The following is a 57,671-nucleotide window of genomic DNA, read 5'->3' on the forward strand; positions in this document are numbered from 1 at the left end:
GACGTCGTGCTTGATGGACAGCTCGCGAGCGAGGATGACGCCCTCGGTCTTGTAGCCGATGTCAAGGAGGACCTCGTCGCGGTCGACCTTGACGACAGTGCCCTCGACGATGTCGCCGTCATCGAAGTACTTGATGGTCTCGTCGACGGCGGCGAGGATCTCCTCGGTCGAGCCGATGTCGTTGACGGCGACCGGGGCGAGGCTGTTGGTGATGGTCATTGAGTGGTTGCTCCGAAACGGACAGGTTGGTCGGGTCAGCAGATACCATGCGTCCCCCGACGCCGCGACCCAGCCCGGACTGGCCCGCGGCACGGTCGGGCCGACGACGTCACCTCCGGCAGAAGACGCGTCACCAGCCCTGGAGCGCATGGCCCCGGACTCTACCAGGGATTCGTGCCTTCTCACCGCATAGGAATCAAGACGCCATACCGTCCTCATATATGTGATGCATCACATACGGGGGTGACCTCGTACCTTGCACACCTGTCAGTGTGCTGCGTCGCGCCAGGTCCGGCCACGCCCCAGGGAGACGTCCAGGGGTACCGAGAGCTCGGCGGCGGCCCCCATGCGGCTCCTGAGGACCTCCTCCACCGTCCCGGTCTCCCCGGGGGCCACCTCCACCAGGAGCTCGTCGTGGATCTGCAGCAGTATGCGGCTGGAGCAGCCCTGCTCCCCCAGCTCCTCGGCCACGTCGACCATCGCCTTCTTGACGATGTCGGCGGCGCTGCCCTGGATGGGGGCGTTGAGGGCGGCCCGCTCGGCCATCTCCCGGCGCTGGCGGCTGTCGCTGGCCAGGTCCGGCAGGTAGCGGCGGCGCCCGAACATGGTCTGGGTGTAGCCGTCGCGCCGGGCCTGCTCCACCACGCCCTCCAGGTAGTCGTGGACCCGCCCGAACCGGGCGAAGTAGGCGTCCTTCAGGGCCGCGGCCTCGGCGTTGTCAATGCCCAGCTGCTTGGCCAGCCCGTAGGTGGACAGCCCGTAGGCCAGGCCGTAGCTCATGGCCTTGACGTGGCTGCGCTGCTCAGGCGTGACCTGGGACACGGGGACGTCGTGGACCAGGGCCGCCACGTAGCGGTGCAGGTCCTCCCCGCTGCGGAAGGCCTCAATGAGCGCCTCGTCCCCCGACAGGTGGGCCATAATGCGCATCTCGATCTGGGAGTAGTCGGCGGTCACCAGGCACTCGTAGCCCCGGCCCACGGTGAAGGCCTCACGGATGCGCATGCCCTCCGGGGTGCGGGCGGGGATGTTCTGCAGGTTGGGGTCGGTGGAGGACAGGCGCCCGGTGGCGGTCACGGTCTGCTGGAAGGTGGTGTGGACGCGCCCGTCGGGCTGGACGGCCTTGCGCAGGCCCTCGACCGTCTGGCGCAGCTTAATGGCGTCGCGGTGCTCCAGGAGGTGGCCCAGGAAGGGGTGGGAGGTCCTGGCGTACAGGTCGGCCAGGGCGGCGGCGTCGGTGGTGTAGCCGGTCTTGGTGCGCCGGGTCCTGGGCATCCTCAGCTCGTCGAACAGGACGGCCTGGAGCTGCCTGGGGCTGGAGAGGTTGAGCTCGTGGCCCGCGGCGTCGTAGGCCCCCTGGGCGGCGTGGGTGACGCGGGCGTCGAGCTCGGTCTCGCGCTCGGCCAGCACGGTCTCGTCCACGGCGATGCCGTCGGCCTCCATCTGGGCCAGGCAGCTGGCCACGGGCATCTCCAGGCCCTGGTAGAGGTCCAGGACGCCGCGCCGGCCCATCTGCTCCCTGAGCGCCTCCTCCAGCGCGGGCAGGAGGGCCGCGCGGCGCGCCGCGGCCAGGGCGGCGGTCGGCGTGGCGTCCTGGCCCAGGGACTCCAGGTCGAAGGCCCCCTGGGCCTGGGCGGGCTCCTGGGCCTCCAGGTCGACCCCGAGCCAGCGCTGCGCCAGGGAGTCGATGTCGTAGGCGCGCTGCTCGGGACGGCACAGGTAGGCCCCCAGGGAGGGATCCCCCACGACGCCGTCCAGCCCCAGGCCCCGTGCGCGCAGGGCGTGCCAGGCGCCCTTGGCGTCGGCGACGACCTTGGGGCGCGAGACGTCGGTGAGCAGCGCCGCCAGCGCCACCTCGTCCTGGGGGGAGACCAGGGTCAGGTCGATGACGACGGCGGCCGTGCCGTCCGACAGGGCCAGGAGCTCGGGGTCGGCCTGGCCCGGGCGCAGGCTGCCGGTGACCACGACCCCCAGCACCCCGGCCTGCCCGTCCGCTCCCCCCAGGTGCCCGGCGAGCCAGGGCCCCACCGCCCCGGGCTCGAGGTCGGCCCCCAGGACGGCCGGGGCCAGGGAGGCCAGGCGCCCCGCCAGGCGGTCCCCCGGGGCGGGGCCCGCGTGGTCGGCGGAGTCGGCGAAGGTCAGGATCCGTCCGGCCCGCTGGGCCAGGGTACGCAGCTCCAGGGACTCCATGACACCGGTCAGGGCGGCCCGGTCGGCGCCCGCGAGCCTGAGGTCCCGGCGCACGTCCAGGCCCAGGTCGACGTCGGTCAGGAGGCGGTTGAGGCGGCGGTTGCGCACGACGTCCCCCAGGTGGTCGCGCAGGGACTGGCCGGCCTTGCCCCGGATCTGGTCGGCGTGGGCGATGACGCCGTCGAGGCCGTCGTAGAGGCTGAGCCACTTGGCGGCGGTCTTGGGGCCCACCCCGGGCACCCCGGGGAGGTTGTCGCTGGTCTCGCCCACCAGGGCCGCCAGGTGGGGGTAGCGCTGCGGAGGCACCCCGTAGCGCCTCTCGACCTCGGCGGGGGTCATGCGGCGCAGGGTGGACACGCCCCTGACGGGGTAGAGCACGGTGCACCGCTCGGTGACGGTCTGGAGGGAGTCACGGTCCCCCGAGCAGACGAGGACCTCCATGCCCGCCTCCTGGGCGCGGGCGGCCAGGGTGGCCAGGATGTCGTCGGCCTCGACGTTCTCCTTGGTCAGGGAGCGCACGCCCATGGCGGACAGGAGGTCCTGGATGAGGGCGACCTGGCCGACGAAGGGCTGGGGGGGCGCGTCGCGGTTGGCCTTGTAGAGGGGGTAGTCCTGGGTGCGGAAGGTGCCTCCGGGCAGGTCGAAGGCCACGGCCACGTGCGTGGGGCGCTCGCTGTCGATCAGGGACAGGAACATGGAGGTGAAGCCGTGGACGGCGTTGGTGGCCTGGCCGGTGGAGGTGGTGAAGTTCTCGACCGGCAGGGCGTAGAAGGCGCGGAAGGCCATGGAGTGGCCGTCGACGAGGAGGAGCCGCGCGGGGTCGGTGCTGGCGGTTGAGGTACTCACCGTGCCAGCCTACGGGTATGAGTCAGGCCCTTCCCCCCGGTTCCGCTGGTGGCCCCTGCCGCCCCGTCCCCTCCGGGCCCGGGGCCGAGCGGTGGGAGGACCGCGAGCGCGCCACGCTCATGGAGACCCTGGGCATGAGGGTCGTCCGGCGTGACGCCCACCATACCGTGGTCACCATGCCGGTGGACAGGGCCCTGCAGGTGGTGGGGATCCTCCACGGGGGCGCGAGCGCCGCCCTCATTGAGACGGCGGCCTCGGTGGCGGCGCGGGAGGCGGCACCCGAGGGCCTGGTGCCGGTGGGGGCCGAGCTCCAGGTCTCGCACCTGCGCCCGGTGAGCCAGGGCACGGTGAGGGCCGTGACGCAGCCGCTGCACGTGGGACGCCGCACGACGGTGTACGAGGTCAGGGTCACCGACGTGTCCGAGCACCTGGTGGCACGCGGGACCCTGCGCAGCCTGTACGTACCGCACCCCTGAGGCAGGGTCCCTTAAGAGGACTTGGAGGACTTGGAGGAGCCGACCTGCTCGATGACGGCGTCGGCGACCTCGCGCATGGTCAGGCGGCGGTTCATGGAGGTCTTCTGCAGCCAGCGGAAGGCGTCGGGCTCGCTCAGCCCCATCTTCTCCATGAGCAGGCCCTTGGCGCGGTCCACGCGCTTGCGGGTCTCGAAGCGCTCCTGGAGGTCGGCGACCTCGGACTCCAGGGAGGAGATCTCCTCGTGGCGGCTCACGGCGATCTCCAGGGCCGGGATGAGGTCGGCGGGGGTGAAGGGCTTGACCACGTAGGCCATGGCACCGGCCTCGCTGGCACGCTGGACGAGCTCGGTCTGGCTGAAGGCGGTCAGCATGACCACCGCGCAGTCGTGCTTGTCGAGAATGCGCTCGGCGGCCGTGATGCCGTCGGTGACGGGCATCTTGACGTCCATGACGCAGATGTCGGGCCGGTGCTCCTCGGCGAGACGGATGGCCTCCTCGCCGTCGGCGGCCTCGGCGACGACCTCGTACCCGGCATCAGTGAGGGTCTCCACGATGTCAAGACGGATGAGGGTCTCGTCCTCGGCGACGAGGACCCTGCGGGATCGGGTGGTGGAATCGGTGCTCACGCGGCGATACTAGTATGCTGGTAGGCGTCACGCTCTCTGAGCGGGTCAGGAACTGGTATGACGTACGTATGACATACCGTTCCCGCAGGTCAGAGCGGCGGTTGACGGTGTAGGTCACGCGAATCACGTGGCTGAGAGCCTCCGTAGCCCAATCGGTAGAGGCATCCGACTCAAAATCGGAGCAGTGTGGGTTCGAGTCCCACCGGAGGCACCGCGCCCGCGCCGCCCACGTGGCCCACAGGCCCCGGTCGGGCTGGTCGGCGTCCCGGCCAGCCAGGCGCCGCCCACGGGGCGGACACGGCCTGGGCGCGAGGTGCCAGGGCGCGGCGCCCACGGGGCGGACACGACGGTGTCCCCGCCACGGGTGGTGGCGGGGACACCGTGGGCCGGATGGCGCCGTCGGGCTCAGTCGTAGCGGTAGTCGCTGCGCTCCCCCACGGTGTGGATGCGGATGGAGTTGGTCGACCCGGGGGTGCCCGGGGGCATGCCGGCCACGATCACCACCGTGTCCCCGAGGTTGGCCAGGTTCTTGGTCTGGAGGACCTCATCGACCTGGTCCACCATCTCGTCGGTGTTGGTGACCTCGGGCACCTCGTAGGTGGACACGCCCCAGGAGACGGCCAGCTGGTTGCGGGTCGAGGTCAGGGGGGTGAAGGCCAGCAGCGGGATGGCCGAGCGCAGGCGCGACAGGCGGCGGGCCGTGTCGCCGGACTGCGTGAAGGTCACCAGGTAGTCCACGTCGAGCTGCTCGCCCATCTCGGCGGCGGCACGGGTGAGCACCCCGGCGCGGGTCTGGGGGTAGGAGCCCAGCGGCGCGATGCGCTCCCCGCCGTGCTCCTCGACGTTCTCGATAATGCGGGCCATGGTGCGCACGGCCTCGATCGGGTAGGCGCCCACCGAGGTCTCCCCGGAGAGCATGACGGCGTCGGCGCCGTCGAGGATGGCGTTGGCGCAGTCGGAGGCCTCGGCACGGGTGGGGCGCGGGTTCTGGATCATGGACTCCAGGACCTGGGTGGCCACGATGACCGGCTTGGCCTGACGGCGGGCCAGCTCGATGGCGCGCTTCTGGACCAGGGGCACGGACTCCAGGGGCATCTCCACGCCCAGGTCGCCGCGGGCCACCATAATGCCGTCGAAGGCGGAGACGATGTCGTAGAGGTTGTCCACCGCCTGGGGCTTCTCGATCTTGGCGATCACGGGGATACGCACCCCGTACTCGTCCATGATGTCGTGGACGTCCTTGATGTCGTCGGCGCTGCGCACGAAGGACAGGGCGATGATGTCGGCGCCGATCTTAATGGCCCAGCGCAGGTCCCCGCGGTCCTTCTCGCTGAGGGCCGGCACGGAGACCGCCACCCCGGGCAGGTTGAGGCCCTTGTGGTTGGAGACGTAGCCGGGGACCTCGACCTTGGTGACCACGTCGGTGTCGGTGACGGCCACGACGCGCACCGCCACGTTGCCGTCGTCAATGAGGAGGCGGTCACCGGGACGGCAGTCCCCGGGCAGCCCCTTGAAGGTGGTGGAGACGCGCTTGACGGTGCCCAGCACGTCGTCGGTGGTGATGGTGAACTCGTCGCCCTTGTGCAGCATGACCTTCTGGTCGTTGACAAAGGTCCCCAGGCGGATCTTGGGACCCTGGAGGTCGACCAGGACGGCGATGGCGCGGCCGGAGGCCTGGGCGGCCGAGCGGATCCGGTCGATGACCTCCTCCTGGTCCTCCGCCCGCCCGTGGGAGCGGTTGATCCGGGCGACGTTCATGCCAGCGTCCACGAGAGCCTGCACCTGCTCAGGGGAGTCTGTGGCCGGTCCAAGGGTGCATACGATCTTTGCTCTGTGCATGGGCCTATGGTAGGCGACGGGCCCCGGGCGTGCGACAGTAACATCCCGGACGGGCCTGACGGGCAGGGGCGGGTCAGCCGGCCGCGGCGCCGTCCCCCTCCTCCCGGGGCCCTCGGCCAGGAGCCCGCGCCGACCTGGGGCCGGGGGCGTCCGGCTCCTCGACGGGGCCGGGTGCGTCTGGCTCTCCCTCCGGCTCCTCCTCCTGGTCCCCCCGCTCCCCCTGGTCCTGGTCCCCCTGGTCCTCTCGGCCCGGCGTCGCGGTCGGGTCCTCCCCACCGGGTCCGCCCCGGGCGCCGCGGTCGGGGCGGGCCACGGCGTCGTCGACGGGCTGGCACAGGGTGTAGCCCACCAGGCCCAGGACGAAGACGAGCAGGGACGTCCACACGTTCAGGCGCAGCCCCAGGACGTGCTGGGCCTCGTCGACCCGCAGGTACTCGATCCACCCCCGGCCCGAGGTGTAGACCATGAGGTAGGCCCACGCCAGGCGGCCGCCGGTGGCGCCGTCACGTGCCAGCAGGCGGCGTCCCAGCCACACCAGGAAGGCCGCGCCAGCCAGGTTCCACAGGGCCTCGTAGAGGAAGGTCGGGTGGAAGAGCGTGCCGGGGGCGTACCCCACGGGGGTGTGGGCGGCGTCGATCTCCAGCCCCCAGGGCAGGGTGGTGGGGCCGCCGAAGAGCTCCTGGTTGAACCAGTTGCCCACCCGGCCGATGGCCTGGGCCACCAGGAGGGCGGGGGCGACGGCGTCCACGAAGGGGGCCAGGCGCAGGCCGCGGCGGCGCAGCAGCCAGGCCACGGCGGCCACGCCCCCCGCGACACCGCCCCAGATGCCCAGGCCCCCGTTCCAGACCTGGGGGATGAGGGACAGGTCCCCGTGCGGTCCGAAGTAGGCGTCCGGCGAGGTCAGGACGTGGTAGAGGCGCGCGCAGACGATCCCGGCCGGCACCCCCAGCAGGGCGGCGTCCAGCACCACGTCCCTGCCCCCGCCCCGGGCCCGGTAACGGCGGTCCGACCACCACACGGCCACGAAGACCCCGGTGAGGATGCACAGCGCGTAGGCCCGTAGCGGGAAGGGCCCCAGGTGCCACACGGAGCGTGAGGGGCTGGGGATGGAGCAGGGCGGGACCGCACGGGTCGCGGCCAGGCCGGTGATCAGGGTGGCGACGGTAGGCACTCAGGAAACCTCTCGGTGGGCGGCGGGCAGGAGGGCCGGGTGGCTGCCGGCGGCCACGAGCTCGGCGACGAACTGCTGGGGGTCGGCGGAGCGTATGAGCGCCTCCCCCACCAGGACCACGTCGGCGCCGGCGCGGGCGTACTCCATGACGTCGTGGGCCCCGCGCACGCCGCCCTGGGCGATACGCATGGTGGCGGCGGGGACGACCTCGGCGACCTGGGCGAAGCGGCCCGGGTCGACCCTGCGGTTCCTGGGGTCGCGGGAGTCCACGCTGACGGCCCGGGCCCCCAGCCGCAGGGCGGTGAGGGCCTCGGCGCGCGTGTGGGCCTCGACGACGGCGAGCATGCCCAGGGAGTGGGTGCGCTCCACCAGGCTCTCCAGGATCAGGGGGGCCAGGCGCGCGTCGAGCATGAGCAGGTCCGCGCCGTGGGCCCGGGCCTCGTGGACCTGGTAGGGGGTGACAATGAGGTCGTGGACCAGGACGGGGACGTCCACCGCCCGGCGCACGGCGTCCAGGTCCGCCAGGGAGCCGTGGCCGCGCAGGGGCTCGGTGACCACCGAGACGCAGGCCGCCCCCCCGGCCTCGTAGAAGCGCGCCAGGACACCGGGGTCCCCGGCCCCGGAGAGGTCGGAGAAGGTGGCGGTGGCGCGCCTGACCTCGGCGATCACGGAGACCGCCCGCGCCTGCGTGCACAGGACGGCCACGGCGTCCAGGGCCCCCGGGGCGGTGCGCACCATCTCACGGACCCGGTCCAGCGGCAGGCGCTCCTCCCGGGCGGCCACGGCGAGGCGTGCGGCCTCGACAGCACGTAGAAACGCCTTCACACGCACCTCCTCACCGATGGGATGGACGGGGGCCTCCATCGTCCTCGCCCTGTGGCCCGTGAGGCAAATCAGGTCCACCCCGCCGGGCGTGTCCGGCCCCGGTACCCGCGCCGGTGGCGCCCCGGCGGACTGTCCGGCCCAGCGGGCTGTCCGCCCAGGGCACCGCCCCGGCAGGCTGTCCGGCCCGACGGGCCTCCCAGCCCGCCCGGGGCGCCCCGGGGCGGTGCCCTGGGTGAGGAGGCAGGGGCGGGCGCTAGGCTGTCCGGGTGAGCCCGTCGCCGGTGACCCCTGACGCGGCCGTGCCCCTCCTCACCGCCCGCGTGACGGAGCACACGTCCGCTGGTCGCCGTGTCCTGGTCCTTATCGACGGGCTCACCGGCTCGGGGAAGTCGACCCTGGCCGGGCACCTGGGGGCGGGCCTGCCCGGCTGCCTGTCCCTGGCGGTGGAGGAGCTGGTCCCCGGCTGGCAGGCCCTGGAGGAGGGGGTGGGCCGGTGCGCGGCGGCCCTGCGGGAGCTGGCCGGGCAGGGACGCGCCACCGTGAGGAGCTGGGACTGGGGGCGTATGGAGCCCGGCGGGGCCCGACGGCTCACGCTGGGCAGGGCGGGGGCGGCCGTGGTGGAGGGCTGCGGCGCCCTGGCGGCCGGCGCGCAGCCGCTGGCGGGAGCCCAGGTCATCCGGGTCCTGGTGGAGGCCGAGGACGCCGTGCGCCACCGGCGCCTGCGCTCCCGGGACCCCTACACCTGGGACGTGGCGGCCTGGGAGGCGCAGGAGCGCCGCGTGGCGTCGGCCTGGCGGCGGGACCCGCGCTACGGGCCGGACGTGGTGGTGCGCCCTGTCGTGCCGGGCCCCGGAGTCCGGTGAGGTGCCCGCCGACGGTAGCCGGCAACGGCCTGGCCCTGGCATCCGGTGACGCCCAGGGCCAGCGCGCGGGGGGTAGCACGCGGGCGGGCCCCGGTCAGGGGCGGGAGCCGACGACGGCCCCCAGGTCCCCGCCGGCCTGGAAGCAGCTGCGCGTCCCCGTGTGGCAGGCGGCCCCGACCTGGTCGACCTGGACCAGGAGGGCGTCGCCGTCGCAGTCCAGGGACACGGACCTCACGTACTGGTGGTGGCCGGAGGTGTCCCCCTTGCGCCAGTACTCCCCCCGGGAGCGGGACCAGAAGGTCACCCTCCCCTGGGTCAGGGTGCGACGCAGGGCCTCGTCATCCATCCACCCGACCATGAGGACCTCGCGGGTGTCGAACTGCTGGACGACGGCGCACACCAGGCCGGAAGCGTCCCGTTTGAGACGGGCCGCCAGGGAGGCGGGCAGGACGGGTTCGGTCACGTACGGGATCCTCTCACGGGCCACCCCGCCCGGTGACCGCGGCGTGCTGGCCCCGCCTCAGCGTACGGGGTGCCCGGCGGCGCGCAGCGCCTCCTTGGCCCGCCCGACCGTCATGGTCCCGTAGTGGAAGACGCTGGCGGCCAGGAGGGCGTCGGCCCCGTGGTCGGCGGCGGACACGAAGTCCTCGGGGCGTCCCGCCCCGCCGGAGGCGATGAGGGGCACGCTCACGGCGCGGCGCACGGCGTCGAGCATCTCCAGGTCGAAGCCGCGTGTGACCCCGTCGGCGTCCATGGAGTTGAGCAGGATCTCGCCGGCCCCCAGCTCCACGGCCCGCACCGCCCAGCTGACGGCGTCGATCCCGGTGGAGCGCCGCCCGCCGTGGGTGGTGACCTCGTAGCCTGACGGCGTGCTCACCCCGGGTGGGCAGCGGCGGGCGTCCACCGACAGGACGATGACCTGGTTGCCGAAGCGGTCGGCGACCTCGCCCAGGAGCTCGGGGCGGGCGACGGCGGCGGTGTTGACCCCGACCTTGTCCGCCCCGGCGGCCAGGAGACGGGCCACGTCCTGGACGGTGCGCACGCCGCCGCCCACGGTCAGGGGCACGAAGACCTGGTCGGCGGCGGCGGAGACCACGTCCACCATGGTGGCCCGCCCCTCGGCCGAGGCGGACACGTCCAGGAAGGTGATCTCGTCCGCGCCCTGGGCGTCGTAGCGGCGGGCGAGCTCGACGGGGTCCCCGGCGTCACGCAGGCCGGCGAAGTTGACGCCCTTGACCACCCGGCCGTCCTTGACGTCCAGGCAGGGGATAATGCGGATCGCGACGCTCATCGGTGGTCTCCTGCCGGTCTCAGCGGGTGGGAGGGGTGGAGGGGGTGGCCCCCTCAGCGGGGGCGCTGGGAGTGGCGGAGCCCCGGGGGGTGCCCGTGGCGCCCTCGCCGCCCTCGGCGACGGCCAGGACGTCGATGACCACCGCCACGGGCTGGTCGCCCCGGGCCTGGTCGGCCGGCAGCGAGAGGATGACGCGGCTGCCGACCGGGATGTCCAGCAGGTGCTGGGCGATCCCCGCCATGGTGGAGGCCATGTTGATGGTGCCCGGGACGGTGGTGGTGCCGTAGGTCGAGGACAGGACGGAGTCGTCCGCCCAGCCGACGGTGGTGTAGCGGGCCACGATGGTGTCCGAGGCGGTGACCTGGGGGCCGTCCCCCTGGACGACCACGGTGGCGCTGGAGCGGGTGGGGGTGGGCAGCCCCGCCGCCGAGACCGCCATGCAGCCGTCCTGGCCCAGGGTGGCCGACGGCGTGCCCACCGGGGCGTCCAGCTCCTGGCCGGTGGCGGTGGTCGGCAGGACGTCGACCACCGTGACCTCCTCGGTGAGCCCATCGCTGCCGCTGACCGGGGCCCGTACGACGATCCGGGAGCCCTCGGTCTGCCCGGTGACGGCACCGCTGAGGACCTCCCCGAGGGTGGTGGGCTCCACGCGCCCGGCGTGCAGGCGGTGGCCTGACCTGGTCCCGGTGGTGTTGGCGCCGTCGCGGCCCGAGAAGGTGGACACCGACAGCAGGACGGCGTCCCCGGCGTTGACGGTACGGCCCTGGCCGGTAATGAGCCTGTCGGTGACGACGCCCCCGGCGGGCTCCAGCTGCCCCTTGAGGGAGATAATGGGCGTCGAGCCGAGCCGACCGGCTACCTCCAGGACGTCCTGGAGGGGGGCGTCGGCCGGTACGGTGGCCGTCGGGGCGGACAGGTTGGTGGCCCCCGGCGCCGGGCCGCCGGTCAGCGTACGGCTCAGGTAGACCGGGACCACGACGATCGCCAGGACGACGACGACGGCCAGGGCCCAGGCCACCCGGCCCCGGGGCCGGGGACGACCCAGGGTGGCCCCGATCGCGCGCTGCGCCCCGGTCGCCGTCGGGGGCTCGGAGCCGGAGCGGGCCGCGGACGGCCTGGCGGGGGTCCTGCCGGCGGGCGAGGCCGTCACGGGCGCCCCGGCACCACGCCGGGTGCCGCCCGTACCGACGCCCGGGCGCCCGGGCGCCACCCCTCCGCTCCTGCGGGTGGCGGGGCCCGCGGTACGCCGGATACCGGTCGGTGAGGTCTCGGCCCTGGCAGGGCGGGTAGCAGGGCCCGCAGCGCGGTGCGTACCGGTCGGGGTGTCAGCCCTCGTAGTACGTTGAGTACCAGATCGCGGCGTACTTGCCTTTCCGGTATGGTGCGTACCGGTGCGTGGTGTATCAGCCCTGACGATTCTTTGAATACCTGTCGGTGAGGTCTGGGTATTAGCGGTGTTGCGGGTGTCGGTCGTGGAGGTGTCAGCCCGCCCGGTGCGAGCGGCCGGGGCGGTGCGGCGCGGGCCGGTGCCACCAGGTGTGCCGGGGGTCCCGGTCGGCGGGGTCTGGGCCCTGCCGGGGCGGGCCGGGGGCGCGGTGCGGTGGGTGCCGGTCGTGGGCTCTGTGCTGCTGACGCGGGTGCTGCGGCTGCCGGCCCTGTAGGTGCCGGCGGCCCAGATGGTGCTCGGGTCGGCGTCGGTCACGCTGGGCAGGCCGGCTCGTGGGCTGCTAGGGGGTGCTGTGGTGCGGCGCGCGCCGCCGGGTGGGGTCTGGGCCCTGCCGGGGCGCGCCCGGGAGGAGGAGGCGTGGGCGGTCGGGCTGGCCTCCTGGTGGGGACGCGCCGTCCGGGAGCCTGTGGGCGGTGCGCCGGCGGACCGGGGCCCTGCCGGGGCGCGCCCGGGAGGGGGCGGCGCGCCCGGGCCGGCGGGGCCGGCGGGGGCGGCGGGGGCGGAGCCGCTCAGGGAGGGCCAGGAGGGGGCCGGGAGGCGGGGCCCTACGGCCCCACCCTGGGGGGGCCGGTGCCCCTGGTCCTGGCCCCGGTCCTGCTGGCGGGACAGGGGGAGCCAGGGCAGGAGGTCGTCACCGGTCCCGCCGTCCTGCGGCGTGCCGCTGGTGCGCTTGTCCATCATCCTCCCTCACAGACCTGCCGGGAGGCTACCAGCCTCGTCCATGGCCGCGATAAGGGAGTCCACCCGCTCGTCGTGGCTCGCAAAGGGGTCACGCAGGGCGATGGCGGGGGTGCGCCCGTCGTCGAGCCTGAGGTTGACCCAGTCCACGCTCAGGTCACGGCGCAGCTCACGGGCCCGGGCCACCACCCGGCCGCGCAGGTGGGCCCGGGTGGTGGCCGGCGGGGTGGTCACGGCCCGGCGGGCAGCCTCCTCGGGGACGTAGCGGCGCAGCAGGCCGCCCGCCTCCAGCCGGGCCCGCAGCCCGTCGGCCGAGACGTCGTGGTAGGCCAGGGCCAGGCGGGCCAGACGGGGGTCGTCCAGCTCCGCCCCGGCCCGCTCGGCGTAGCGCTCCAGGAGCCGGTACTTGGCGGCCCAGTCCAGCTCGGTGGCCACGGCGCCCACGTCCCCGGCGCGCAGGGCCTCCAGGCCCCGCTCCCACAGGTCCAGGGCGGCGCGCTGCAGGGCGGTGAGATCCAGGTTGGCGGCGTGGGCGCGCACCCGCTCCAGGTGCTCGCCCTGGAGGTCGACGGGGGTGATGGTCCGGCCGTCGGCGCGTTCCAGGGCCACGGTGCCGCTCAGGTCGTGGCAGGTCTCGCGGATGGCGCGCATGGGCTCGGCCAGGGCCAGGTCCCCCAGGTCCCCGCCCTCCTCCAGGTAGTCCAGGAGCAGGTCCATGGCGGCGACCTTGAGCAGCGTGGCGCCCTGGGCGATGTTGGAGTCCCCCACGATGACGTGCATACGGCGGTAGCGCTCGGCGTCGGCGTGGGGCTCGTCACGGGTGTTGATCAGGGGCCGGGAGCGGGTGGTGGCGCTGGAGACGGCGTCGTGCATCTGGTCGGCGCGCTGGGAGAAGACGTAGCGGGGCCGATAGCGGGGGCCAGCGGGCACGACGTGCCCGGAGCCCACCAGGATCTGGCGGGTGACCAGGTGGGGCACCAGGGTGCGGGCGTCGTTCCAGAAGTCGCCCCGACGCCGGACCAGGTAGTTCTCGTGGCACCCGAACCCCGCGCCCCGGGCGTCGAGGTTGTTCTTGAACAGGTGTATGCGACCCGGGACCCCGGCGGCGGCCAAGCGGGCGTTGGCCTGCCCGGCCAGGTCCGCCATGGTGATCTCCCCGGCCCGGTCCTGGGCCAGGACGTCCTCCAGACGGTCGCACTCGGCGGTGGCGAACTCGGGGTGGCTGCCGACGTCCAGGTAGAGGCGGGCCCCACCGGGGGTGAAGACGTTGGAGGAGCGCCCCGCCTGGATGAGGGGCTCGAACAGCTCCCGGGCCGCGTGGTCGGCGTCCAGGGGCGGGGGCCCTCCGGTGGTGGAGGCGCAGGTGATGCCGTACTCGGTCTCAATGCCGACAATGCGTCGGGCGCTGGGGCGCGGGCCGGTACCGGCAGGCCGAGGGGTGCCGGCCGGCTGCGCGGTGTCGGTGCTCACTGGCCGCCCTTCTGGACGAAGCCCTGGACGAAGGCGGCCGCATTGGCCTCCAGGACGGCGTCGATCTCGTCAAGGACGTCGTCCACGCCGCTGACCTGGGTCTGGGCGGCGCCACCCGCCTGCGGGCCCTCCTCCGGGCCGGGCACGGGCTGGACCTGCTGCTGGGTGGTGGCCATGGTCGTCTCCTCGTCTCAGGGCCTGGGGGCCGCTCCCCGGCGGTCGGGCTGCCCCCGCCGGGCCTGGCGCTAGTGTCCCCCCTGGGGGCCCAGGGCCCCAATCGTAGCGGCGATCCGCTCGGCCTCCCCCGAGGTGAGCGCGACACCACCGGGCAGGGGGACGCGCAGGAGGTCGGCGACCCCGGGCACGTCCAGCACGAGACCGGTCCAGGAGGCGGCCACGACGCGCGGGTCGGTGGCCACGGCGCGTCCGCGCACGACGGCGCGCGTGCCCCGGGGAGGCGTGTCGGCCGCGGCCGCGACCTCCTGGGGGGCGGCCAGGCGCCGGACGTGCCCGGCGGCGTCCAGCCGGTCCACCACGCCGGCACGACGCAGGTCCGCCCACTGGATGTCCAGGGCGGCCAGGCGCGGGTCCTCCCAGCTGGTGCCGGAGCGCGCGCGCAGGCCCTCGCACAGGCGCATCTTGGCCACCCACTCCACCAGGGGCGCGGCGGCGGCCCCCGCCTGCCCGCGCACCCCCTCGGCGGCCACGGCGTCCAGGACGTCCAGGACCTCGCCCCACACATCCAGGGCCCGGGCGGTCTCGGGCCCGACCTGGTCAGCCCGGGTACCGCCGTGGTCGGCCTCCAGGGCGCCGGTGACGGCCTCCAGGTAGGCCCGTTGGACGTCCAGGGCGGTCATGGGGCCGCGGGCGGTGGCCAGGGAGTAGGTCAGGGTGGTGTCGCGGGACGCCGCCCAGTGCTCCTCGACCGGGTCCCCTCTCAGGCGCAGCCCCGCCAGGTCCCCCAGGCCCTCGCCGCGGGCCTGCGCCCGCTCCAGGTACCACAGGAGCAGGCTCGTGGAGGCGACCTTGAGGTAGATGGGCACGTCAAAGCGGTTGGCGTCACCGTTGATGACGTGGAGGCGCCGGAACCGGGCGGCATCGGCGTGGGGCTCGTCACGGGTGTTGACAATGGGCCGGTTGAAGGTGGTCTGCAGCCCGATCTCGCAGCCGACGTAGTCGGCCCGCTGGCTGACCTGGAAGCCGGGGCGCTCGGAGCGCTGCCCGACCCCCACGCGCCCGGCCCCCACCATGACGGGGCGGGTCACCAGGAAGGGGACGAGGGCCGCGGCCACGCGGGCGAAGGGGACGGCGCGCTCCAGGAGGTAGTTCTCGTGGGAACCGTAGGCCGCCCCCTTACCGTCCACGTTGTTCTTGTACAGGACCACCTCCGGGCCGCCGTCACGGGCCAGGGCCGTCATGGCCCGGCGGGCGACCTCCTCCCCGGCACGGTCCCAGACCAGGGCGTCACGGGGGGTCAGGACCTCCGGGGAGGAGTACTCGGGGTGGGCGTGGTCCACGTACAGGCGCGCCCCGCTGGTCAGGACCACGGCGGTGGCACGCGGCAGGGCGGCCTCGGCGGCGCCGGGCCGGGGGCGGGTCCCCCACGGCGCGCCCGGCAGCTCCGCCCCGGCCTGCCGGGCGTGCGCCGGTGTGCCGACCGGGCGGTCCCCCCGGCCGGTGCCCCCGGTGGCGGGGACGTGCGGGGCGTCCCCGGCCGGCGCGGGTACGTCGGGGTCGTCGGTCAGGAGGCTGGGGTGGGCGCTGGCACGGTCGAGCCGTCCGCCACGCTGGTCGGCCAGAGGGTCCTCCCCCTCGTAGTCCCAGGCCACCGGACGCGCCCCGGGCAGGCCGGGGCGGGAGCGGAGGGCGTAGGCGCGGACCAGCTGGCTGGCCAGGACCACGGAGTTGGCGTAGGCGTTCCCGGGCTGGGTGATCCCGTACTCGGTCTCCAGCCCCACGGGACGGGTGACGGCCTCCCGGGGCCCGGGGACCCCCTGGGGCGGACGGCTCATGGGGTGCCTCCTGTCGTCGTAGGGACGGGGTCCGGGACGGCTGACGGCGCGCACCGGGCCGGGTGCGCGGGCACGCCGGGACCCGCGGCCCCCGTGGGGCGGGGGCGCAGGCGGCGTACGGAGCTCACCGGGGCGCCGCGGCGGCCGACCACACGCGCCCAGCCCTCCGGCGTCGTGGCCCCGGTGAGCTCCTCGCTCATGGCCGTCTCCTGCCTGAGCGCCTCCAGCAGGCGGGGCGTGGACAGACCCCCCGGCCCCCCGGCCAGCTCGTCCTTGATGGCCAGGGTCTTGGCCCGCGCCACCACGGCGGCCAGCATGGCGCCGCTGGCGATGTCGGCCAGGTGCAGGACCTGCGTGCCCCCGGCGGCGTCGCTGGCCTCCAGGACCGCCGTGTCCGGGGTACGGGCGTACAGGGCGGCCACGACGGCCGTGCGCATGGCCTGCGCGGCGGCCTGCCGGTCGCCGTCGGCCGCGGCGAGCTCAGCCGGGTCCAGGGGGAGGTCGGCCGTCAGGTGCCTGGCCAGGATGTCCAGGGCCGCCTCGGCGTCGGGCCGGCCGACGTAGATCCGCACGTCCAGGCGGCCGGGGCGCAGGACGGCGGGGTCGATCATGTCCTCACGGTTGGAGGCGCCAATGACCACCACGTTGCGCAGGGACTCCACGCCGTCGATCTCGGCCAGCACCTGGGGGACGACCGTGGTCTCCACGTCACTGGACACGCCGCTGCCGCGGGTACGGAACAGGGCCTCCATCTCGTCGAAGAAGACCACGACAGGACGGTCCTCGGCACTGACCCTGCGGGCCTGGGTGAAGATGGCCCGGATCTGGCGCTCGGTCTCCCCCACGAACTTGCTGAGCAGCTCAGGCCCCTTGATATTGAGGAAGGCGGCCGACGGCGCCCCCCGACCCAGTGAGCGCGCCAGGGAGGTGGCCACGGCCTTGGCGATGAGGGTCTTGCCGGTGCCGGGCGGGCCGTACAGGAGCAGGCCCCTGGGGGCGGACAGGCCGTAGGAGCGGTAGAGCCCGGGGTGGGCGAAGGGCAGCTCCAGGGCGTCACGGACGGCCCGGATCTGGGGGGCCAGGCCGCCGATGTCCTCCCAGGAGACGTCAGGGGCCTCGGCGACGACGAGCTGCTCCACGCTGGTGCGCGCCACCGCCCCGGTGGCGACCCCGGCCCGCAGGTCGGCGGTCAGGGTGGTGCCCGGGGCCAGGGGGTCCACGCCGGGGGCAGCTGGGGCCACCGCACCGCCCTCCGCAGCCGCGCCTTCCGCATCCGGGGCCACCACGCCGCCCTGGCCCGCGCGGGCGTCCACGAGGCCGTCGGCCAGACGCAGCACGCGGGTGGCTCCCCCACCGGTGGTCACCAGGACGTGGCGCGCGTCCAGGCGCTCGTCGAGGGTGACGGCCTCACCGGTCACGGGCTCAGGCAGGACGTCCACGACGAGCATCTGGTCGTTGACGGCCACCTGCTGGCCCACGCGCAGCCCCCCGGACTCCAGGGCCGGGTGCAGGCGCGGGTGGAGGCCCAGGAGCATGGTCCGGCCGCCGAGGTGGACCTCGACCTCGTGGGAGGCCCCGGCATGGCGGGCCTGGGAGTCCTCCCGGCCGCTGCGACGGGCTACGGGGACGTCCGTGAGCAGGCCCAGGGTGACCGGGGGGAAGGTGACGGCGTCGAGCTGGGCCCCGAGCTCGGCCAGGCGCTCGCGGGCGGTGGCCAGGGCGGCCGCGAGGCGCTCGTTCTTGGCGGCCAGGCTCACGGCCTGCGCCCGGGCCTCACGCAGCTGGTGGCTGGCAAAGCTCGGCGAGGGCGTCCTGGGTGCGGGCGGGGGCCCCGCGGAGGCGTCGGCCTGCCCGGCCCCTGGCGGTCCCGCGGCGCCGGGAGCGGGGGTGAGCGGCCCGTGGGGGCCCTGCCCGTGGGGGCCCCGGGGCTCAGTCACCGGTACCACCGATAGGCTGCCCGCCCGGCTGGCCGGGTGGGGTCCCCGCCCCGGCGGCGCCCCCTCCAGCCGCCTCCGGGGCCGGCCCCAGGGCTGGCCCCGGCACGCTCTCCGCGGCGCCCGGTACGTTCCCCTCAGCGCCCTGGGGAGGCAGGCCGGGCAGGACGGGGGTGGCGTCCTCGGGCTGCCTGGCACGGCAGTCGCGCAGGACACGGCGGACCTTCCTGTCGGTGGCGGTGCGCTCCCCCACGTCCTGGGGCTCCCAGTAGCCGGCCTCGTCGTAGGCGCCGCGGGCCGGTGGGCGCCTACGGGTCAGGGGACCGGACCCGGCGGCCAGGCGGCGGGCGGTGACCAGGAAGCCGGTGTGGGCGACCATGCGGTGGTCGGGGCGCACGGCCAGGCCGTCGACGTTCCAGGTGCGCACCAGGGACTCCCAGGACTCGGGCTCGGTGAACAGGCCGCTGTGCCGCAGCGCCTCGACGGTGCGCGAGAGCTGGGTGACGGTGGCCACGTAGGCCAGGAACACGCCCCCGGGGGCCAGGGCGCGTGCGGAGGCGGGCACGTTCTCCCAGGGGGCGAGCATGTCCAGGACCACCCGGTCGATGCTGCCGGGCTCCATGCGGGCGGCCACCAGCGCGAACTCCCCGGTGCGCAGATCCCAGGCGGGGTGGTGGCCCCCGAACCAGGCGTCCACGTTGGAGGCGGCAATGGCGGCGAAGTCCTCACGGCGCTCCACGGAGACCAGGTGGCCCTGTGGCCCGACGGCGCCCAGCAGGCTCATGGTCAGGGCCCCGGAGCCGACCCCGGCCTCCAGGACGCGGGCGCCGGGGAAGATGTCACCCATGGCGACCACCTGCCCGGCGTCCTTGGCGTAGACCACCTGGGCGCCTCGCGGCATGGACAGGACGTAGTCGGCCAGGAGGGGGCGCAGCAGGAGCAGCTCGTGACCGGTGTCGGTGGTCAGCACCGTGCCCTCCTCCAGGCCGACGACGTCACGGTGGTAGAAGCTGCCGCGCTGGGACTGGAAGTAGCCACGGGGGTCCAGGACGAAGGTGTTCTTACGGCCCTTGGTGTCGGTGACCTGGACGCGCTCGCCGTAGCGCAGGGGGCCGCGCCGGCCCGCCTGCCCCAGGACCGCCTGGCTGAGGTGGCGGGGCGGGAGCTCGGGGGCGGTATCGGATGGGGCGGAGGGAGCGCTGGTGCTGGTCTGGCTCATCACCGGCAGTCTAGGCGGGACCGCGGTGCGCCCGCCGCGCGTACCGGCTACGGACGGTGAGCGCCACCGTGTCGCCTGGGTGGGAGCGGTGTCCGCCGCGCGTACCGGGCCCCTGGCAGGTCATGGAGGGCCTGGACTCCCTACTCCGTTCGCCCACCGCGCGTACCGGGTACAGCCCCCGGGCGCACCGCCTACATACCCGCCGCGCGTATTGGGTCCATGGACGCCAGTGACGACGTCGAGCTCGGTGGCCAAGGGTCCCGTGGTGGCTACCAACGAGGCCCCGGGGCTCACCGAGACCGGCTCACCGGCGGAGGCGGACGGCACCCGTGAGGGGATGCCGCAGGTGCCGGGGAACCTGATCTACAGCACGGGCAGGATCTGGTTGTGGACTTGTTCTGGTCGTGCGTGTGCCGGAGTGTGGAGGCCGGTGGCGGGTCGTCAGCCGGAGTTGCACATTCTTTTTACAAACCGCGATCAGTAAACGGCGGGGCCACGCGGATCTACCCGGCAAACCAGGGCCCGGAAACAGGATGAATGTGCAACGGCGCCCGAGTTGCACATTCATCCTGTCCCCGGACGCCCCCCGGGGCGGGAAACCGTTGGAACCACGCCACTGACCCCACCAGGACCCCGGGATGAATGTGCAACACGACCCCACGCCACCAGCAGGCACCACGACCTCCCGCCCGACGGCGACCACCCCCGCCCCCACACGACCTGCACACCGCCTGAACCCGGAAGCAAACACCCTGCGCCCCGACCCCTACAGGACGACACGACCAGCAGGCACCCCGATGAGACCGACCCCGATACCCCACCTCCGACCCCACCCACCAGACCTCTAACCCTGATCACGCCACAGGAGGCCACCTCGTGAGACCAGGCCAGAGACGGCCCTCCCGGCAAAGAGGACCGGCGGGGCGTCTAGGGAAACATTTTGTGCACAAGGTAACCGATTGCGCAGAAAACGACCTGGATTCGTTACCTTCTGCGCAAAACGTCACCCTGTGCACAAAATGTCCCGCCCCGCACAAAACGTCCCCCCACACCACCCTCACCCGCGCGGACGGCCACGCCCCTTCCTCTCACCGGTGGGGTCCCAGGCCACACCACCCTCACCCGCGCGACCAGGAGCCCCGACCCCCGCAAACAGGCCCTATCCCGTCCACGCCAGGGGGACCAGAACGGCGCGGGACACTCCCCGACCTGCTCCTGGGAACCGCGTGGTTGCAACATTTCCAGAGGTTGGATCGTCACCGGCCCTGCCGGGACCCTAGGATGAATGTGCGACACAGCCTCCGCACCACCAGCAGGCACCCGGCACCGGTGCCTACGTACCCGCCGCGCGTATTGGGTCCCTGGACGCCAGTGACGACGCCGAGCTCGGTGGCCAACGGTCCCGTGGCGGCTACCAACGAGGCCCCGGAGCCCACCGAGACCGACTCGCTGGTGGAGATGGACGGCACCCGTGAGGGGATGCCGCAGGCGCCGGGGAACCTGATCTAGTACCCGATCACGTCTTTCTCAACCTCACGAACCACGTCGTCATGAATCTCAGACACCGCAATACGGTACGCAGCGTTCAAACGGGGGTTGAAGACACCCAGATTCTTAACCCTCGCAAACTCCGGGGCACCCGAGTGCAGTCCCATGAGCCAGTACATGAGCAGCTGGAGCGTATGGTCCTTGGTGGGCCCCTTGACCGATACCTTGAAGTCCCAGATAGTGTCGCTTGTGAGGAAGTCCCCATCACCGGCCGTCACCAGGTCCGTATAGCCTCCCGGGAACGTGAACCCGTCAGCGACGACCGGACCGTACTGACGGAAGAAGGTGGTAGAGCGCTCGACCATGGTCAGGATGTGGTCAGTTGTCACCTTGTCCGGCGTCGTAACAGCGTCCGGCCTGTACCACATCGGCCCGACCCGATAGGCGACGTCGAACCCTGAGAGCCAGCAGGCTGACGCTACCGCCCAAGCGTTCACCTTGCCAGCGACAAAGCCATCCACCTTGCGCCCGGCCTGTGCGAACGCCTCCGCACCCACGTTAATAGCCCCTAGAAGCGGAACCCTGAAGACGTCACGCGGCTCCGAGCCGTTGGCCAGGCGCGACAGGTAGTCTACCGCCATCCCCACCAGGGAAGAGTGGATGTTCTCAACCCTGTGATCAAGTGGCGAGGGCTGGCCGTCGTCGAAGGAGGTTACCTCCATGGTACGCGGGTTAACGTACCCCCCGCGAGGCTGCTTGACCTCCTTGACTCGACGAGTGACTGTCGTCATCTTAAGATCCTTCCTAATTACCAGTTAGCCGCCGACACGCGACGGAAAACATGCCCATAGAAAGGGCGCAAACAACACTTAACAAACTGCGAGCCCGCATTAGCGACCTCGCTGCCAGACAAGTGTACACGCACCCTCGCCACAATGCAAGCGCTCTTCTCGGGCGCGGATTACGAGCAACCTTCCTAAGACCCTGCATGTGGTTCTGGTCACTACAATCTGGTTCCGGGCAGCGATGAGCAGGGAGCCAGGGTTCGTGTGCTGAGGCCACCTGTCCGCATGGCCGTGGGCAGACGTAGATCCTGGAGACGGGGTCACGCACCCCCGACTGAGGCGTCAGCGAGCGGCCACCACGAGCGGGGCGGTGGGCCACCAGCTCAGCGGGCCCCGGTGGGGACAGCCCCGCACAGGTTGCCGTTCTCCACCAGGAGCAGCCAGCGGGAGACGGCGCGCGCCGCCCTGAGGGCCTGGGCGGCCTGGGCCCCGCCCAGTGACGTCGTCACCGCCGCGGCGGGCAGCACCCGGCAGATCTGGGAGGCCAGGGCCTCCCCTCCCCCGGCCGGATCCTCCAGCCCCGTCTCCGCCAGGCCCGCGGCGTCAATGGTGCCCAGCAGGCGTCCTGACTCAACCACCACGACCACCGCCATGCCCGAGGCGAGGCACTGGCGTACCTCCGCTACCGGGGCCGAGGCCGCGACCACCGCCACGGGACGGCACAGGCGGCGCAGGTCCAGCCTGGCTGCCGCCCGGGCGCCGCTCCCCAGGCCCAGCACCCGCCAGCTGGAGCCCAGGATGGACCACAGGACCAGGACGACGATCATGAGGTTGAGGGCCTGGGGCCGGGCACCTCTGAGGAGCAGGGGCTCCAGGATCCAGTACCAGATGACGCCCACGCTGACCAGGACGCCTCCCCAGGCAGCGACCTTCTGCCCCAGGGCCGTCCGTCCGGTGACCTGGGCGACCAGGGCAGCAAGAGCGTGCCCCCCGTCGAGCGGGAGCGCGGGGAGGACATTGAAGACGGCCAGGGCCAGGTTCACCCAGGCCAGGGCCAGGGCGACCACGAAGAGGGTCTCGGAGCCGACCGCACCGACGGGGTGCAGGAACACCCGGTCCAGCATTAGCCAGAGCAGGGCGTTGGTGGCCGGCCCGGCCAGCGTGGTCAGGATCTCCTTCCACGGTGCCCAGTGCCCCACGGCACCGAAACTGGTCCGGCCGCCCCACAGGTAGAGCTCGTAGCGTGTGGGACGGCGCCCCAGCAGCGTCCCGGTCAGGCCGTGGGCGAGCTCGTGGAGGAGCACGGACAGGGCGACGCCGACCACCGTCGCCAGGACGACGCCCAGGACGGTGGCGATACCGAGGTCACCCAGGACGCTGTCGACCACCGGGTACCAGGTCCCGGCGAGCACGAGGCCCAGGAGTGCTGAGGTGGGTGCCACGACGATAGGGGTGCCGCCGATCCGCCCCAGGACCCAGCCGCTGCTGCGCGCAGGGGAGACAGAAGACATGGGCCCGAGCCTAGTAGGTCAGAAGTCCGTGCCCGCGCAGCGGGTGCGGGCGGGTCCAGGCCGCCCCGCCGGGCATGAGCGGTCCGGGAGTTCCAGCCCCGTGCTCGCGCTCAACGCCAGGCCGCCCCGCCGGGCACGGGCGGTCCCGACCGGGACGGTAAAAGGCCGCGCGTTTCCCAGATCATGGTGGCGCCTCTGACAACGGCGTCCAAGACCACCTCACCACACGTGTCGGTGCCACGCGATAGCGTCCGGGCATGGATCCTCAGCCTCGCCCGCCCGCCCCGCAGGCCGCCACCGGCTCCGTCCCTGGCGGTGGCCGACCCGCCGTCGCGCCCCACCTGGACGCCCGGGGCGGGTCCGGGGCACCCGGCAGACCGCCCGCCACCCCTGCGGCACCCCTCGGCACCACCGGGCCATCTGGTGAGACGACCCACCGCCCGCGCCCCACGGGCCCCGGCGGGGTCCACCGGCGCAGGGACCCGCGCCGTTCCGCCCTGTCCCCCTCGCGCGCCAAGGACTTTATGCAGTGCCCGCTGCTCTTCCGCCTGCGCACCGTGGACGGCCTGAGCGAGCCCGGCTCCCTGGCCACCCACAAGGGCACCCTGGTCCACGCCGTCCTGGAACGCCTCTACGACCTCCCCCCGGAGCAGCGCTGCCCCCAGGCCGCCCTGGACCTGCTGCCCGGCCAGTGGGATACCCACCAGGCCAAGAACCCCGAGGTCATGGGCCTCTTCAAGGATCCCGGGCAGGTCGAGACCTGGCTGGAGGAGGCCCGTACCCTCATTGGCACCTACTTCCGCATGGAGAACCCCCGGCGGCTCGCCCCCGCCGAGCGTGAGCTCCTCGTCCAGACCGAGACCAGCAGCGGGCTCCTGCTGCGCGGCTTCGTGGACCGCCTGGACGTGGCCCCCGACGGGGCCATGCGGGTGGTGGACTACAAGACCGGCAAGTCCCCCTCCCCGCGATTCCAGGACGAGGCGCTGTTCCAGATGCGCTTCTACGGGCTGGTCCTGTGGCGCCTGCGTGGCCGCGCCCCAGCCCGCCTCCAGCTGCTCTACCTCCGGGACGGACGCACCCTGACCCACGACCCCTGCCTGGGCGAGCTCCAGGCCACCGAGGAGAGGGTCGAGCGCCTGTGGGCGGAGATCGCCCGCTGCGCATCCACCGGTGACTTTCGTCCCAGGCGCACTCCCCTGTGCGGCTGGTGCGCCTTCCAGGCCCACTGCCCGCTCTTTGGCGGCACCCCACCACGGATCCCGGCCGACGGCGTCGCCCGCCTGCTGACCGCGCACGCCTGAGACCGACCACGGCGCGGGGCAGTCCCCCGGCCCGGGGCCCGCGCCGGCGCCGGCCTCCCGCGTGGTGCGCCCCGACGCCCGCGACCAGCCTCTACGGTGGGATCATGGAGCACAGGAGACTTGGGCACACGGGGCTGCGGGTGTCCGCCGTAGGGCTGGGGACCATGACCTGGGGGCGGGACACCGACGAGCAGGAGGCTGCCGACCAGCTCGACGTCTTCCTGGACGCCGGGGGGACCCTGCTGGACACGGCCGCCTCCTACGGCGAGGGCCTGTCGGAGACCACTATCGGGACCCTCCTGCGCGAGCACGTGGAGCGCCAGGACGTGGTCCTGATCTCCAAGGCCGGTATCCGTACCTGGCGCACCGGGGCCCGGGCCAGTGCCGCGGACGCCTCCCGAGGCACCCTGCTGGACACGCTGGACGCGAGCCTGAGCCGCCTGGGCACGGACCACCTGGATCTCTGGCTGGTCCAGGTGCCCGACCGCACGACCCCCCTGGAGGAGACCGTCCACGCCCTGTGCCTGGCCGTGTCCTCCGGGCGGACCCGCTACGTGGGTCTGTCCAACCACCCGACCTGGGCCAGCGTCCACGCCTTCGACCTGCTCCGGGACGGACTCCAGGGGCCGGGGATGGCCGCCGTCGAGGTCGAGCACTCCCTGCTGACCCGGGGTATTGAGCGCGAGCTCGTACCGGCCGCCCAGACCCTGGGCTTCGGGGTGATCGGCTACGCGCCGTTGGGGCGCGGGGTGCTCACCGGAAAGTACCGGGCCTCCACCCCTCCGGACTCCCGTGCGGCCTCCCCCCACCTGCGCTCCTACGTCTCCGCCTACCTGGGCGAGGACTCCCGGGGCGTGGTGGAGGCGGTGGCGACGGCGGCCGCGGGCCTGGACCGTAAGCCGGTGGAGGTGGCCCTGGCGTGGGCACGTGACGCCCCCGGGGTGTCGGCCACCATCTTGGGGGCCCGCACCCCCGCCCAGCTGCGTGGCGCCCTGGCGGTCGAGGACCTCACCCTGCCGGTCCAGATCCGTCACGCCCTCAACGAGATCACCGCCCCGACCCTGGGCTACCCGGAGCGGTTCTGAGGGGCCGCTCTGAGGGGCCGCGGGACAGCGCCCGAGACGCGACGTCAGGCGCGGCGCACCGGGGGGCGGTCGGGCGCCAAGGCCCCGCCACCCGTGGTGGCGTACGCCGAGGGGGCGGCTACCTGCGGGCGGGCCTCAGCCGCGCCGCGAGCGGACCGGCAGTGCCCTGGGGCCCGGCCCTCAGCGACGGGAGGCGTCGTCCTCGGCGCCATCATCCTCGTCGTCGTAGTCGTCGTCCTCCTCGTAGTCCCCGTCGTCCTCGTCCTCGTCGTCGTAGTCGTCGTCCTCGTCATAGTCGTCGTCATCGTCGTCGTAGTCGTCGTCCTCCTCATCAGCGTCAAAGGTGTCGAAAGGAAGCTCGATACCATAGGCGGTGAACAGGACGTCGTCGTAGGCGATAAAGGCGTCCTGGAGGGCGCTCTCAGCCGCGACCACGGCCGGGGAGCGGTCGTCCCCGGTCACGGCCGCGTCCAGGTGCGCCTCAAGGGCGGCAATGAGTCGGTTGAGCGCGGACCGCGGGTCGTTCGTCATGGGTAACAGCCTACCGGTTTTGGTGACCTGCCACGCACCCGGGACCGGCCAGCCCGCCGGGGCCCCCGGGACACGGGGCGGGGCTGCCTGCCGCACACACGGACGTGCCCGGGCTGCCCTCAGACCCTGTCGGCCCCCAGCTGCTCCCTGACGAAGCCCAGGTAGAGGTCCTGGCCCTTGAGACGGGTCGTCTCCTCGGCGCCCACCACCACGCGCACGCCGTCGCGCAGCACCTGGGAGGCGCCGCCGTCGGGGCCCAGGGGCAGGACGACCAGCTCGGGCCGGGGGGCGTAGGTGTGGGTGGGCTCGGCCCCGGAGACGACCTGGGCGATATTGGCCGCCACCACCTCGGCGTGGGCGCGGGCGGCGTCGGCCCGCTTGGACTCGCGTACGTCCGTAATGTCGCCGACGGCCCAGACGCCGGGGTGGTCCACCACGCGCAGGTGGTCGTCCACGCGGATGGTGCCGTCGTAGTGGCGGATCTCGTCGTAGCCCTCACCGAGGTAGCCGGTGGCCGCGGCCGAGCCGTAGGCCCGGAACCACACGTCGGCCTCCAGACGGCGCCCGGAGGCGGTGGCGACCCTGAAGGGCGACAGGACGCCCACGTCCACCGGGGGCAGGTAGGCCAGGTGGTCGCCGGTTATGACCTGCACCCCGCGCTCGGCCAGCTGGGCCTCGATCGCGCCACGCAGCTCGGGGGCGTAGTCCCCGGTGGGCAGGATGCGCTCACAGGCCTCCAGGAGGATCACCTCGGTACGGGGGAAGGCGGAGGTGATCTCCCCGGCGAGCTCAATGCCCACGGCACCGGCCCCCACAATGAGGACGCGCCCGGCGTGCTCCAGGTTGGCGTGGGCGCGCTCAATACGGGCCTTGGCGATCACGGCCGAGGACTCCAGGTGCTTGGCCGGGAAGGGGTAGGCGGTGCCCGTGGCCAGGACGAGCTGGTCGGCCTCCAGGCGGCCGACGCCGGGGACCTGGACACTGGTCCCCTCGACGCCCAGGACGGTGCCGTGGACCACCCGGCCACGGGCCAGGAGGTTGTCGTAGGGGATGAAGATGCGCTCGGCGAAGTCGCGGTCGACGGCGGCGCGCAGGGCCCCGGCGTGGTTGACGAACATGTCCTTCTGCTCGACGAGCGTGACCTCGGCAATGGGGTCGAGGGCCTTGGCGACGGTAATGCCGCCGTAGCCGCCGCCGACGATGGTGACACGAACCATGGCTGTCCTCTCGGGTGGTGGGGATCTGACTCAGGGTGGCCACGGGCCCAGCACTGCGACGGGCCGGGGACGGTCCTGGCCCCAGGCTAGTCCGACGCCGCACCCCTACCAGACACCACCAGAATGGGACCTTAGTCTCACTACTGACACGCGGACGACCCGCCAGCTGGGCGCTCCGTGCCCGCTACTGCGGGGCCGCACGGCTGCGGGCCGTGGTGGTCGACGTCGGACGCCAGGGAGCGGGCCGCACACCCGCAGAGCCACGCACCCGCACGGCAGCACACCCGCGGGGCCGCCTCCTGGGTCCAAGGCGCCAAGGGCGATGCCCTGCGGGAGCGCCCCCGCCTTCCCCGGCCAACAGGAGCAGGCAATGGTTCCTGACAGGGCGATAATCTCTCCCTAACCAATATGACACAACCTATTCACCCTGTTTTAACAAGACCGAAACATACCTATTGGCACAGCCTCATTTCTTGATGAGTCTCCGTATGTCACCTATAATGACTTCTGTCTCCTTCAAGCACCAAGGGTGAACCCCTGAGAGAAAGCCTGTCATGACGACCGCCAGCACCCGACCCAGGATCGTCCTTCTCAGCAATGACGCGGGAGGCGTCGCCCTCCGGCTCGTCCCGGTCCTGGTGCTCGCGGCCTGCCTCAGCACCTCCTCGTGCTCCACCCGGGGCGACCAGGCCACCGCCACCAGCCCCCCGATGCCCGTCGCTCCGACCACGCTGGACATCTCTGGTGCGAGCGGGGACCCTGACGCCTTCTACCAGGCCGAGGAGGGGTCGTGCTGGACGGAGGCCACCACGGAGACCTCCCCCAGCCAGGTACCCTGCGACCAGCCTCACCGCATGGAGGTGTTCAAGACGTGGGAGATGGACGAGTCCGGGACCTACGACCAGACCGCGTCCAGCAAGACCGCCCAGGACACCTGCACGGTGGCCGCCGCCGGGTACTCCATGAAGGACTACGACAAGAACGGCGTCAGCGTCTCCTCCGTCTTCCCCACCCGGGAGACCTGGGAGTCCTCCCACACCCACCGCTACCTGTGCGCCTGGGAGTTCGACGAGGACGTGACCGGCACCTTCAAGGAGACCCGCAGGACCAGCTGAGAACATTGTTCGCGCTTAGCCCAGGACCCTACGCACTGGAGGCCTCCCCTGGGCGGCTCCAGCACGCAGGACACCCTGGTCTCATGGCTGGACTGCTCCGGCACGACCACCCCGAGGTCGGTACAGCCCCGGGATGGTCGTGCCGGGGTGCAGCCGGTACGCCTCAGGCCCTGACGCCGCGCCTCAGGCCAGGCCGCGGCGGGCCAGCAGCGGCTCAATAGCCGGGTCGCGTCCCGTCAGGGCCCGGTAGGAGACCAGCGGGTCCCGGGAGTCGCCCCGGGAGAGGAACTCACGGCGGAAGGCCTCCCCGGCCTGCCGGTTCAGGCCCAGGTCGCCGTCGCGCCCGCCCTGGCCGTCGGCACGGAACCAGGCCACGGTGTCGGCGTCCATGACCTCGCTCCAGATGTAGGCGTAGTAGGCGGCGGCGTAGCCCCCGGCGAAGACGTGGGAGAAGTAGGTGGTGCGGTAGCGCGGGGGCACCAGGTCCACCTCGATGCCCGACTCCTCCAGGGCCCGGCGCTCAAGGACCTCCACCTGGGCGACGTCGTCGGGGACCTGGTCGGCGGCCAGGGTGTGCCAGGCCTGGTCCAGGAGGGCCGCACCCAGGTACTCGGTGGTGGCGTAGCCCTGTCCGAAGCTGCCCTGGCTGCGCAGGCGGGTGGCGAGCTCCTCGGGCATGGGCTCACCGGTGTCCACGTGCACCGCGTAGCTGGCCAGGACCTGGGGGTGCAGGGCCCAGGACTCGTTGACCTGGCTGGGGAACTCCACCACGTCGTTGGGCACGTTGGCCCCCGAGGCGCTGGGGTAGTAGGTGTCGGACAGCAGGGCGTGCAGGGCGTGGCCGAACTCGTGGAAGCAGGTAATGACCTCGTCCCAGGTCAGGAGGGCCAGCCCGCCTTCCTGCGGTACCGGCACGTTGGCGCAGTTGATGACCACTGGCCGGGTCCCCCTCAGGTGGGACTGGTTGACCAGGCTGTTCATCCAGGCGCCACCGGACTTGCCCTCACGGGCGAAGTAGTCGCCGACGAACAGCCCCAGCACCGGCGCCTCCTGCCCCGGGCCGGCCGCGGCACCGTCACGCACCTCCCAGACCCGCACCCGCACGCTGGGGTCGTACATGTGGGCGGCCAGGTCGGCCCTCTCGTGGAAGGTCAGGCCGTAGAGACGGTTGGCGGCGTAGAAGACGCCCTTCTCGACGACGTTCCACAGCTCCAGGTAGGGGGCCAGGGTGGCGTCGTCCACCCCGAACTGCTCCCTGCGCAGCCCCGCCTCGTACAAGGGCCAGTCGGCCGGGCCGAAGACCTCCCCGGCCAGGGTGAGCGGGTCGGCGGCCATGCGCGCGGCCAGGACGGTGGCGTCGCGGCGGGCGTTGGCCATGGCCGGCGGGGCCAGGCGTCCCAGCATGGCGCTCACGGCCTGCGTGGTGCGGGCCGCGGACCCGGCGGCCACCAGGGCGGCGTGGTGCTCAAAGCCCAGCAGGGCGGCCCTCTGGGCACGTAGGCGGACCAGCTCCAGGACCAGGGCGCGGGTGTCGTACTCACCGCCCAGGCCCCGGCTCGTGGAACGGGCCAGCAGCTCCAGGCGGGCGGTGTGGGGGCGGGTGGTGGCCAGTGCCGGGGTGGCTGTGAAGTTCGCGGTTCCCGCCGCGTGCATGGCCCTGGTGGCGAGCACCGAGAAGCGGCTCATGAGCTGGCTGATGCCGGCGTTGAGCTCGCGCAGGCGGTCGGCGTCCGCCCCGGTCAGGGCGATGCCGCCGCGCTCGAACTCCTCCACGGCCAGGTGCACCAGGCGGGCGGCCTGGGGGCCGATGGGGGCGGCGTCGGCGTCCACGGGGGTGGTACCCGCCTGCCGCGCAGCGGCCACGGCCTCGTCCAGCGCCTTGAAGCGCACGTAGATCCGCTGGTCCAGCCGGTAGGCGTCGGCATGAGCGGCCAGGGCTGGGGCGAGCTCCTCCTCCAGGGCGTCCAGGTCCGGGCAGTACGTGGCAGAGGTCAGGCAGTACAGGACCGTCAGGGCCCGCTCCAGCAGGTCCCCGGAACGCTCCAGGGGCTCGACGGTGTTGGCCAGGGTGGGCCGGGCGGGGTCGGCGGCCACCGCCTCCCACTGCGCGCGCTGGGCGGCCATGCCCGCGTGCACGGCGGGGGCGATGTCCTCGTGGCGCACCCCGGTGAAGTCCGGCAGCCCCAGGTCCAGGTCCCAGGGGGCGGCGAAGGGGCTACCCTCGGGCAGGACGGGTGGGGTGGCGGCGTCCGGCAGCGGGCTCGTCTCAGTCATGGGCCCATGGTGCCACGGCCGGACCGGGGCGGGCCTGCGGACCTGCGACGCCACCGGGGCAGCAGAAGGACCTACCTCCTGCCAGCGGGGCCGGCCGCCTCAGCGTCCTGACCCGCCGCGGCGCCCGGGGTACGGGCCGACGGACCGGCCGTCTCGGCGCCGGCCGCCGGCACGCGCCGGGCGGCCATGCACCCTGCCAGCAGGAGGATGACAGCGGCGACGAGGGCGGTGGCCTGCATGGCGTGGGTGAAGGCCGTGCGCGCCTGGGCCAGCAGCTGCGCCTGCTCGGGGTAAGAGGGGTCCGCTGCTCCTGCCAGGGTGGCCAGTGACTGACGGGCCGCGTCGGCGACCGGTCCGGGGACACCACCTGGGACGGCGCCGAGGAGAAGCCGGTAGCCGACGTCCTGGACCGTCCCCAGGACCGCGATCCCCAGGGCGACCCCGAGCTCCAGCCCGGTCTCGGAGATGGCCGACGCCGCCCCGGCGCGGCTCGCGGGCACGGAGCCCAGGACCGCGCCGGTGGAGACCGTGAAGGCCAGGCCCACGCCCGTGCCGATTATGAGCAGTCCGACGCAGATGAGGACGATCCCGCCCCAGGACTCCGCCACGGCCACGACCACCAGCCCGGCCGCCGACAGCACGAGCCCGCCGCCCAGGGCGCCCCCGTGGCCGAGGCGCCGCACCAGCCAGGCCACCACGGCCACCACCGCGATGGAGGAGACGGACGTGGGCAGCTCGGTGAGCCCGGCCTGGAGGGTGGAGTAGCCCCGTACCAGCTGGAGGTACTGGGAGAAGAAGTACAGCAGTCCCGCCAGGGCGAAGACCGCCATGACGGTGGCGACCACCGCCCAGGTGAAGGCGGGGAGCCTGAAGAGCCCGACGTCGATCAGGGGTGTGGTGAGCCGGCGCTGGCGGCGCAGGAAGGCCCTGCCCGCGACGGTCCCTGCCACGAGGGCGACCGCGGCGGTGAGCGTGGGACCGTCGTGGGCGAAGGACTTCACGGCGTAGACCACCGGGACGATCGCGGCCACGGACAGCACCGCGGAGACCACGTCGACCGGGTCGCCGTCGTCGTTGCGGGACTCGGGCAGGAGCCACAGGCCGGTGACCACGACGGCGGCCATGACGGGCACGTTAATGAGGAAGACGCTGCCCCACCAGAAGTGCTCCAGCAGCACTCCCCCAACCAGGGGACCCAGGGCCGTCCCGCCCGAGCTGCCCGCCGACCAGACGGCGATGGCGGTGGTGCGGTGGCGGGGGCCGGGGAAGATGTTGCGGATGAGGGAGAGGGTGGAGGGCATGATCGTCGCGCCGCTGATCCCGAGCAGGGCCCGGGCGGCAATGAGGGCCGTGGCGCTGGGGGCGAGCGCGGCCAGGACGCTGGAGACCCCGAAGCCGGTGGTGCCAATGAGCAGGAGGCGCCGGCGCCCGACGCGGTCCGCGAGGTTGCCCATGGTCACCAGCAGGCCGGCCAGGGTGAAGGAGTAGACGTCGCCGATCCACAGCAGCTGGGTGGCGGTGGGGCCCAGGTCGGCGCTCAGGGAGGGGATGGCCAGCGCCAGCACGGTGGAGTCAATGGCCAGGAGGGTGACCGCCAGGGTCAGGACGGCCAGGGCGGCCCACTGGCGTGCCCCGGGGGCCTGCGGGGCAGGCGGAGGCGCGGGGTTGACGAGGGTCTGGGACACGCCCGCAACTCTACAGAACGTGGTCGTGCAGCCAGTGGTCGGCCTGTCCGGGGCCGGGCTCCGGGGGCCACGGCGCCCGGGGTACGGGCCGGGGTGGACGTCGGCTACGCGCCCGCTGCGGTCGCGGCCTGGCGCCCGGGGTACGGGCCGGCAGGCGGAGACCAGCCGGCGGGCAGGGAGCAGGTCAGCGGGCGGGGAGCGGGGCGGGCGTCAGCCGGTGGCGGTACCCAGGCCGCCGCGGGCCAGGACGGCGGCGACGTCAGGCGGCAGGTAGCCCGGCCCCTTGAGGACCTTGCCGTCCTGGCGGTAGACGGGACGCCCGTCGGCGCCGAGCTTGGACATGTTGGAGCGCTGCACTTCGGCCAGGACCGCGGCCAGGTCGATACCGGTCTCCAGGGCCATGCCGTAGACGACGTAGACCAGGTCGGCCAGGGCGTCGGCCGCTCCCACCGTGTCCCGGGCACCGTCGTCGGCCCGGCGGGCCTGCTGCCAACTCTGCTCGACGGCGGAACGCGCCCTGGCCCCGTAGACGGCGCCGACCAGCTCGGCGAACTCCTCGGCGACCAGATCCATGCGCATGTGCAGGCTCTCACGCTCCAGGCTGGGGCCGTCGGTGCGCACGGGCAGGCCGTAGACGTGGTGGAAGCGGCGTACCAGGGCCTCGGGGTCGTCCCCCTCCCGCTGCCCGACGCCGTCGTGGGCGACCAGTGGCGTCGCGTCACCGTCGGTGTGGGCCGAGCCGTTGCCCCGCCCGACCGGTGCCTTCGACGCCGGACGCGGACCGTCCCAGGGCCCACGCGGCTCCATGGGCTCACCAGCCAGCAGGGTGGCGGTCCACTCGTCAAAGACCTTCCCGCCACGCCGGTAGACGGCGCGCCTGCGTCCCTCGCGCAGGAAGCCCAGGGACCAGGCGATGCGCCACGACGCCCAGTTGGGCACGCCGTCGTCAATGAGGCACGCCCACGCGACCGAGGGCAGTGCCAGGGGGCCGTCAGGATCAAGGGCCAGCTCGACGACGGCGCGGGCCGCACGGCTGGCCACGCCCCGGCCTCGCGCCTGTGGGGCGACCCAGTACCCGAGCTCGTTGCGGCCCGCCTGCGAGACGACAATGCCGATCATGCCGACCAGGACGGGCCCGGTACCTATCGTCTCGCGGATCGCCCAGGTGAGCTCACGCCCCTCCTGCCAGCCCGGCTCGACGACGTCGGTCACGAAGCCCAGCGCACTGTCCCTCGTGTAGGGAGAGGGCACAGTCGTCCACCGCTGGATCACCGGGTCCTGGCAGATCTCGGCGATCCTGTCCACGTCGGCGTGCGTGGGGACGCTCAGGAGGAGCTCCGGGGCCCGGGGCGCGGCAGGGACCGTGATCTCAAAGGGCTGCATGGGCCGGAGCCTATACCCGGCGGCTCGCTAGGTATGATAACGAACAGGACACCACCTCACCCGGGCGCGGGCCCGCCCCCGCCCCGGCACGCGCCCGACCTGCGCCAGGCCGGGGCGGATCCCGGTCGTCTGGGCCCGCAGGCACCATCCGTGCAAGGATCACCCCATGACTACCCCGACGACCAGCGTCTCCTCCTCATCACGACATCATCACCGCACCGAGGGCGAGATCCTGGCCCTGACCCTGGCTGCGCTGAGTATCACCGCCGTGGGCGTCTACTTCGCCAGGTCGATGGTGGGTCCGGCGTTCTTCGCCTTGACCCTGGTCATTACCGTGCGTCCCCTGCACACCTGGATGGTGCGCCACCAGGTGCCCAAGCTCCTGGCGGCCACCGCCACAATGACCCTGATCGTGGTGTTCATCCTGAGCCTGTTCGTGGCCATGGGGGTGGCGATCGCCCAGTTCGTGGACGCCCTGCCCGACTCCTCCGCCAAGTTCCAGTCCCTGTGGGACCAGGGGGTGAAGCACCTGGAGGCGATGGGTGTCAGCCAGGAGACCCTGATCGAGCAGCTCTCCAAGGTGGTGGACGCCTCCAAGGTGGCCTCGCTCGCCCAGTCGGTCCTGGAGCAGGTCAGCAACACGGGCTCAATGCTCCTGGTGCTGTTCCTGTCCATCTTCTTCCTGACCATCGACACCATGACCATTAGCTCGCGGGCCGCGGCCCTGGCCCAGGTCAAGCCCGGGCTGTACGACTCCCTGTCGCGCTTCAGCGCCGCGGTGCGCTCCTACTGGGCGGTCTCCACGATCTTCGGGCTCATCGTGGCCGTGTTCGACACGACCGTCCTCATGCTCCTGGACGTGCCCATGGCGGTGACCTGGGGGGTGTTCTCCTTCATCACCAACTACATCCCCAACCTGGGCTTCGTCATCGGCGTCATCCCGCCCGCGGTCCTGGGCCTGGTGAACTCCGGGCCCTGGACCGCGGTGTGGGTGGTGGTGGCCTACTCCGTGCTCAACTTCGTCATCCAGAGCCTCATCCAGCCCAAGTTCACCGGCGACGCCGTGGGCCTGAACACCACCACGACGTTCCTGTCGCTCATGCTGTGGACCATTGTCATCGGCGGCCTGGGCTCGGTCCTGGCCGTGCCCCTGACCCTGTTCGCCAAGGCCGTCCTCATTGACGCCGACCCCCGCTCGGCCTGGATCGGGATCTTCCTGACCGACGGCGACAAGGAGCTCCCCCAGCGCAGCCTCAGGTACCCGGCCGCCGCCAGGAGGGCCCGACGCCACCGGGACGCCACGCGGACCCGCTCCGAGAGCGCCGCGCCAAAGGCGCCAGGGGACGGGGCCGCCAGGGAGTGAGGCCCTGGCGGCGTACACGCAGGGGTCCCGAGGCCAAAGCCTCGGGACCCCTGATCCGTGTCCGAGGGGGGACTTGAACCCCCACGCCCGTTTAATAAGGCACTAGCACCTCAAGCTAGCGCGTCTACCTATTCCGCCACTCGGACCTGATGATGAAGCCGTCCGCCGGGGACCCCCGGCGGGGACGCAGAGAAAGTTAGCACGCCCTCCGGCGGTGGGACCAAATCATGTCGGGGTGCAACAGGTCACACCTATTGTCAGAGCTGCTCGACGGTGTAGCGCACCCCCACCGACCAGCTCTCGCCGGGCGCCAGCGTGCGCGCGTGGGAGCGTACCGAGGCCGTCTCCACGCAGACCATGGAGGCGAACTCGTCGTCGGCCATGTCCGCCAGGTCGCGGGCCAGGTCCGCCCACGGGTTCCACACCACCACGTTGGTCGCCCCCTGGGGCCGGCTGACCACGCGCCGCCCCAGCGCGGGGTCGCTCACCGCCACCGGGCCCTGGCACTGGTAGACCCGGTCCACCGGGCCGTTGACCGTCAGCGGGCCGTCGCCCTGGGTGCGCCAGGCGAACCCGTCCAGGGCGTCCTCGTAGCGCGCCCCCTCCAGGCCCGTGATCTCCACCCCGGTCACGTCCCCCACACGCAGGTAGGTGTGGATCGCCATCTCGGTCACGACGGGCTCGGCCCCCGTGCCGCGCAGGGACAGGGACAGGCTGAGGGCCTCGCCCACGCAGACCTCGTAGCGGGCGGCCACGCCGTCGTGCTCGGTCTCCAGGCGGGCGACCACGCCGTCACCGTGGGGCTCGACCTCGCGCAGGACCCAGTCGACGTGACGCCCCCAGCCGTGCTTGGGGCTGTCCGTGCCCCGGGGGCCGAGGCCGAACCAGGGCAGGCACAGGGGCACGCCGCCGCGCACGCTGGCCACGCCGTCGTACACGGCCTGCCGGGAGGTGAAGAGCACCTCGGAGCCGGCACGCGGGACCCAGCTGGTGAGCTGGGCGCCGTGGAGGTAGATCTCCGCCCGGCCGGCCGGGGCGTCGACCAGGAGACGGGGCTGCCCGCCCCGGCCGGGGGTCAGGGCGGTGAAACGGGGCAGGTGCGGGGCGGCGTCGGCGCGGCCCGGAGCGGGAAGACTCACGGGCCCAGCCTAGCGCGTCGCCGCCAGCTGCCGCGAGTAGTCTGGGAGGCGTTCTCAAGGGCGTGGGCCGTGTCCTGGCCCGCGCCCTGTCCGCCCACCAGCGAGGTTCCGATGCCACAGCCCTCCACCACGATCCCCCGCCCGCCGGACGCGGTGCTCCTGGACCTGGACGGCACGATCACGGACTCCGCCCCGGTCATCCTGGACGCCCTGGAGGTCACCCTGAGCGAGCTGGGCCTGCCGGTCCCCTCCCGCGAGGACCTCATGGCCTACGTCGGCCCGCCCCTGGTGGACGGCTTCCAGGCCAACGCGGGGCTCACCGGCCAGGAGCTCGCCGGGGCGGTGTCCACCTACCGGCGCCACTACCGCGAGCGCATGTGCGAGGCGCCCCTGTACCCGGGCGTGCCCGAGGTGCTGGCGGCCCTGGCCACGGCCGGGATCCCGGTGTCCCTGGCCACATCCAAGCGCGAGGTGCTGGCCGCGCAGATCCTCCGGCACTGGGACCTGGACACCTTCTTCACCGTCATCGCCGGGGCCGACGCGGCCGACAGGCACGGCGGCAAGGCCGAGGTCATCGGCGACGCCCTGGCCCGCCTGGCCCTGGCCGGCGTGCGCAGCCAGAACGTGGTCCACGTGGGTGACCGCGGCCACGACGTCCGGGGGGCCCGTGAGGCGGGGATCCTCAGCATCGGCGTCCTGTGGGGCTACGGGGACGCCGAGGAGCTGGCCGGGGCCACCGCGCTGGCCGCCTCCCCCGCCGACCTCGCCACCCTGCTCGGTCTGAGCCTCTGACCGTCCCCGACCCACCCGCAAGGACCACGCATGCCTGAGCCGACCAGCTCCCCCGACCCGGCGTCGGACACCCCCACCACCTCCGGCCCTACCCAGCCCCACGGGGCCGACCGCGCGCCGGGCGCCGCCCCGCCGCGACGGCGCGCCAGGGGCCTGCTGGGGGACCTGGCCCGCCTGTGGCGTCGGGGGCACAACGTCCTGGACGCCACCATCGAGCGCAACGAGCAGGCCCGTCTGCACGCCCGCGAGGTGGGCCTGAGCCTGGAGGAGACCGGGACCCGCGCCCCCGTCCCCGCCGCCGAGGTAGGGCCGCCCCCCGCGGCCCCGGCCCTGCCCGCGGTGGTGCGCACCCGCTCGACGACCATGGACTCCCTGCCCTCCTGGCTGGTGCGCGGGGGCCTGGGGTCCTGGCTGCTGCTGGGGATCGGGATCATTATCTCCCTGGTCTTCTTCCTGACCAGCAAGGTCGTCCCGGTCTTCATCGGCATGTTCCTGGCCCTGATCATCACCTCGATCCTCCAGCCGCTGGTGAACCTCTTCGCCCGGGTCATGCCCCGCTTCCCGGCGACCTTCCTGGCGCTGCTGACGGCCCTGGGCGTGGTCGCGGGACTGGTGACCTACGTGGTGACCTCGGTGACGAACCAGTGGAGCACGCTGGCCGTCCGCTTCACCGACGGCATCCACACCATTATGGACTTCCTGGAGCACGGCCCCCTGCCGGTCCACATCACCCAGGCCGAGATCATGCGCGAGATCGACGACCTCATGACCAAGGGCCAGGACTACGTCACGCAGAACGCCCCCACGCTGGCCGGCGAGGTGCTCTCCAACGCCGGCACCCTGGTGGAGGTGTTCACGGTCCTGGCCCTGGCGCTGTTCGTGACTATCTTCTTCCTGGCCTCCGGGGGCAAGATGTGGCGCTGGTTCCTCAACGAGCTGCCCGCCCGCTACCGTCAGAGGGTCCACCGCGCCGCGGGCGCCGGGTGGTACACGTTCGCCGGCTACGCCCGCGGCACGGTCATCGTGGCCCTCACCGACGCCGTCATGGCGGGGGTATTCCTCCAGGTCGTGGGCATCCCCCTGGCCGCCCCCCTGGCCGTGCTGGTCTTTATCGGCGCGTTCATCCCCATTATCGGCGCCCCCGGCGCCATGGTCATCGCCATGATCGTGGCCCTGGCCTCCAAGGGTGTGGTCACCATGATCGTGGTGGGCGTGGGCGTGGCGGCGATCGGGCAGATCGAGGGCCACATCCTCCAGCCCCTCATTATGGGCAAGCAGGTCTCCATACACCCCGTGGTCGTCATTGTCGCGGTGGCCCTGGGCACCTTCTCGGCCGGGCTGCTGGGCGCGATCGTGGCGGTTCCGCTGGTGAGCGTGCTGTGGTCGGTCTACTCCGAGCTCCACGTGCGCGACACCCCGGTCGTGGGCGAGCTGCCCGCCTACGTGGCCGACAGAGGATGACCCCGCCACCGGGAGGGGACCGGCCGGGAGGGGCCCGGTCCACCAGGCTCACAGACAGCTCTCAGGCTCTGAGGAGGCGCGGGAGAGGTTCACCGCCTAGCCTGCCGGGCATGACAGCCCCGACGACGCCTACCGGCTCGGTCCACGCCCCTCAGGACGCCGTTCCTGACGAGGCCTGGCAGCACCGGGCGTCACCCAGGTGCCACCACACGCTGGCCCACCACGCCGGCGCCCTGCCCGGCAGGGCGCCGCTGCTGACCGGGGCGGCGCTGGCCGTCATCGTCTTCTGCGTCCTGGCGCTGGGGGTGGTCACGGGCACGGGCCTGACGAACCTGGATCCGACCGTGACCGGCTGGGCGGTCCACGCCCGCACCCGCCCCGTCAGCGCGGTGGCCACCTTCCTGTCGACCATGGCGAGCACCCCGGGGCTGACGGCCCTGACGGTCCTGACGGCCCTCCTGCTGGCCTGGCGGGGCTACCGGCAGCACGCGGGGGTGCTCCTGGTGGCCATGATCGGCTCCTCCACGCTCACGGTGCTGGTCAAGGACGCCTGGGAGCGCGGCCGTCCCAGCACCACCCTGCTCCTGGGCAAGCCGGCCTCCAGCTTCTCCTTCCCCTCGGGGCACTCACTGAACTCCACGGTCTTCCTGGGCGTCCTGGCCGGCTTCGTCCTGGTCTCCGGGGCCTGCCAGGCGTACAAGTCCGTGGCCCTGGGTACCGCCCTCCTCGTGGCGGCCGGGGTGGGGCTGTCCCGCGTCTACCTGGGCTACCACTGGATGACCGACGTCCTGGCGGGGTGGTCCCTGGGCCTGGCCTGGACCTTCGCCATGGTGCTGGTGCTGGAGGGTGTGGTCAGGTGGCAGCAGCGGCGTGCCCCGGCCCTGCCACCGGCACGCGGTCAGGGCGTGGCGGCCACGGCGCCCGCCGAGACGGCGTACTGGAGCTAGCAGCGCAGCGGGAGCAGGAAGGTCCGGGGGCCGGTGGTGGGCGATACTGGGATCGAACCAGTGACCTCTTCCGTGTCAGGGAAGCGCGCTACCGCTGCGCCAATCGCCCGAGCGGATGACGGGACTCGAACCCGCGACCCTCACCTTGGCAAGGTGATGCTCTACCAACTGAGCCACATCCGCGTTACCACGCAGCCCTGCTGCCAGGACGGCGCGGGAAGAAAGGTAGCAGAGCGCCCGCCCGAGCCGCAAACAACCACACTATGACCTGGCTCATACACATGTCTTTCCGGGAAGTTGACCGTGTGTCATGGCACAGTTGGAGCATGGAGACCTCCCAGTCAGCAGCGTCGAGCACGGACCCCACCACCAAGCCGCCGGCGCCAGTACCCGCACCCCCCGCACAGGCGCCCACGGCGCCCGAGTCCCCCGCCGCGCAGCCCGCCCCCGAACCGGCTCCGGCCCCTGAGGACGAGGCCGCACCGACCCAGGATCCCCAGGCCGTCCCCGAGCCGGCACCCAAGACAGGGCCCGCCCCCGAGCCCGAGACCGCCCAGGCCGAGCCGACCGAGCAGGTGCCCGCAGAGCCCGAGCCGGCAGAGCCCGAGCCAGCGGCCAGCTCCCCGGACGCCCCCGAGCCCGAGGGCGAGACCGAGACCGCCGAGCAGGCGGCGCAGACCGAGCAGGCGTCCCCCGAGCCGCCCTGTGCGCCCACGGCTGAATCCTCCCAGTCCACGACCCCCCAGGTCCCCGCCCCCGAGCCGGCACCCGCAGAGCCCTCGGAGCCCACAGAACCCGAGCCAGCGCCTACGGAGCCTGAGCCGGCCCCCGCAGAGCCCTCGGAGCCCGAGGAGCCCACAGAACCCTCAAAGTCTGAGCCAGCGCCCGAGGAGCCTGAGCCGGCACCCGAGGCCGTCGTGGAGGTCACCGAGCCGGCGCCCGCCCCCGAGCCGGCCCGCCCCCAGACCTGGCCGGGGCACTCCTACCCCCTGGGGGCCACCTACGACGGCGCGGGCACGAACTTCGCCCTCTACTCCGCCGTCGCCACCGGCGTGGACCTGTGCCTCTTCGACGAGGACGGCACCGAGACCCGCGTCCCCCTGACCGAGGTGGACGGGGACGTGTGGCACGCCTACCTACCCACGGTCCACCCCGGGCAGCACTACGGCTACCGGGTCACCGGCCCCTACGACCCCAACCACGGCCACCGCTGCGACCCCTCCAAGCTCCTCCTGGACCCCTACGCCAAGGCCATCTCCGGGCAGGTGGAGCCCTCCCCCGCCCTGTACTCCTACGACGTGCTCAACCCCGGGACCCGTAACACCGAGGACTCCGCCCCCTACATGCCCCGCAGCGTGGTCATCAGCCCCTTCTTCGACTGGGGCCACGACCGGCCGCCGCGCCACCCCTACCACGAGACGGTCATCTACGAGGCCCACGTGCGGGGGCTGACCATGCTCCACCCCCAGGTCCCCGCCGAGCTGCGGGGGACCTACGCGGGACTGGTCCACCCCGCCGTCATCCAGCACCTGACCGACCTGGGCGTCACCGCCATCGAGCTCATGCCGGTCCACCAGTTCGTCAACGACGCCTACCTGCAGGACAAGGACCTGTCCAACTACTGGGGATACAACACCATCGGCTACTTCGCCCCCCAGAACCGCTACGCCGCCTACGGGCAGGACGGTCAGCAGGTCCAGGAGTTCAAGTCCATGGTCAAGGCCTTCCACGAGGCGGGCATCGAGGTCATCCTCGACGTGGTCTACAACCACACCGCCGAGGGCAACCACATGGGCCCCACCCTGTCCTTCCGCGGCATTGACAACGCCTCCTACTACCGGCTCGTGGACGGGGACCAGGCCCACTACTTCGACACCACGGGCACGGGCAACTCCCTGCTCATGCGCTCCCCGGCGGTCCTCCAGCTCATTATGGACTCCCTGCGCTACTGGGCCACGGAGATGCACGTGGACGGCTTCCGCTTCGACCTGGCCTCCACCCTGGCCCGCCAGTTCCACGAGGTGGACAAGCTCAGCGCCTTCTTCGACATTATCCACCAGGACCCCGTCCTCAGCCGTCTCAAGCTCATTGCCGAGCCCTGGGACGTGGGCGACGGCGGCTACAACGTGGGCGGCTTCCCCGCCCTGTGGAGCGAGTGGAACGGCAAGTACCGCGACACCGTGCGGGACTTCTGGCGCGGCGAGCCCTCGACGCTCGGCGAGTTCGCCTCCCGTATCACCGGCTCCTCCGACCTCTACCAGTACTCGGGCCGTACCCCGGTGGCCAGCATCAACTTCGTCACCGCCCACGACGGCTTCACCATGGCCGACCTGGTGTCCTACGACAACAAGCACAACGAGGCCAACAAGGAGGGCGGCGCGGACGGGGAGTCCAACAACCGCTCCTGGAACTGCGGGGCGGAGGGCCCCACCGAGGACCCCGACGTCCTGACCCTGCGCCACCGCCAGATCCGCAACTTCCTGGCCACGATCCTGTTCAGCCAGGGCGTGCCCATGATCGCCCACGGTGACGAGTTGGGGCGCACCCAGGGCGGCAACAACAACGTCTACTGCCAGGACAACGAGATCTCCTGGGTCCACTGGGACCTGGAGGAGTGGCAGCAGGAGCTCCTGGACTTCACCCGCACCATGATCCGGCTGCGCCGCGACCACCCGGTGCTGCGACGGCGGCGCTTCTTCAGCGGCGAGGCCGGCCACGGCGGGGAGTCCGACCTGGGCGAGATCGAGTGGCTGCGTCCCACCGGCGAGCGCATGATCGAGGAGGACTGGACCATGTGGTACGCCCGCGCCATGACGGTCTTCCTCAACGGTGACGCCATCGCCGAGCCCGGCCCGCGCGGGGAGCGCATTGTGGACGACTCCTTCCTGGTGCTGATCAACGCCGCCGCCGAGGACATCGAGTTCACCATCCCCTCCGCCTCCATGCCCTCCTCCTGGGTGGTGGCGCTGGACACCGCGCCCTGTGAGGCCGACCGCCGCCAGGTCCTCCGGAGCGGGGACACGGTGGTGGTGGAGGGCCGCTCCCTGCTGTTCCTGCACAGCCAGGAGGAGCAGTGAGCGCCCCGGGGAGGGCCCGCCAGTCCCAGGCCCTGGGGGGGTACGCCCCCTGGTCGGGGCACGTCCCCCGGGAGGGGCACCGTACGCCGGTGACCACCTACCGCCTCCAGCTGGGAGGGGACCTCACCTTCGCCCAGGCCCGTGACCTCATCCCCTACCTGGGCGACCTGGGGGTCACCGACCTGTACCTCTCCCCCGTCCTGGCCGCGGCGCCGGGCTCCACGCACGGCTACGACGTCGTGGACCACCGGCGCATCAGCCCCGTCATGGGCGGTTTCGAGGGGCTCCAGGACCTGGCCGAGGCCGCCCACGAGGCCGGCATGGGCGTGGTGGTGGATATTGTCCCCAACCACATGGCGGTGCCCACGCCCGGCTGGTTCAACCTGCCCCTGTGGTCCTTCCTGCGTGACGGGCCCGACTCCCCCTACGCCGACTGGTTCGACGTCCCGCGCAACGAGCCCGTCCTCATGCCGGTCCTGGCCAGGCGCATCGGCTCGGTCCTGGCCGACGAGGAGCTCACCCTGACCAGGATGGTGGTGCCCACCGAGCCCGGGCGCGGTAAGCAGTGGGTCCTGCGCTACCACGACCACGCCTTCCCCGTGGCCCCGGGCACGGAGTCCCTGCCCCTGCACGTCCTGGTGGACCGCCAGCACTACCGCCTGGCCTACTGGAAGGTCGGTGACAAGGAGACCAACTACCGGCGCTTCTTCGACGTGGGCACCCTGGCCGCGATACGGGTGGAGCACCCGGAGGTCTTCGCCGGCACGCACGGGCTCATCAGGATCCTGGTGCAGGAGGGCGTGGTGGACGCCCTGCGCGTGGACCACCCCGACGGCCTGGCCGACCCCCGCGGCTACCTGACGCACCTGAGCCAGGCCACCGACGGCGCCTGGGTGGTCGCCGAGAAGATCCTCGCCCCCGACGAGTCCCTGCCCGACGACTGGCCCGTGGCGGGGACCACCGGCTACGACGCCGCCTGGAGGATCGACCAGCTCCAGGTGGACCCGGCGGGGGCCGCCCAGCTCGGTGCCCTCATGCAGGAGGTCGCCGGGGACGCCCCCGCGGACTACCCCCGGGTGGTGGAGCAGGCCAAGCGGGAGGTCATTGACGGCTCCCTGTCGGCCGAGGTGGACTGCCTGGCCCGCATCCTGGGCCAGCTCACGCAGGCCGACGTGCGCCTGCGCGACCACACCCTGCGCGACCTGCGCGACTGCGTCGTCGAGCTCCTCGTGGCCGCCGACCGCTACCGCGCCTACGTGGTCCCGGGCACGCCCCCCTCCCCCGAGGCGGCTGCCCACCTGCGGGCCGACGCCGAGGCGGCCCGCCGGGCCCTGGACGCGGACCAGGGCGAGACCCTCGACCTGGTGGTGGCCCTCTTCCTGGGTGAGCCGGTGGGATCCGAGGGGCTGGCCGACTCCCCGAGGCGGGCCGAGGCGGTGGTGCGCTTCCAGCAGGTCTGCGGCGCCGTGACCGCCAAGGGTGTGGAGGACACCGCCTTCTACCGCTGGACGCACCTGACCAGCCTGACCGAGGTGGGCGGCAACCCGGCTGGCTTCTCCCTGCCGCCCGACGACGCCCACGCCTGGGCCCGCCGCACCCAGGTCTCCTGGCCCGACACCATGGTGACCTCCACCACGCATGACACCAAGCGGGGGGAGGACGTGCGCGCGCGCCTGAACGTGCTGGCCTCCTACCCCACCGAGTGGAGCGACCTGGTCCACCGCCTGCGGGCCCTGACGGCCGCGCAGCGTCCCGTGGACCTGGACGGGCGCACCGAGAACCTGCTGTGGCAGACCCTGTGGGGCACCTGGGCGCCCGCCTCCGCGGACCCCATGACCCCCCGGCGCCTGAGCGCCTACCTGGTCAAGGCCGCCCGGGAGCAGAAGATCTGGACCACGTGGGCGGAGCCGGCCAGTGCCCGGGAGGAGGCCCTGAGCGCCTACGCGACCCACCTGCTGACCGACCCCGAGGTCGCCAGGCAGATGGACGCCTTCGCCTCCCTGACCGCCCGCGCGGTGCGCACCACCGTCCTGGCCTCCAAGGCCCTGGCCCTGACCTGGCTGGGGGTCACTGACATCTACCAGGGCAGCGAGGTGACCCGCACCAGCCTGGTGGACCCCGACAACCGCCGGGCCGTGGACCACACGGTGCTCGCCGAGCGCCTGGCGCGCCTGGACTCCGGGGCCGCCCCGGAGGACCTGGACGAGGCCAAGCTGCGGCTCACCGCCCGCCTGGCGCGCCTGCGCCGGGAGCGTCCCGAGGCCTTCGTGGGGCCCCGATCGGGCTACCAGGTGGTGCCCTCCACCACGGCACACGCCTTCTCCTTCGCCCGGACCGTGGACGGCCAGGCGGAGGTGGTGGTCATTGTCACCCGGCTGCCCCGACGCCTGGAGCGGCTGGGCGGCTGGCGCGACGCCACCGTGGTCCTGCCCGAGGGGACCTGGTCCAGCGTCCTGGGCACCACCCGTGTGGCGGGCGGGTCCCAGCCGCTGGCCACGGTGGTGGGGGACGCCGCCGTCGCCGTCCTGGTGCGTGAGCGCCCCGGGGACCGTCCAAAGGGGCGGTCGTGACCGCCCGGGACACGCCGGGTGCCGCCAGCGCCGCGCCGGGTGGCGCCGCGCCGGGGGGGGGAGCGATGGCCCCGCCCCCAGCCCGGCGCTCCCGGTGGGGCCCCGCGTGCCCGTCTGGGCGCCGTCGGCCAGCCGGGTGGGGCTGGTGGTGGTCGGGCAGGAGACCACCCAGGAGGTGGACATGCTCGCCTCGCCCACGCACCCGGGCTGGTGGGTGGCCCCCTACGACCTGGATGACGGGACCCGCTACCTGCTGCGCCCCGACCACGGCCCGGCCCTGCCCGACCCGCGCAGCGCCCTCCAGCCCGAGGGCGTGGACGGCCCCTCCCAGGTGGTCGACACCACCGCCTGGGACAGGACCCTGTGGACCGACTCCGGCTGGGCGGGCCGGGAGCTGGTGGGAAGCGTCGTCTACGAGCTCCACGTGGGCACCTTCACTCCCGCCGGCACGCTCGACGGCGTCATCGAGCGCCTGCCCTACCTGGCCGAGCTGGGGGTGGACATGGTCGAGCTCATGCCCCTGGCGGGCTTCCCCGGCCGAGCTGGCTGGGGCTACGACGGGGTGGACCTGTGGGCCGTCCACGAGGCCTACGGCGGCCCGCAGGCGCTGGCCCGCCTGGTGGACGCCGCCCACGCCCACGGGCTCGGGGTGTGCCTGGACGTGGTCTACAACCACCTGGGACCCGCCGGGAACCACCTGGGGGCCTTCGGCCCCTACTTCACCGACGCCCACCGCACCCCCTGGGGCCAGGCCGTCAACTACGACCAGGCCGGCAGCGACCAGGTGCGGGCCTTCGTCATTGACTCCGCGCTGCGCTGGCTGCGGGACTTCCACGTCGACGCCCTGCGCCTGGACGCCATCCACGCCATCCACGACGACTCCCCCCCACCACGTGCTGGCCGAGATGGCCGACGCCGTCCACGCCCTGGGCGCCGAGCTGGGGCGGCCCCTGGGGCTGGTGGCCGAGTCCGACCTCAACGACGTCGGCGTCATCACCCCCACCGACGCCCCCGCCCCGGCCGCTGTGCCGAGCCTGGGGATGGACGCCCAGTGGGCCGACGACGTCCACCACGCCCTGCACATGCGCCTGACCGGGGAGAGGCAGGGCTACTACGAGGACTTCGCCGCCCCGGGGGCCTTCACCAAGGCCTACGGTCGGGTCTTCCTCCACGACGGGATCCTCTCCACCTTCCGGGGCCGGACCTGGGGCGCGCCGGTACCCCCGGGCACCGACCCGCGCCGCTTCGTCGTCTTCGGCTTCGACCACGACCAGGTGGGCAACCGCGCCACCGGGGACCGTCCCAGCGCGAGCCTGGATGACGACGCGCTGGCCGCCAGCGCGGCCCTGGTGCTGCTGTCCCCCTACACGCCCATGCTCTTTATGGGCGAGGAGTGGGGCACCCGCCGGCCCTTCCAGTTCTTCACCGACCACACCGACCCGCACCTGGCCGCCACGGTGAGCCGGGGACGCCGTGAGGAGTTCGCGGGCTTCGGCTGGGGCGCGGGCGAGATCCCCGACCCGCAGGACCCGGGGACCTTCGCCCGCTCCCACCTGGACTGGGACGAGCTCACCCAGAAGGACCACGCCCGCGTCCTGGCCTGGTACCGCAGCCTGGTGGCCCTGCGCCGCCACCTGGGCTGGGGGCGGCGTCGGCAGTGGCCCTGGGTAGAGGACGCCCTGGACGTGATCACGGTCACCTACGAGGACGTGGTGGTGGTGGCCAACCTCTCGGGTGCCACCCGCCCCGCCCCCGCCGCCCGCCAGGTCCTCCTGTCCTGGCTGCCCGTCGCCCAGGGGGCGCCAGGGACCCTGGCACCCGGCCAGACCCTGGTCGCCACCCGCTAAACGCCAACCCGCCAGCCCCGGCCAGCCCCGCCGGTCCCGCCCCGGCCAGCGACCCTGCTCGCCGGCCCCCGCAGGGCCAGCGGCGACCAGGGCGCTGCGTACCACACCCTTCCCCGGCGTGGGAACCCCGCCGCGGGCCCCGTGCTCAGTACGGTGGAGGCGTGACAAGCACAGCGGATAACCGGGGCTCAGAGAGCATCCCCGAGCGTTTTGAGGTGGCCCTCCTCAGCCTGCGCAACGCCCCGCGGCCCCGTGGCCTGGTCCTTGAGGAGGTGCCGGCCCCCCGGCTGGCCCCCTGGGCGGCGGCGCTGAGCGCGAGCACGGTGGAGACCACGCCCTCCGTCCCCCTGGCCTCCGGTCGGCTCGTGGTGCTGCACGACCCCGACGGCCAGCCCGCCTGGGACGGGGACTTCCGGCTCGTGGTGGAGGTGCGCGCCCAGATCGACGACGAGAGCGGCACGGACCCCTTCCTGGGGGCGGTCGCCTGGTCCTGGCTGACCGACTCCCTGGACGACACCGGCGCGGGCTACCACTCGCTGGTGGGCACCGTCACCCGGGCGCTGTCGGAGACCTTCGGGGGGCTGTCCCTGTCCGACGCCTGTACGCACATCGAGGTGCGCGCCTCCTGGTCCCCGCGCACCCCCGACCTGGCCCCCCACCTGCAGGCCTGGTACGAGCTCATCCACCTGGCCAGCGGGCACGAGCCCCAGCTCGCCCAGCCCCTGACCCTGGCACCGCTCGAGACGACGACGTCCACCTCCTTCCTCGCCCCGGTCACCGACCTCATGGGGGTCCTGCGGTGAGCCCTGTCCCGGCGCCCGCACCGGTCCCCGGGACGACAGCCCACCCCATCCCCGTCGAGCGCACCCGCCCCTACCTCAGGCCCGCCGAGGACCTGCCACCGGTCACGGACTCCCCCACGGCGCTGCGCGCTGCCTGCCAGGACCTGGCCGCTGGCCACGGTCCGGTGGCCGTGGACGCCGAGCGGGCCTCGGGCTTCCGCTACGGCCAGGACGCCTACCTCATCCAGCTGCGCCGTGAGGGCACCGGGACGGTCCTGGTGGATCCTCTCGGCGCCGGGGACCTGCACCCCCTGGCCAAGGTCCTGGAGGAGCCTGAGTGGATCCTCCACGCCGCGGACCAGGACCTGCCCTGCCTGGCCGAACGCGGCCTGGCTCCGCGCCGCCTGTTCGACACCGAGCTCGCCGCCCGCCTGCTGGGTCGTGAGCACGTCGGCCTGGGGGCGGTGGTCGAGGAGACCCTGGGGCTGCGCCTGGCCAAGGACCACGCCGCCGCGGACTGGTCGATCCGGCCCCTGCCGGAGTCCTGGCTGGTCTACGCCGCCCTGGACGTCGAGCTCCTCATCCCCTTGCGCCAGGCCCTGGCCCAGGAGCTCGACTCCCAGGGCAAGGCGGCCTGGGCCGCCCAGGAGTTCGAGTACGAGCGGACCCGTCCCGCGCGCTCAGCCAAGGTCGACCCCTGGCGCAAGACGCCCAAGGCCGGGCGGGCGCTGCGCAACCGTCGGTCCCTGGCCGTCCTGCGGGAGATGTGGACCGCCCGCGAGGCTCTCGCCGCCGACCTGGACATCACCCCCTCCAAGGTGCTGCCCCACCGGGCCCTGGTCACCGCCGCGATTATGCGCCCGACCTCGCGGCGCAAGCTCATGACCCTGCACGACTTCTCCTCCCGCCAAGCACGCCTGCACATGGAGACCTGGTGGCAGGCGCTTGACCGGGCCCTGGCCCTGCCGGAGGAGGAGCTGCCCCCCCTGCGCGGGCCCCTGGCGCCCGGGGAGCTGACCAGCCCGCGTTCCTGGGCGCGCCACCACACCGACGCCGCCCGCCTCCTGGACCCGGTACGGGCCGCGGTACGCCGTCGTGCCGAGGAGCTGCGGGTGCCCCAGGAGCTGCTCCTGGCGCCCGACACCCAGCGGCGCCTGGCCTGGGACCTGGGTGAGGCCGTCGCCGCCGGGGAGGACGTGGACGTACGGGCCGGGGCCGTCAAGAAGCGCCTGGCCGCCATGGACGCGCGCCCCTGGCAGGTCGAGCAGGTCGGCCCCACCCTGGCCCGCACCCTGCGCCGGGTCGTCTAGCGGCCCAGCGGCCCAGCGACACGCCGGTCAAGGGGCCGTGTCATCGCGGCCCCGCCACCAGGCGGCGCACTGGCGCTAGGCGCTCAGGGCGCCGCTGCCGCCCGGGGCGCGGCGGCGCGGCGTGACCGGCCTTAAGGAGCCGCCCCGGCCACCGGCTCAGTGGACGGTGAAGCCGTGGGAGCGGAAGATGGCACGGGTGGACTCCACGAGCTCGGGCTCGGGGGGGCGGGTGTCACGCAGCTTGTAGTCCAGGCCCAGGGTGTCCCACTTGTCGGTGCCCATCTGGTGGAAGGGCAGGACCTCCACCCGGCTGACCACGGGGCGCCAGCGCTCGATAATGCGGGCGACGTTCTCCACGTTGGCCGGGTCGTCGGTCAGGCCCGGGACCAGGACGAAGCGCGCCCAGATCTCAATACCCTTGGCAGCCAGGCGGTCGCCGAAGGCGATGGTGGGCGCCAGGGACCGTCCGGTGACCTTCTTGTAGGTCTCCTCGTCCCCGCTCTTGACGTCGAGCAGCACCAGGTCGACGTTGTCGAGCATGGCGTCGGTGGCGTTGGCGCCCAGGAAGCCGGAGGTGTCCAGACAGGTGTGGATCCCCATCTTCTTGGCCCCCTCCAGCAGGCGCGCGGCAAAGGCCGGCTGCATGAGGACCTCCCCGCCCGAGAGCGTGATACCGCCCTTGGAGGCGCGGAAGACCCCCCGGTAGCGGCGCATGCGCCGCAGCAGCTCGTCGGCCTCCACCGGCTCCCCGTCCTTCATGAGGAAGGTGTCGGGGTTGTGGCAGTACAGGCAGCGCAGCGGGCACCCGTTGAGGAAGACCGTCATGCGCGTGCCCGGGCCGTCCACCGCCGTGACGAGCTCCCAGGAGTGCACCGAGCCCAGGGTACCGGCCCGCATACGGGCCAGGCGATCCGAGCGCTCCAGGTCCGTCAGCTCCTCCAGCCCGCCGATCCCCGCCCCGCGAAGGCGGGCGGCCGGGGCCAGGAAGTCCTGGTCCCGGCCGCCCGTCACGGGGGTGATGGTCTCAGTCATCTGAGTCCTCGCCCCGACCGCGGCTCAGGCCGCGGCGTGGAAGGTGCGGTGGAGCACGTCGAGCTGCTGCTCACGGGTGAGCTTGACAAAGTTGACGGCGTAGCCCGAGACACGGACGGTGAGGTTGGGGTAGTTCTCCGGATGCTCCATGGCGTCCTCCAGGGTGGCGCGCTCGAGCACGTTGATATTGGCGTGGTACAGGCCCTTGACCCCGCCGTTCTCCTCGCGCTGGGCCTTCATGGAGGCGAGGCGCTCTTCGTAGGTAGGCATTGCTGCCGCCTTTCTGGTTGTGAGAGATGTGATGCGTCGGATAGCTCAGGACCGGGGCGGGCGCGGACCAGGCGCGTGCGCCCCGGTGCGCCTCAGGCGCAGTCCTCGGGGACGAAGCCCGCGTCGAGGATGCCCACCAGGTTGGCCACGCGCTCGTCGAGCGTGCGCCCCAGGCCCTGGGGGGTAATGGTGTTGGTCAGCGAGATGCCGTCCAGGGCGTCGTTGTAGTCCAGCTTGCCCACGCTCAGCATGGAGGCCACCATGCCGTGGGTGTCCATGCCGTTCTCCGGGTTGGCGCCCGGGGAGAAGGGGGTGCCCTTGCGGTGCCCGGAGGGGAAGGAGCCGGTGGCCTTGCCGTAGACCACGTTGGAGGTGATGGTCAGCACCGACTGGGTCGGGATGGCGTCGCGGTAGAAGGGCTGCTCCTTGATCTTGGACATAATCGTGTGGACCACGGTGGCGGCGATGTCGTCGGCGCGGTCGTCGTCGTTGCCGTAGATGGGGAAGTCGCCCTCGGTGACGTAGTCGACCACCAGGCCGGTCGCGTCGCGCACCGGGGTGACCTTGGCGTACTTAATGGCGCTCAGGGAGTCGGCCACGATGGACAGCCCCGCGATGCCGCAGCCCATGGTGCGCACAATGTCAGAGTCGTGCAGGGCCATCTCAATGGCCTCGTAGGCGTAGCGGTCGTGGCAGTAGTGGATGATGTTGAGGGCCTCGACGTAGGTGGCCACCACCCAGTCCAGCATCTTCTCGTACTTGTCCCAGACCTCGTCGAAGTCCAGGGGGCCGTCGCCCTCGATACCGGGCAGGCCGTCGACCACCAGCCGGCCGGTCATCTCGTCGCGGCCGCCGTTAATGGCGTACAGCAGCCCCTTGGCCGCGTTGACGCGGGCGCCGAAGAACTGCATCTGCTTGCCCACGCGCATAGGGGACACGCAGCAGGCGATGGCGGCGTCGTCGCCCCAGTGCTCGCGGATCTGCTCGTCGGCCTCGTACTGGATGGAGGAGGTGGTGATGGAGATCAGGGCGCAGAAGTCCTTGTATCCCTGGGGCAGGTCCTCGCTCCAGAAGATCGTGATATTGGGCTCGGGGGCCGGGCCCAGGTTGCGCAGGGTCTGCAGCAGGCGGAAGGAGGTCTTGGTGACCAGCGGGCGGCCGTCCTCGCCGAAGCCGGCGTCGGACCAGGTGGCCCAGTAGGGGTCGCCGGAGAAGATCTGGTCGTAGTCGGTGGTGCGCAGGAAGCGGGTGATGCGCAGCTTCATGACGATATTGTCAATGAGCTCCTGGGCGCGGGTCTCGTCAATGACGCCGTTGCGCAGGTCGCGCTCGAAGTAGATGTCCAGGAACCCCGAGAGGCGGCCGATGCTCATGGCGGCGCCGTCCTGGGACTTCACCGAGGCCAGGTAGGCGAAGTAGGTCCACTGCACGGCCTCGTGGGAGTCGCGCGCGGGCCCGGAGATGTCGTAGCCGTAGGAGGCGGCCATGGCCTTGAGCTTCTTGAGGGCCTTGATCTGCTCGGAGTGCTCCTCGCGGTAGCGGGCCCAGTGCTCGGAGAAGGGCTGGTCCGACACGGCGTCCTTGGCCTTCTGCTTGAGCTCGATGAGGCGGTCCACGCCGTAGAGGGCCACGCGGCGGTAGTCGCCGATAATGCGGCCGCGTCCGTAGGCGTCGGGCAGGCCGGTGATAATGTGGCTGGAGCGGGCGGCGCGGATGCGCGGGGTGTAGATGTCGAAGACGGCGTCGTTGTGGGTCTTGCGGTAGCGGGTGAAGATCTTCTTGACCTCGGGGTCGACCTCCTTGCCGGCCTCCTTAATGGCCTGCTCGACCATGCGCCAGCCGCCGTTGGGCATCATGGCGCGCTTGAGCGGGGAGTCGGTCTGGAGGCCGACGACCACGTCGTCGTCCGCGGAGATGTAGCCGGGGGCGAAGGCGTCAATGTCGGAGGGGGTGTGGGTGTCGACGTCGAGGATGCGGACCTTGCGCTCCTGGGCCAGGTAGTCCTTCTCCAGGGTGTCCCACAGGCGCAGGGTCTTGTCCGTGGGGCCGGCCAGGAACGAGGCGTCGCCGTCGTAGGGGGTGTAGTTGCGCTGGATGAAGTCGCGGACGTCAATGTCCTGCGTCCACGGCCCGGTGGCGAAGCCCTCCCAGGCGTCCCTGACGTCGTCCGCAGCGGTGGATGCTGTGACCTCGGTGGTCATCCGTGCCTCCTGTCAGTGGGCGGCCGGTGGGTCGCCCGGTGGTGGGTCGCCCCGAGGGGCGTGGCGGCCGTCCTTGCGCCGTCGGGACCCAGACTAGGCGCGTTCGCCCCCCGCCAGGGCAGAGGGTCGGAAGTCCCCCCGTGGGTTCTCTCACAGCCGCTTTCTCGGGGTTCCTCGGTAGGGACCTTAGTCCCAATACGGGGTCGTGGCGTCGTGGTCCCCGTCATGGTGGTGTTGACCCGGTAATCAGGTCGGCTCCGGCGTGAGGACCCAAGAGACGACAGGGCGCTCTAGGACACCTGTCCTACCTCCTTAAGGCCCCGGGACCGCCCCCGCGAGAGGGCCTCGCGCCTATCCGTGGGCCTAGGAACTCAGTCCTAGAGCCGGCTGAGGGGCCGGGGACCCGTCGGCCACCCGCCGGGCCAGGTCCCGGGCGCTGGCCAGGATCCCGGCCACGTCCATGCCGCAGTCGGCCAGGACCTGCTCGCGGGTGGCGGTATGCACGAACTGCCGGGGGACCCCCACCCGGGTCACCAGGGGCACGCGGTGCGCCTGACGCGCCCGGGCCTCCTGGTCGACGGCGTCACGCAGCTGGGAGCCCACGCCGCCGTCGGCCAGCCCGTCCTCGACCACCAGGACCGCCGGGGCCGCCAGGGCCGCCGCCACCAGCGCCCGGGGGACGGGGATGACCCAGCGTGGGGCCAGGACCCGCACCCGGGTCCCCTGGGCGCGCAGCCGGCGCGCGGCCTGCACGCAGGCGGTGGCCATGGGGCCCACCGCCACGACCAGCACGGTGGCGTCCTCCTCCAGGGAGCCCTCGCTCAGGACGTCCACCACGCCGAACAGGTCGTCCCCGGCGCCCGGCAGGGTGCGCAGCGCGGGCAGCGGCGCGGGCAGGCTGCCCTTGGGGTAGCGCACCACCGTGGGCCCGTCCTGGGTGGACACCGCCAGGCGCAGCGCCGAGCGCAGGGACTCCTCGTCCCGGGGGGCGGCCAGCCTCAGCCCGGGCACGTGCCCCAGGACGGCCATGTCCCACACCCCGTTGTGGCTGGCCCCGTCGGTGCCGGTGATACCCGCCCGGTCCAGGACCACGGTCACGCCCGCCCGGTGGAGCGCCACGTCCATGAGGACCTGGTCGAAGGCGCGGTTGAGGAAGGTGGCGTAGAGGGCCACCACCGGGTGCATGCCGGCGAAGGCCAGGCCGGCGCTCATGGCCAGGGCGTGCTGCTCGGCGATGCCCACGTCGATGACGCGCTCGGGCATGGCGTCGGCCAGCGGCTGGAGGCCCACGGGGGCCTGCATGGCGGCGGTGACCCCCACCACCCGCTGGTCGGCACGGGCCATCTCCACCACCTCCTCGGCGAACACGGCCGTCCACCCGAAGCGCGAGGGCACCACCGGCAGCCCCGTCTCGGGGTGGATGCGACCCACGGCGTGGAAGCGGTCAGCCACGTCCTCCTCGGCAGGGGTGTAGCCCCGGCCCTTCTGGGTGATGACGTGGACGATGACCGGCTCGGCGTACGCCCTCGCCCGGGTCAGGGCGAACTCGACGGCGATGGCGTCGTGGCCGTCCACCGGGCCGGTGTACTTAATGCCCAGGTCCTCGAAGAAGGCCGAGGGGACCAGGACGTCCTTCAGACCCCGCTTGAGGCCGTGGAGGGCGTCGAAGGCGGCCCGCCCCGGGGCGCCCTGGGACAGCAGCCCGCGCTTGATGGTCGACAGCATCCGCTCGTAGCCGGGGTTGGTGCGCAGGGCGTCCAGGTGGTGGGCCAGGCCCCCGATGGTGGGGGCGTAGGAGCGGCCGTTGTCGTTGACCACAATGACCAGGTGCTTGTCGTCGGAGTCGGCGATATTGTCCAGCGCCTCCCAGGCCATGCCGCCGGTCATGGCGCCGTCGCCGATGACCGCCACCACGTGGCGGTCCTCGTGGCCCTGGAGGCGGTTGGCCCGTGCTATCCCGTCGGCCCAGGCCAGGGAGGTCGAGGCGTGGGAGTTCTCCACGACGTCGTGCACGGACTCGGCCCGGCAGGGGTAGCCGCTGAGCCCGCCGCGCTCGCGCAGGTGGGAGAAGTCCTGGCGCCCGGTGAGGAGCTTGTGGACGTAGGCCTGGTGGCCGGTGTCGAAGATAATGGTGTCCTGGGGCGAGGAGAAGGTGCGGTGCAGGGCGATGGTCAGCTCCACCACCCCCAGGTTGGGGCCCAGGTGGCCGCCGGTGCGCGCCACCGTGGTCACCAGGTAGCTGCGTATCTCCGCGGCCAGGACCGTCAGCTCCTCGCTGGTCAGGCGCCGCAGGTCGGCGGGCTCGTGCACACCGGCGAGCAGCGGGGTGTGCGGCAGCTGGCCGAGGGCCAAGGGGTGAGTCATGTGATCCGTCCTCCCAGAGCGTGTGCGCGAGCGCGACCGGGTACCACGCCGGCCCGTCGGTGCTGTGACTCCCAGCATAGGCACTCCGCGGGCCCATGACATCCGCACCCGGTACGGGCGCGCGCCCCGCCGGCAGGCGGAGCACGTAGGCTAGGGGCCACCGGCCGACCGCCGCGGCCCGCCGCCGTCGCCCGACCCGCCCCACAGGAGGAACCATGAGCACCACCGCGCCCTACGGCACCTGGCCCTCTCCCATCACTCCCGGAACCATCACCACCCGCACGGTGCGCCTGTCCCAGGTGCGCGTGGACGGGCCGGACACCTACTGGGTGGAGCAGCGCGCCTCCCAGTCCGGGCGCCAGGTCCTCCTGCGCCGCGACGGCGACGGCCAGATCGGTGAGATCCTGCCCCTGACGCCGGTGGACGAGCTGGTGGACGTGCGCACCCGCGTCCACGAGTACGGCGGGCGCGCATACGCCGTGGACTCGGGCATTATCGTGGTCTCCCACGCCGGGGACGGGCGCCTGTACCGCTACGACGTCGCCCACCGCCTGCGCGGGCTGGTCCCGCTGACCGTCTACGGGGACGTACGCCACGGGGACCTGGAGATCGACACCGCCCGCGGCCTGGTCTACGCCGTCCGGGAGGACCACCGCGGCGACGGCGAGCCGGTCAACACCCTGGTGGCCATCCCCCTGGACGGCTCCGCGGCCCGCGACGACGCCCCGGTGCGCACGCTCATGTCGGGCACCGACTTCGTCTCCTCCCCCACCCTGTCCCCCGACGGCGAGCACCTGGCCTGGATCACCTGGGACCACCCGGACATGCCGTGGGACAACGCCGCCCTGCACGTGGGCGACCTGGGAGCGGACGGGACCGTCGGGGACCAGGTCGTCATCGACGGCGGCAGCGGGCACTCCGTGGCCGAGCCCCGCTGGACCGAGGAGTGCGAGCTCGTACACGTCTCCAACGCCTCGGGCTTCTACAACCTCTACCGCACCGAGGGGTTCCCCCGCCGGGGCACCAACCGGGAGGGGTGGACCAGCGCCCTGCGCACCCGCCCCCTCCACCCCGCCGACGCCACCTTCACCTACCCTGCCTGGCAGCTGGGTCCGCACTCCTTCGACGTGCTCGACGGGGAGCACCTCATCGCCTCCTGGGCGCGCGACGGCCTGTGGCACCTGGGCACCGTCCGCCTGTCCAACGGGGAGCTCGAGGAGTGGAACACCGGCTGGCAGCCGATGGGCAACGTCGCGGCCGCCGGGGGGCGGGTGGTCATGCTGGCGGGCAACGAGATGGCCCTGCCCTCCATTATCGAGGTCCGCCGGGGCGCGGTCCAGGTCCTGCGGGGCTCCTCGGACGTGGAGGCCCTGTCCGTGGGCGTCTCCTTCGCCGAGCCCGTGAGCTGGCCCACCTCCGGGGAGCAGACCGCCCACGGCTTCTACTACCCGCCGACGTCCACCGCCTACCAGGGTCCCGAGGGCGAGCGGCCGCCCCTGGTCGTCAACGTCCACGGCGGCCCCACGGCGTTCGTGCACGCGGGCTACGACCTGGGCATCCAGTACTGGACCAGCCGGGGGTTCGGCTACCTGGACGTCAACTACCGCGGCTCCTTCGGCTACGGCACCGCCTACCGGCACTCCCTGGCCGGCCACTGGGGGGTGGCCGACGTCGAGGACGTGGTCCACGGCACCCGGTACCTCATTGACTCGGGCCTGGTGGACCCCACGCGGGTGGCGGTGCGGGGCGTCTCCGCCGGCGGCTTCACGGTCCTGGGCGCGCTGGCGGCCTGCGACCTGTTCACCGCCGCCACGAGCGTGTGCGGCGTGGCCGACCTGGGGCTGCTGGCGCGCACCACCCACAAGTTCGAGTCACGCTACGTCCTGGGCCTGACAGGGGCGACGAGCGTGCAGGACCCCGTCCTGGCCGAGCGCTCCCCCATTAACCACGTGGACCGCATCCACGCCCCCCTGCTGCTGATCCAGGGCTCGGAGGACCCGGTGGTCCCGGCCGAGCAGGCCACCACCATGTACCAGGCGGTGCGTGACCGCGGCCTGCCGGTGGCCCTGAAGATCTTCTACGGCGAGGGCCACGGCTTCCGTATGGCCACCAGTATCCGTGGCGCCCTGGAGGCCGAGCTCAGCTTCTACTGCCAGGTCTGGGGCCTGGACCGCAGCGAGGAGACCAGCAAGGTGGCCGTGGAGAACCTGGGGCAGTGAGACAGGAGCCGTCAACAGGCAGCGGGGGCGGGGAGGCGCACCGGCCCGGCGCCTGGCGATCCGTCCGGATCTGGGCCCGCACGGCCCGCCAGTCGGCGTGGCCCCGCCTGAGGCAGGACCTCCTGGGGATCCTGCGCTACCACCGCTCGGGCCTGTTCGTCCTGGCCGTCCTGGTGGGCCTGACCGCGGGCGGCGGGGCCGTGCTGTTCCGGCTGGGTATCGACGCCTGGACGAGCCTGCTCACCGGGGCCCAGGACTACACCCGCTCCCTGGGCCCCTCCGTGGGGCTCCTGAGCCCTGCCGGGACGTGGTTCGTGCTCCTGGCCCCGCTCGTCTCCGGCCTGCTGGTGGGGCCGGTCATGGCCCTGGCCGGGCGCACCCCCACCGGCCACGGGGTGGGCGGGGTCATCTGGTCGGCGCGCCGCGGCGACGGGACCATGGCCCCGCTGCCCGCCCTGGCCTCCACCGTGTCCGCCACCCTGACCATCGGAGGGGGCGGCTCGGTGGGTCCGGAGGGGCCTATCGCGGAGCTCGGGGCCAGCGCCGCCGCCCTGTTCGGGCGCCGCCTGGGCCTGCCCGCACGCTGGCTGAGGCTGCTGGCGGCCTCGGGGACGGCGGCGGGGATCGCCGCGGCCTTCAACGCCCCGCTGGCGGGGGCGTTCTTCGCCCTGGAGGTGGTCCTGGCCGACTTCACGGTGGACGCCTTCGCCTTCGTGGTGCTCTCCTGCGTCTCGGCCACCGTGCTGTCCCACCACCTGCTGGGCACCACCCTGTCCCTGTCCCTGCCGGTGCTCAACCTGGGCGGTGACACCGAGCTGG

42 protein-coding genes, 4 tRNA genes and 1 pseudogene (2 of these 47 cut by a window edge) are annotated in these 57,671 nt (G+C 72.8%); 18 read left to right on the forward strand and 29 right to left on the reverse strand.

Annotated features, from left to right (window positions below):
- Positions 1 to 219 carry the 5' portion of a 30S ribosomal protein S1 gene (gene rpsA, locus JJJ15_RS01145; RefSeq protein ID WP_106109164.1) on the reverse strand. 1,227 nt of this gene lie to the left of the window's left edge, so only the first 219 of its 1,446 coding nucleotides appear in the window; the start codon lies at positions 217 to 219; the stop codon falls past the left edge of the window.
- A gap of 267 nt (positions 220 to 486) precedes the next feature.
- Positions 487 to 3,252, reverse strand: a complete 2,766-nt coding sequence (gene polA, locus JJJ15_RS01150; RefSeq protein ID WP_200511155.1) for a DNA polymerase I — start codon at positions 3,250 to 3,252, stop codon at positions 487 to 489.
- Positions 3,253 to 3,269: 17 nt separating this feature from the next.
- On the opposite strand from polA, the gene JJJ15_RS01155 reads away from it, so the two are divergent.
- A complete protein-coding gene (locus JJJ15_RS01155; protein ID WP_200511156.1) occupies positions 3,270 to 3,728 on the forward strand; it encodes a hotdog fold thioesterase in 459 nt (152 codons plus the stop codon).
- An 11-nt stretch (positions 3,729 to 3,739) separates the two neighbouring features.
- Here JJJ15_RS01155 and JJJ15_RS01160 read toward each other — a convergent pair whose 3' ends face one another.
- On the reverse strand, positions 3,740 to 4,354 hold the full coding sequence (locus tag JJJ15_RS01160; RefSeq protein WP_106109167.1) for a response regulator: 615 nt from the start codon (positions 4,352 to 4,354) through the stop codon (positions 3,740 to 3,742).
- Positions 4,355 to 4,491: 137 nt separating this feature from the next.
- Between JJJ15_RS01160 and JJJ15_RS01165 the strand changes: the two genes are divergently transcribed.
- A tRNA-Leu gene (locus tag JJJ15_RS01165) sits at positions 4,492 to 4,565 on the forward strand.
- Positions 4,566 to 4,759: 194 nt separating this feature from the next.
- Here JJJ15_RS01165 and pyk read toward each other — a convergent pair.
- The 3 genes from pyk to JJJ15_RS01180 all read right to left on the reverse strand — a co-directional run bounded on the left by pyk (position 4,760) and on the right by JJJ15_RS01180 (position 8,189).
- Positions 4,760 to 6,193, reverse strand: a complete 1,434-nt coding sequence (pyk, locus tag JJJ15_RS01170) for a pyruvate kinase (protein WP_200511157.1) — start codon at positions 6,191 to 6,193, stop codon at positions 4,760 to 4,762.
- A 73-nt stretch (positions 6,194 to 6,266) separates the two neighbouring features.
- Complete coding sequence (gene lgt, locus JJJ15_RS01175; RefSeq protein ID WP_200511871.1) at positions 6,267 to 7,346, reverse strand: prolipoprotein diacylglyceryl transferase; 1,080 nt, start codon at positions 7,344 to 7,346, stop codon at positions 6,267 to 6,269.
- 18 nt (positions 7,347 to 7,364) lie between these two features.
- Entirely contained in the window at positions 7,365 to 8,189 is an 825-nt protein-coding gene (locus tag JJJ15_RS01180) for an indole-3-glycerol phosphate synthase TrpC (RefSeq protein ID WP_246742103.1), read from the reverse strand.
- Between the two features lie 266 nt (positions 8,190 to 8,455).
- On the opposite strand from JJJ15_RS01180, the gene JJJ15_RS01185 reads away from it, so the two are divergent.
- Complete coding sequence (locus tag JJJ15_RS01185) at positions 8,456 to 9,052, forward strand: hypothetical protein (protein WP_200511159.1); 597 nt, start codon at positions 8,456 to 8,458, stop codon at positions 9,050 to 9,052.
- 94 nt (positions 9,053 to 9,146) lie between these two features.
- Here JJJ15_RS01185 and hisI read toward each other — a convergent pair whose 3' ends face one another.
- The 8 genes from hisI to JJJ15_RS01225 form a co-directional block, all read right to left on the reverse strand.
- A complete protein-coding gene (hisI, locus tag JJJ15_RS01190) occupies positions 9,147 to 9,515 on the reverse strand; it encodes a phosphoribosyl-AMP cyclohydrolase (RefSeq protein WP_106109170.1) in 369 nt (122 codons plus the stop codon).
- 57 nt (positions 9,516 to 9,572) lie between these two features.
- Positions 9,573 to 10,343: an imidazole glycerol phosphate synthase subunit HisF gene (gene hisF, locus JJJ15_RS01195; RefSeq protein WP_200511160.1), complete on the reverse strand. Its 771-nt coding sequence runs from the start codon at positions 10,341 to 10,343 to the stop codon at positions 9,573 to 9,575.
- Between the two features lie 19 nt (positions 10,344 to 10,362).
- Positions 10,363 to 12,468, reverse strand: coding sequence for a hypothetical protein (locus JJJ15_RS01200; RefSeq protein ID WP_200511161.1), 2,106 nt, complete (start codon positions 12,466 to 12,468; stop codon positions 10,363 to 10,365).
- Positions 12,469 to 12,477: 9 nt separating this feature from the next.
- The gene (pafA, locus tag JJJ15_RS01205) at positions 12,478 to 13,863 is read right to left on the reverse strand and encodes a Pup--protein ligase (RefSeq protein WP_246742211.1); all 1,386 of its coding nucleotides are present in this window, start codon (positions 13,861 to 13,863) and stop codon (positions 12,478 to 12,480) included.
- Between the two features lie 71 nt (positions 13,864 to 13,934).
- Entirely contained in the window at positions 13,935 to 14,114 is a 180-nt protein-coding gene (locus tag JJJ15_RS01210; RefSeq protein ID WP_106109174.1) for a ubiquitin-like protein Pup, read from the reverse strand.
- A 69-nt stretch (positions 14,115 to 14,183) separates the two neighbouring features.
- A complete protein-coding gene (locus tag JJJ15_RS01215) occupies positions 14,184 to 15,950 on the reverse strand; it encodes a proteasome accessory factor PafA2 family protein (protein ID WP_106109175.1) in 1,767 nt (588 codons plus the stop codon).
- Complete coding sequence (gene arc, locus JJJ15_RS01220) at positions 15,947 to 17,731, reverse strand: proteasome ATPase (protein WP_246742212.1); 1,785 nt, start codon at positions 17,729 to 17,731, stop codon at positions 15,947 to 15,949. Before arc ends, JJJ15_RS01215 begins: the two co-directional genes overlap by 4 nt.
- 148 nt (positions 17,732 to 17,879) lie before the next feature.
- Positions 17,880 to 19,103 (reverse strand): tRNA (adenine-N1)-methyltransferase, encoded by a 1,224-nt coding sequence (locus tag JJJ15_RS01225; protein WP_200511164.1) that lies wholly within the window; start codon positions 19,101 to 19,103, stop codon positions 17,880 to 17,882.
- 1,371 nt (positions 19,104 to 20,474) lie between these two features.
- Here JJJ15_RS01225 and JJJ15_RS01230 point away from each other — a divergent pair.
- Positions 20,475 to 20,612: a hypothetical protein gene (locus tag JJJ15_RS01230; RefSeq protein WP_200511165.1), complete on the forward strand. Its 138-nt coding sequence runs from the start codon at positions 20,475 to 20,477 to the stop codon at positions 20,610 to 20,612.
- Here JJJ15_RS01230 and JJJ15_RS01235 read toward each other — a convergent pair.
- Positions 20,609 to 21,382 carry a hypothetical protein gene (locus tag JJJ15_RS01235; protein WP_200511166.1) on the reverse strand — a complete coding sequence of 258 codons (774 nt, stop codon included), beginning with the start codon at positions 21,380 to 21,382 and terminating at the stop codon, positions 20,609 to 20,611. The genes JJJ15_RS01230 and JJJ15_RS01235 overlap by 4 nt on opposite strands.
- Before the next feature lie 377 nt (positions 21,383 to 21,759).
- Complete coding sequence (locus JJJ15_RS01240) at positions 21,760 to 22,887, reverse strand: site-2 protease family protein (RefSeq protein WP_200511167.1); 1,128 nt, start codon at positions 22,885 to 22,887, stop codon at positions 21,760 to 21,762.
- A 257-nt stretch (positions 22,888 to 23,144) separates the two neighbouring features.
- Between JJJ15_RS01240 and JJJ15_RS01245 the strand changes: the two genes are divergently transcribed.
- A complete protein-coding gene (locus tag JJJ15_RS01245; protein WP_200511168.1) occupies positions 23,145 to 24,188 on the forward strand; it encodes a PD-(D/E)XK nuclease family protein in 1,044 nt (347 codons plus the stop codon).
- A 104-nt stretch (positions 24,189 to 24,292) separates the two neighbouring features.
- Positions 24,293 to 25,273 (forward strand): aldo/keto reductase, encoded by a 981-nt coding sequence (locus JJJ15_RS01250; protein ID WP_200511169.1) that lies wholly within the window; start codon positions 24,293 to 24,295, stop codon positions 25,271 to 25,273.
- Positions 25,274 to 25,453: 180 nt separating this feature from the next.
- On the opposite strand, the gene JJJ15_RS01255 is transcribed toward JJJ15_RS01250, so the two are convergent.
- Both JJJ15_RS01255 and JJJ15_RS01260 read right to left on the reverse strand, forming a co-directional pair.
- Positions 25,454 to 25,804, reverse strand: a complete 351-nt coding sequence (locus JJJ15_RS01255) for a DNA primase (protein WP_200511170.1) — start codon at positions 25,802 to 25,804, stop codon at positions 25,454 to 25,456.
- A 119-nt stretch (positions 25,805 to 25,923) separates the two neighbouring features.
- Positions 25,924 to 27,021, reverse strand: coding sequence for an FAD-dependent oxidoreductase (locus JJJ15_RS01260; RefSeq protein WP_200511171.1), 1,098 nt, complete (start codon positions 27,019 to 27,021; stop codon positions 25,924 to 25,926).
- A gap of 554 nt (positions 27,022 to 27,575) precedes the next feature.
- On the opposite strand from JJJ15_RS01260, the gene JJJ15_RS01265 reads away from it, so the two are divergent.
- Positions 27,576 to 28,136 (forward strand): septum formation family protein, encoded by a 561-nt coding sequence (locus tag JJJ15_RS01265; RefSeq protein ID WP_200511172.1) that lies wholly within the window; start codon positions 27,576 to 27,578, stop codon positions 28,134 to 28,136.
- 183 nt (positions 28,137 to 28,319) lie between these two features.
- On the opposite strand, the gene JJJ15_RS01270 is transcribed toward JJJ15_RS01265, so the two are convergent.
- The 3 genes from JJJ15_RS01270 to JJJ15_RS01280 all read right to left on the reverse strand — a co-directional run bounded on the left by JJJ15_RS01270 (position 28,320) and on the right by JJJ15_RS01280 (position 33,478).
- Positions 28,320 to 30,410: a M3 family metallopeptidase gene (locus JJJ15_RS01270; RefSeq protein ID WP_200511173.1), complete on the reverse strand. Its 2,091-nt coding sequence runs from the start codon at positions 30,408 to 30,410 to the stop codon at positions 28,320 to 28,322.
- Positions 30,411 to 30,481: 71 nt separating this feature from the next.
- Complete coding sequence (locus JJJ15_RS01275) at positions 30,482 to 32,095, reverse strand: MFS transporter (protein WP_200511174.1); 1,614 nt, start codon at positions 32,093 to 32,095, stop codon at positions 30,482 to 30,484.
- A 210-nt stretch (positions 32,096 to 32,305) separates the two neighbouring features.
- On the reverse strand, positions 32,306 to 33,478 hold the full coding sequence (locus JJJ15_RS01280; RefSeq protein WP_200511175.1) for a GNAT family N-acetyltransferase: 1,173 nt from the start codon (positions 33,476 to 33,478) through the stop codon (positions 32,306 to 32,308).
- Between the two features lie 166 nt (positions 33,479 to 33,644).
- On the opposite strand from JJJ15_RS01280, the gene JJJ15_RS01285 reads away from it, so the two are divergent.
- The gene (locus JJJ15_RS01285) at positions 33,645 to 34,841 is read left to right on the forward strand and encodes an AI-2E family transporter (RefSeq protein ID WP_200511176.1); all 1,197 of its coding nucleotides are present in this window, start codon (positions 33,645 to 33,647) and stop codon (positions 34,839 to 34,841) included.
- A 58-nt stretch (positions 34,842 to 34,899) separates the two neighbouring features.
- Here the strand turns inward: JJJ15_RS01285 and JJJ15_RS01290 are convergent.
- Both JJJ15_RS01290 and JJJ15_RS01295 read right to left on the reverse strand, forming a co-directional pair.
- Positions 34,900 to 34,987 (reverse strand) — tRNA-Leu (locus JJJ15_RS01290).
- A gap of 111 nt (positions 34,988 to 35,098) precedes the next feature.
- A complete protein-coding gene (locus JJJ15_RS01295) occupies positions 35,099 to 35,980 on the reverse strand; it encodes a D-hexose-6-phosphate mutarotase (RefSeq protein WP_200511177.1) in 882 nt (293 codons plus the stop codon).
- Positions 35,981 to 36,091: 111 nt separating this feature from the next.
- On the opposite strand from JJJ15_RS01295, the gene JJJ15_RS01300 reads away from it, so the two are divergent.
- From JJJ15_RS01300 to JJJ15_RS01310, 3 genes are all read left to right on the forward strand, one after another.
- Positions 36,092 to 36,772, forward strand: a complete 681-nt coding sequence (locus tag JJJ15_RS01300; RefSeq protein WP_200511178.1) for an HAD hydrolase-like protein — start codon at positions 36,092 to 36,094, stop codon at positions 36,770 to 36,772.
- A 30-nt stretch (positions 36,773 to 36,802) separates the two neighbouring features.
- Complete coding sequence (locus JJJ15_RS01305; protein WP_200511179.1) at positions 36,803 to 38,233, forward strand: AI-2E family transporter; 1,431 nt, start codon at positions 36,803 to 36,805, stop codon at positions 38,231 to 38,233.
- Between the two features lie 110 nt (positions 38,234 to 38,343).
- Positions 38,344 to 39,180, forward strand: coding sequence for a phosphatase PAP2 family protein (locus tag JJJ15_RS01310; RefSeq protein ID WP_200511180.1), 837 nt, complete (start codon positions 38,344 to 38,346; stop codon positions 39,178 to 39,180).
- 34 nt (positions 39,181 to 39,214) lie between these two features.
- Here the strand turns inward: JJJ15_RS01310 and JJJ15_RS01315 are convergent.
- Positions 39,215 to 39,289: transfer RNA gene (locus JJJ15_RS01315), tRNA-Val, on the reverse strand.
- Position 39,290: 1 nt separating this feature from the next.
- Positions 39,291 to 39,363 (reverse strand) — tRNA-Gly (locus JJJ15_RS01320).
- Positions 39,364 to 39,506: 143 nt separating this feature from the next.
- On the opposite strand from JJJ15_RS01320, the gene glgX reads away from it, so the two are divergent.
- From glgX to JJJ15_RS01345, 5 genes and pseudogenes are all read left to right on the forward strand, one after another.
- Complete coding sequence (gene glgX / locus JJJ15_RS01325; protein WP_348641483.1) at positions 39,507 to 42,257, forward strand: glycogen debranching protein GlgX; 2,751 nt, start codon at positions 39,507 to 39,509, stop codon at positions 42,255 to 42,257.
- Positions 42,254 to 44,827, forward strand: coding sequence for a malto-oligosyltrehalose synthase (treY, locus tag JJJ15_RS01330; protein WP_200511181.1), 2,574 nt, complete (start codon positions 42,254 to 42,256; stop codon positions 44,825 to 44,827). The genes glgX and treY overlap by 4 nt, the downstream gene beginning before the upstream one ends.
- 106 nt (positions 44,828 to 44,933) lie before the next feature.
- A pseudogene (treZ, locus tag JJJ15_RS01335) lies at positions 44,934 to 46,674 on the forward strand (malto-oligosyltrehalose trehalohydrolase).
- A 161-nt stretch (positions 46,675 to 46,835) separates the two neighbouring features.
- Positions 46,836 to 47,477, forward strand: coding sequence for a DUF3000 domain-containing protein (locus JJJ15_RS01340; RefSeq protein WP_200511182.1), 642 nt, complete (start codon positions 46,836 to 46,838; stop codon positions 47,475 to 47,477).
- The gene (locus tag JJJ15_RS01345; protein WP_200511183.1) at positions 47,474 to 48,766 is read left to right on the forward strand and encodes an HRDC domain-containing protein; all 1,293 of its coding nucleotides are present in this window, start codon (positions 47,474 to 47,476) and stop codon (positions 48,764 to 48,766) included. Before JJJ15_RS01340 ends, JJJ15_RS01345 begins: the two co-directional genes overlap by 4 nt.
- 156 nt (positions 48,767 to 48,922) lie before the next feature.
- On the opposite strand, the gene pflA is transcribed toward JJJ15_RS01345, so the two are convergent.
- From pflA to dxs, 4 genes are all read right to left on the reverse strand, one after another.
- Complete coding sequence (pflA, locus tag JJJ15_RS01350; RefSeq protein WP_200511184.1) at positions 48,923 to 49,798, reverse strand: pyruvate formate-lyase-activating protein; 876 nt, start codon at positions 49,796 to 49,798, stop codon at positions 48,923 to 48,925.
- A gap of 24 nt (positions 49,799 to 49,822) precedes the next feature.
- Positions 49,823 to 50,068 (reverse strand): autonomous glycyl radical cofactor GrcA2, encoded by a 246-nt coding sequence (gene grcA2 / locus JJJ15_RS01355; protein ID WP_106109195.1) that lies wholly within the window; start codon positions 50,066 to 50,068, stop codon positions 49,823 to 49,825.
- A 92-nt stretch (positions 50,069 to 50,160) separates the two neighbouring features.
- The gene (locus tag JJJ15_RS01360; protein WP_200511185.1) at positions 50,161 to 52,269 is read right to left on the reverse strand and encodes a pyruvate formate lyase family protein; all 2,109 of its coding nucleotides are present in this window, start codon (positions 52,267 to 52,269) and stop codon (positions 50,161 to 50,163) included.
- Between the two features lie 363 nt (positions 52,270 to 52,632).
- Positions 52,633 to 54,633 (reverse strand): 1-deoxy-D-xylulose-5-phosphate synthase, encoded by a 2,001-nt coding sequence (dxs, locus tag JJJ15_RS01365; RefSeq protein WP_200511186.1) that lies wholly within the window; start codon positions 54,631 to 54,633, stop codon positions 52,633 to 52,635.
- A 215-nt stretch (positions 54,634 to 54,848) separates the two neighbouring features.
- Between dxs and JJJ15_RS01370 the strand changes: the two genes are divergently transcribed.
- Together JJJ15_RS01370 and JJJ15_RS01375 are read left to right on the forward strand one after the other, a co-directional pair.
- Positions 54,849 to 56,852 (forward strand): prolyl oligopeptidase family serine peptidase, encoded by a 2,004-nt coding sequence (locus tag JJJ15_RS01370; protein WP_200511187.1) that lies wholly within the window; start codon positions 54,849 to 54,851, stop codon positions 56,850 to 56,852.
- Positions 56,849 to 57,671, forward strand: the beginning of a protein-coding gene (locus JJJ15_RS01375) for a chloride channel protein (RefSeq protein WP_348641484.1). 1,109 nt of this gene lie beyond the right edge of the window; only the first 823 of its 1,932 coding nucleotides appear in the window; it begins with the start codon at positions 56,849 to 56,851; its stop codon lies off the right edge, out of view. The genes JJJ15_RS01370 and JJJ15_RS01375 overlap by 4 nt, the downstream gene beginning before the upstream one ends.

Origin of the sequence: Actinomyces sp. HMT897 (assembly GCF_016626125.1) — a bacterium.
Lineage (GTDB): Bacteria > Actinomycetota > Actinomycetes > Actinomycetales > Actinomycetaceae > Actinomyces.

Bases quoted from the DNA above. Each gene is read 5' to 3' on its own strand.
- JJJ15_RS01225 (WP_200511164.1), bottom strand. From the start codon at position 19,103: ATGAGCCAGACCAGCACCAGCGCTCCCTCCGCCCCATCCGATACCGCC.
- JJJ15_RS01305 (WP_200511179.1), top strand. From the start codon at position 36,803: ATGCCTGAGCCGACCAGCTCCCCCGACCCGGCGTCGGACACCCCCACC.
- hisF (WP_200511160.1), bottom strand. From the start codon at position 10,343: ATGAGCGTCGCGATCCGCATTATCCCCTGCCTGGACGTCAAGGACGGC.
- JJJ15_RS01240 (WP_200511167.1), bottom strand. From the start codon at position 22,887: ATGTCTTCTGTCTCCCCTGCGCGCAGCAGCGGCTGGGTCCTGGGGCGG.
- JJJ15_RS01300 (WP_200511178.1), top strand. From the start codon at position 36,092: ATGCCACAGCCCTCCACCACGATCCCCCGCCCGCCGGACGCGGTGCTC.
- JJJ15_RS01280 (WP_200511175.1), bottom strand. From the start codon at position 33,478: ATGCAGCCCTTTGAGATCACGGTCCCTGCCGCGCCCCGGGCCCCGGAG.
- JJJ15_RS01245 (WP_200511168.1), top strand. From the start codon at position 23,145: ATGGATCCTCAGCCTCGCCCGCCCGCCCCGCAGGCCGCCACCGGCTCC.
- JJJ15_RS01265 (WP_200511172.1), top strand. From the start codon at position 27,576: ATGACGACCGCCAGCACCCGACCCAGGATCGTCCTTCTCAGCAATGAC.
- JJJ15_RS01255 (WP_200511170.1), bottom strand. From the start codon at position 25,804: ATGACGAACGACCCGCGGTCCGCGCTCAACCGACTCATTGCCGCCCTT.
- JJJ15_RS01215 (WP_106109175.1), bottom strand. From the start codon at position 15,950: ATGAGCCGTCCGCCCCAGGGGGTCCCCGGGCCCCGGGAGGCCGTCACC.
- JJJ15_RS01155 (WP_200511156.1), top strand. From the start codon at position 3,270: ATGAGTCAGGCCCTTCCCCCCGGTTCCGCTGGTGGCCCCTGCCGCCCC.
- JJJ15_RS01235 (WP_200511166.1), bottom strand. From the start codon at position 21,382: ATGACGACAGTCACTCGTCGAGTCAAGGAGGTCAAGCAGCCTCGCGGG.
- JJJ15_RS01250 (WP_200511169.1), top strand. From the start codon at position 24,293: ATGGAGCACAGGAGACTTGGGCACACGGGGCTGCGGGTGTCCGCCGTA.
- pyk (WP_200511157.1), bottom strand. From the start codon at position 6,193: ATGCACAGAGCAAAGATCGTATGCACCCTTGGACCGGCCACAGACTCC.
- glgX (WP_348641483.1), top strand. From the start codon at position 39,507: ATGGAGACCTCCCAGTCAGCAGCGTCGAGCACGGACCCCACCACCAAG.
- JJJ15_RS01270 (WP_200511173.1), bottom strand. From the start codon at position 30,410: ATGACTGAGACGAGCCCGCTGCCGGACGCCGCCACCCCACCCGTCCTG.
- dxs (WP_200511186.1), bottom strand. From the start codon at position 54,633: ATGACTCACCCCTTGGCCCTCGGCCAGCTGCCGCACACCCCGCTGCTC.
- JJJ15_RS01370 (WP_200511187.1), top strand. From the start codon at position 54,849: ATGAGCACCACCGCGCCCTACGGCACCTGGCCCTCTCCCATCACTCCC.
- pflA (WP_200511184.1), bottom strand. From the start codon at position 49,798: ATGACTGAGACCATCACCCCCGTGACGGGCGGCCGGGACCAGGACTTC.
- JJJ15_RS01260 (WP_200511171.1), bottom strand. From the start codon at position 27,021: ATGGTTCGTGTCACCATCGTCGGCGGCGGCTACGGCGGCATTACCGTC.
- JJJ15_RS01200 (WP_200511161.1), bottom strand. From the start codon at position 12,468: ATGGACAAGCGCACCAGCGGCACGCCGCAGGACGGCGGGACCGGTGAC.
- JJJ15_RS01310 (WP_200511180.1), top strand. From the start codon at position 38,344: ATGACAGCCCCGACGACGCCTACCGGCTCGGTCCACGCCCCTCAGGAC.
- JJJ15_RS01360 (WP_200511185.1), bottom strand. From the start codon at position 52,269: ATGACCACCGAGGTCACAGCATCCACCGCTGCGGACGACGTCAGGGAC.
- JJJ15_RS01285 (WP_200511176.1), top strand. From the start codon at position 33,645: ATGACTACCCCGACGACCAGCGTCTCCTCCTCATCACGACATCATCAC.
- grcA2 (WP_106109195.1), bottom strand. From the start codon at position 50,068: ATGCCTACCTACGAAGAGCGCCTCGCCTCCATGAAGGCCCAGCGCGAG.
- JJJ15_RS01210 (WP_106109174.1), bottom strand. From the start codon at position 14,114: ATGGCCACCACCCAGCAGCAGGTCCAGCCCGTGCCCGGCCCGGAGGAG.